At 71.7% G+C, this 46649-nt stretch carries 43 protein-coding genes (1 of these 43 running past the window's edge); 23 read left to right on the top strand and 20 right to left on the bottom strand.

Annotated elements, in window-relative coordinates:
* Positions 1–279: 279 nt before the first annotated feature.
* Complete coding sequence (locus AB0G15_RS03240; protein ID WP_362834824.1) at positions 280–3579, bottom strand: BTAD domain-containing putative transcriptional regulator; 3300 nt, start codon at positions 3577–3579, stop codon at positions 280–282.
* Between the two features lie 241 nt (positions 3580–3820).
* On the opposite strand from AB0G15_RS03240, the gene AB0G15_RS03235 reads away from it, so the two are divergent.
* Both AB0G15_RS03235 and AB0G15_RS03230 read left to right on the top strand, forming a co-directional pair.
* Positions 3821–4417, top strand: coding sequence for an NAD(P)H-dependent oxidoreductase (locus tag AB0G15_RS03235; RefSeq protein ID WP_362834822.1), 597 nt, complete (start codon positions 3821–3823; stop codon positions 4415–4417).
* Between the two features lie 238 nt (positions 4418–4655).
* A complete protein-coding gene (locus AB0G15_RS03230) occupies positions 4656–5174 on the top strand; it encodes a hypothetical protein (RefSeq protein ID WP_362689623.1) in 519 nt (172 codons plus the stop codon).
* Between the two features lie 272 nt (positions 5175–5446).
* Here AB0G15_RS03230 and AB0G15_RS03225 read toward each other — a convergent pair whose 3' ends face one another.
* The 5 genes from AB0G15_RS03225 to AB0G15_RS03205 form a co-directional block, all read right to left on the bottom strand.
* Positions 5447–7858: a GH1 family beta-glucosidase gene (locus AB0G15_RS03225; RefSeq protein WP_362834820.1), complete on the bottom strand. Its 2412-nt coding sequence runs from the start codon at positions 7856–7858 to the stop codon at positions 5447–5449.
* Between the two features lie 366 nt (positions 7859–8224).
* Positions 8225–8854, bottom strand: a complete 630-nt coding sequence (locus tag AB0G15_RS03220; RefSeq protein ID WP_362834818.1) for a TetR/AcrR family transcriptional regulator — start codon at positions 8852–8854, stop codon at positions 8225–8227.
* 170 nt (positions 8855–9024) lie between these two features.
* Complete coding sequence (locus tag AB0G15_RS03215; protein WP_362834816.1) at positions 9025–9828, bottom strand: hypothetical protein; 804 nt, start codon at positions 9826–9828, stop codon at positions 9025–9027.
* Positions 9829–9834: 6 nt separating this feature from the next.
* Positions 9835–10476, bottom strand: coding sequence for a response regulator transcription factor (locus AB0G15_RS03210; RefSeq protein ID WP_362834814.1), 642 nt, complete (start codon positions 10474–10476; stop codon positions 9835–9837).
* Positions 10467–11705, bottom strand: coding sequence for a histidine kinase (locus tag AB0G15_RS03205; RefSeq protein WP_362834812.1), 1239 nt, complete (start codon positions 11703–11705; stop codon positions 10467–10469). Before AB0G15_RS03205 ends, AB0G15_RS03210 begins: the two co-directional genes overlap by 10 nt.
* A gap of 313 nt (positions 11706–12018) precedes the next feature.
* Here AB0G15_RS03205 and AB0G15_RS03200 point away from each other — a divergent pair, with 313 nt between their 5' ends.
* Both AB0G15_RS03200 and AB0G15_RS03195 read left to right on the top strand, forming a co-directional pair.
* Positions 12019–12879 (top strand): hypothetical protein, encoded by an 861-nt coding sequence (locus tag AB0G15_RS03200; RefSeq protein ID WP_362834810.1) that lies wholly within the window; start codon positions 12019–12021, stop codon positions 12877–12879.
* A gap of 160 nt (positions 12880–13039) precedes the next feature.
* On the top strand, positions 13040–14011 hold the full coding sequence (locus tag AB0G15_RS03195) for an asparaginase (RefSeq protein WP_362834834.1): 972 nt from the start codon (positions 13040–13042) through the stop codon (positions 14009–14011).
* Positions 14012–14271: 260 nt separating this feature from the next.
* Here the strand turns inward: AB0G15_RS03195 and AB0G15_RS03190 are convergent, their stop codons facing one another.
* Positions 14272–14781: a VOC family protein gene (locus tag AB0G15_RS03190; protein WP_362834808.1), complete on the bottom strand. Its 510-nt coding sequence runs from the start codon at positions 14779–14781 to the stop codon at positions 14272–14274.
* Between the two features lie 71 nt (positions 14782–14852).
* Between AB0G15_RS03190 and AB0G15_RS03185 the strand changes: the two genes are divergently transcribed.
* Positions 14853–15314, top strand: coding sequence for a MarR family transcriptional regulator (locus tag AB0G15_RS03185; RefSeq protein WP_362834806.1), 462 nt, complete (start codon positions 14853–14855; stop codon positions 15312–15314).
* Between the two features lie 9 nt (positions 15315–15323).
* On the opposite strand, the gene AB0G15_RS03180 is transcribed toward AB0G15_RS03185, so the two are convergent.
* The 3 genes from AB0G15_RS03180 to AB0G15_RS03170 form a co-directional block, all read right to left on the bottom strand.
* On the bottom strand, positions 15324–16496 hold the full coding sequence (locus tag AB0G15_RS03180; protein WP_362834804.1) for a serine hydrolase domain-containing protein: 1173 nt from the start codon (positions 16494–16496) through the stop codon (positions 15324–15326).
* Positions 16497–16651: 155 nt separating this feature from the next.
* Positions 16652–16960: a 4a-hydroxytetrahydrobiopterin dehydratase gene (locus AB0G15_RS03175; protein ID WP_362834802.1), complete on the bottom strand. Its 309-nt coding sequence runs from the start codon at positions 16958–16960 to the stop codon at positions 16652–16654.
* Between the two features lie 22 nt (positions 16961–16982).
* Complete coding sequence (locus tag AB0G15_RS03170) at positions 16983–18194, bottom strand: hypothetical protein (RefSeq protein ID WP_362834800.1); 1212 nt, start codon at positions 18192–18194, stop codon at positions 16983–16985.
* A gap of 923 nt (positions 18195–19117) precedes the next feature.
* On the opposite strand from AB0G15_RS03170, the gene AB0G15_RS03165 reads away from it, so the two are divergent.
* The 3 genes from AB0G15_RS03165 (at position 19118) to AB0G15_RS03155 (ending at position 20959) form a co-directional block, all read left to right on the top strand.
* Positions 19118–19519: a hypothetical protein gene (locus AB0G15_RS03165; RefSeq protein WP_362834798.1), complete on the top strand. Its 402-nt coding sequence runs from the start codon at positions 19118–19120 to the stop codon at positions 19517–19519.
* A gap of 61 nt (positions 19520–19580) precedes the next feature.
* Complete coding sequence (locus tag AB0G15_RS03160) at positions 19581–19910, top strand: hypothetical protein (protein WP_362834796.1); 330 nt, start codon at positions 19581–19583, stop codon at positions 19908–19910.
* A gap of 140 nt (positions 19911–20050) precedes the next feature.
* The gene (locus AB0G15_RS03155) at positions 20051–20959 is read left to right on the top strand and encodes a DUF2199 domain-containing protein (RefSeq protein WP_362834794.1); all 909 of its coding nucleotides are present in this window, start codon (positions 20051–20053) and stop codon (positions 20957–20959) included.
* Positions 20960–21047: 88 nt separating this feature from the next.
* On the opposite strand, the gene AB0G15_RS03150 is transcribed toward AB0G15_RS03155, so the two are convergent.
* Positions 21048–22214, bottom strand: coding sequence for an ROK family transcriptional regulator (locus AB0G15_RS03150; RefSeq protein WP_362834792.1), 1167 nt, complete (start codon positions 22212–22214; stop codon positions 21048–21050).
* 78 nt (positions 22215–22292) lie between these two features.
* On the opposite strand from AB0G15_RS03150, the gene xylA reads away from it, so the two are divergent.
* From xylA to AB0G15_RS03120, 6 genes are all read left to right on the top strand, one after another.
* Positions 22293–23444, top strand: coding sequence for a xylose isomerase (gene xylA, locus AB0G15_RS03145; protein WP_362834790.1), 1152 nt, complete (start codon positions 22293–22295; stop codon positions 23442–23444).
* The gene (gene xylB / locus AB0G15_RS03140; RefSeq protein WP_362834788.1) at positions 23441–24826 is read left to right on the top strand and encodes a xylulokinase; all 1386 of its coding nucleotides are present in this window, start codon (positions 23441–23443) and stop codon (positions 24824–24826) included. The genes xylA and xylB overlap by 4 nt, the downstream gene beginning before the upstream one ends.
* 129 nt (positions 24827–24955) lie before the next feature.
* Positions 24956–25606 carry a DUF998 domain-containing protein gene (locus AB0G15_RS03135; RefSeq protein WP_362834786.1) on the top strand — a complete coding sequence of 217 codons (651 nt, stop codon included), beginning with the start codon at positions 24956–24958 and terminating at the stop codon, positions 25604–25606.
* A 140-nt stretch (positions 25607–25746) separates the two neighbouring features.
* A complete protein-coding gene (locus AB0G15_RS03130) occupies positions 25747–28017 on the top strand; it encodes an ATP-binding protein (RefSeq protein ID WP_362834784.1) in 2271 nt (756 codons plus the stop codon).
* Between the two features lie 174 nt (positions 28018–28191).
* Positions 28192–28581, top strand: coding sequence for a roadblock/LC7 domain-containing protein (locus AB0G15_RS03125; RefSeq protein ID WP_344745811.1), 390 nt, complete (start codon positions 28192–28194; stop codon positions 28579–28581).
* Positions 28578–28949, top strand: coding sequence for a DUF742 domain-containing protein (locus AB0G15_RS03120; RefSeq protein ID WP_362689686.1), 372 nt, complete (start codon positions 28578–28580; stop codon positions 28947–28949). The genes AB0G15_RS03125 and AB0G15_RS03120 overlap by 4 nt, the downstream gene beginning before the upstream one ends.
* A 270-nt stretch (positions 28950–29219) precedes the next feature.
* Here AB0G15_RS03120 and AB0G15_RS03115 read toward each other — a convergent pair whose 3' ends face one another.
* The 4 genes from AB0G15_RS03115 to AB0G15_RS03100 form a co-directional block, all read right to left on the bottom strand.
* The gene (locus AB0G15_RS03115) at positions 29220–29795 is read right to left on the bottom strand and encodes an ATP/GTP-binding protein (protein ID WP_362834782.1); all 576 of its coding nucleotides are present in this window, start codon (positions 29793–29795) and stop codon (positions 29220–29222) included.
* Positions 29776–30123, bottom strand: coding sequence for a DUF742 domain-containing protein (locus AB0G15_RS03110; RefSeq protein ID WP_362689693.1), 348 nt, complete (start codon positions 30121–30123; stop codon positions 29776–29778). The genes AB0G15_RS03115 and AB0G15_RS03110 overlap by 20 nt, the downstream gene beginning before the upstream one ends.
* A 67-nt stretch (positions 30124–30190) precedes the next feature.
* Positions 30191–30598: a roadblock/LC7 domain-containing protein gene (locus tag AB0G15_RS03105; protein WP_362689696.1), complete on the bottom strand. Its 408-nt coding sequence runs from the start codon at positions 30596–30598 to the stop codon at positions 30191–30193.
* Positions 30595–33099 carry a nitrate- and nitrite sensing domain-containing protein gene (locus AB0G15_RS03100; protein WP_362834780.1) on the bottom strand — a complete coding sequence of 835 codons (2505 nt, stop codon included), beginning with the start codon at positions 33097–33099 and terminating at the stop codon, positions 30595–30597. Before AB0G15_RS03100 ends, AB0G15_RS03105 begins: the two co-directional genes overlap by 4 nt.
* Before the next feature lie 159 nt (positions 33100–33258).
* Between AB0G15_RS03100 and AB0G15_RS03095 the strand changes: the two genes are divergently transcribed.
* Positions 33259–34065, top strand: a complete 807-nt coding sequence (locus tag AB0G15_RS03095) for an SDR family NAD(P)-dependent oxidoreductase (RefSeq protein ID WP_362834778.1) — start codon at positions 33259–33261, stop codon at positions 34063–34065.
* Positions 34066–34214: 149 nt separating this feature from the next.
* Positions 34215–35243, top strand: coding sequence for an acyltransferase family protein (locus AB0G15_RS03090; RefSeq protein WP_362834776.1), 1029 nt, complete (start codon positions 34215–34217; stop codon positions 35241–35243).
* A 118-nt stretch (positions 35244–35361) separates the two neighbouring features.
* Here the strand turns inward: AB0G15_RS03090 and AB0G15_RS03085 are convergent, their stop codons facing one another.
* Positions 35362–37395, bottom strand: a complete 2034-nt coding sequence (locus AB0G15_RS03085; protein WP_362834774.1) for an FAD/NAD(P)-binding protein — start codon at positions 37393–37395, stop codon at positions 35362–35364.
* A 517-nt stretch (positions 37396–37912) separates the two neighbouring features.
* On the opposite strand from AB0G15_RS03085, the gene AB0G15_RS03080 reads away from it, so the two are divergent.
* The 3 genes from AB0G15_RS03080 to AB0G15_RS03070 all read left to right on the top strand — a co-directional run bounded on the left by AB0G15_RS03080 (position 37913) and on the right by AB0G15_RS03070 (position 40398).
* Positions 37913–38113, top strand: coding sequence for a hypothetical protein (locus AB0G15_RS03080; protein ID WP_362689711.1), 201 nt, complete (start codon positions 37913–37915; stop codon positions 38111–38113).
* A 156-nt stretch (positions 38114–38269) separates the two neighbouring features.
* Positions 38270–39865, top strand: coding sequence for an SPFH domain-containing protein (locus tag AB0G15_RS03075; protein ID WP_362834773.1), 1596 nt, complete (start codon positions 38270–38272; stop codon positions 39863–39865).
* Positions 39866–40125: 260 nt separating this feature from the next.
* Positions 40126–40398, top strand: a complete 273-nt coding sequence (locus tag AB0G15_RS03070) for a GlsB/YeaQ/YmgE family stress response membrane protein (protein WP_362834772.1) — start codon at positions 40126–40128, stop codon at positions 40396–40398.
* A gap of 152 nt (positions 40399–40550) precedes the next feature.
* Here the strand turns inward: AB0G15_RS03070 and AB0G15_RS03065 are convergent, their stop codons facing one another.
* Positions 40551–41594, bottom strand: a complete 1044-nt coding sequence (locus tag AB0G15_RS03065; protein ID WP_362834771.1) for a helix-turn-helix domain-containing protein — start codon at positions 41592–41594, stop codon at positions 40551–40553.
* 129 nt (positions 41595–41723) lie between these two features.
* Between AB0G15_RS03065 and AB0G15_RS03060 the strand changes: the two genes are divergently transcribed.
* Positions 41724–42662: an NAD(P)-binding domain-containing protein gene (locus AB0G15_RS03060; RefSeq protein WP_362834770.1), complete on the top strand. Its 939-nt coding sequence runs from the start codon at positions 41724–41726 to the stop codon at positions 42660–42662.
* Positions 42663–42852: 190 nt separating this feature from the next.
* Here the strand turns inward: AB0G15_RS03060 and AB0G15_RS03055 are convergent, their stop codons facing one another.
* Together AB0G15_RS03055 and AB0G15_RS03050 are read right to left on the bottom strand one after the other, a co-directional pair.
* Positions 42853–43509 carry a hypothetical protein gene (locus AB0G15_RS03055; RefSeq protein ID WP_362834769.1) on the bottom strand — a complete coding sequence of 219 codons (657 nt, stop codon included), beginning with the start codon at positions 43507–43509 and terminating at the stop codon, positions 42853–42855.
* Positions 43506–44162, bottom strand: coding sequence for an RNA polymerase sigma factor (locus AB0G15_RS03050; RefSeq protein WP_362834768.1), 657 nt, complete (start codon positions 44160–44162; stop codon positions 43506–43508). The genes AB0G15_RS03055 and AB0G15_RS03050 overlap by 4 nt, the downstream gene beginning before the upstream one ends.
* Positions 44163–44338: 176 nt before the next feature.
* Here AB0G15_RS03050 and AB0G15_RS03045 point away from each other — a divergent pair, with 176 nt between their 5' ends.
* From AB0G15_RS03045 to AB0G15_RS03035, 3 genes are all read left to right on the top strand, one after another.
* A complete protein-coding gene (locus AB0G15_RS03045; protein ID WP_362834767.1) occupies positions 44339–44926 on the top strand; it encodes a helix-turn-helix domain-containing protein in 588 nt (195 codons plus the stop codon).
* On the top strand, positions 44923–45657 hold the full coding sequence (locus AB0G15_RS03040; protein WP_362834766.1) for an SRPBCC domain-containing protein: 735 nt from the start codon (positions 44923–44925) through the stop codon (positions 45655–45657). The genes AB0G15_RS03045 and AB0G15_RS03040 overlap by 4 nt, the downstream gene beginning before the upstream one ends.
* Positions 45658–45750: 93 nt before the next feature.
* Complete coding sequence (locus tag AB0G15_RS03035) at positions 45751–46341, top strand: dihydrofolate reductase family protein (RefSeq protein ID WP_362834765.1); 591 nt, start codon at positions 45751–45753, stop codon at positions 46339–46341.
* A gap of 234 nt (positions 46342–46575) precedes the next feature.
* On the opposite strand, the gene AB0G15_RS03030 is transcribed toward AB0G15_RS03035, so the two are convergent.
* Positions 46576–46649, bottom strand: the final stretch of a protein-coding gene (locus AB0G15_RS03030; RefSeq protein WP_362834764.1) for an AraC family transcriptional regulator. 916 nt of this gene lie beyond the right edge of the window; 74 of the gene's 990 nt are visible here — the last part of the coding sequence; the start codon falls outside the window, past its right edge — the gene reads right to left on this strand; its stop codon occupies positions 46576–46578.

Below are 46649 nucleotides of genomic sequence, written 5' to 3'. Positions count from 1 at the left end.
CAAGATCCGCGTCTGCGAGGGCACCGACAAGTTCGACGACTGCGGCCGCTGGGGCGACGCCTTCTAACCCCCTCCCCACCCGCACACCGACCCGATCGGTCTCCCACGCTCGAACCCGGCCGGCTCCCCAGGGGGCCGGCTTCGTGCTGTCCGGGGATTCGCGCGCCGTGCGGTCACCGGTCACCGGTCCGGGAAGATCGGGGACTGCGCGGGAGCGCCGGCCGCCGGCCGGGGACGATCGGGGACGGGGGCCTCGCGCACCGGTCCGCCCGGTCCACGTCAGGGCACGGTCACCTGGTCGACGAGCGATCGGGCCTCCTCGGGCGTCAGGTCGCCGCCGCGCTCGAAGCAGGACGCGAAGTCGTCCTCGCCCAGCGCGTCGCGGGCTCTCGCCGCGATCCTGTCGACATCGCCGCGCTCGGCGGGCGCCAGGGGCATCGCCGTCGCCAGGCGGGCCGAGGCCGCCGCTCCCAGCAGCCGGGCGGCGTGGCCGTGCTCCCCGGCGAGGGACAGCGCCCCGGCCAGGCCCTCCAGGGCGCGCGTCACGTCACGGAAGGCGTCGAGCTCACTGGCGACGGTGAAGCTCTCCAGGTGCATGGCCCGTGCCGTCGCGGCGTCGCCGCGCTCCTCGAAGACGAAACCGAGCTCGACCAGGATCATCGGCAGGTGCACGAGGTGGTCCGTCTCGCCGTCCTCCCGCTTCGGGGTCCACTCCAGGATGTTGCGCAGGTGCGTCTCCGCGAGGTCGAACCCGCCCGCCCTCCTGGCGGCGTAGGCGAGCACCGTCTCGGCGAAGATCTGCCCGGCCTGGTGGCCCTGCTCCGCGGCCAGCCGCGCCGCCCGCTCGCCCGACTCCCTGGCCCCGGTGTGGTCGCCGCGCTGCAGGGCGATCCAGCCGAGCCAGGCCAGGCGTACGGCGACCTCGGGCCAGAGCCCGAGTTCCTCGGCCATGTGCAGCCCGTCCCGGTGCAGCCGGTCGGCGCGCTCGTGGTCGCCGGTCATCTCCGCCAGCCCGCCGAGCCATTCCGTCGCCTGAAGCTGGCCCCAGCGGTCACCGATCTCGCCGAACAGTTCCGCCGCCCGCTCGCTGTCGCGTTCGAGGGCGGCCGCATCGCCCCTGATGTGCGCGTGCTTGGCCCGGATGACGAGGGCCGCGGCCGTCCCCCACCGTTCACCGAGGACGCCGAAGGCCGCCAGCGCCTCGTCCAGCAGCTTCTCACCGGCCGCCGGACCACCGGTGCCCATCCCGGTGAAGGCCAGGAACCACTGGGCCCTGGCCCGCTCGCCCGGGTCGTCGATGTCCTCGTACAGCAGCATGGCCGCCTGGTCGGTGACGTCACCGCGCAGGAACGCGAAGCCCGCCTGCCAGGCGAGGGCTCTGGCGCGGAGTGCGGGGATCCGCGCGACGCCCGGCACCCCGGCGGTGACGCCCGGCATGTTCGCGGTGGCGCCCGCCGTCCCGGTGGTGACGGCCAGCACCGAGGCCGAAGACCGCCCGGCCTCCGCCAGCCGGCCCCGCAGGAACCAGTACCAGGCCAGCGCGTTCACCAGCCGGAGCCCGCCCTCCGGGTCCCGGTCGGCCACCGCGCCGTCGAGCGCCGCCCGGAGATTGGCGGCCTCCGCGTCGAGGCGGCGCAGCCACCGCCGCTGGTCGTGCCCGTACAGGTGCCGCTCGGCCTCCTCGGCGAGATCGATGTAGTAGCGCCGGTGGCGCCGCCGCAGCGGCTCGAACTCACCCGCCTCGTGGACGCGTTCGGCGCAGTAGGCGGCCACCGACTCCAGAAGGCGGTAGCGGGGGCCGTCGGCGGTGTGGGTGACGGTGACCATGGAGCGGTCGACCAGGCGTGCCAGCAGGTCGAGCACGTCGGCGGCGGGGAGGTCGTCCGCGCCGCAGACGGCCTCGGCGGCGGACAGGGTGCAGCCGCCGGCGTGCACGGCGAGGCGGCGCAGGGCGAGGCGCTCGGGGCCGGTCAGGAGATCCCAGCTCCAGTTGATCATCGCGTGCAGCGTCCGCTGGCGGGGCGGGGCGCCGCGATGCCCGGTGGACAGGAGACGGAAACGGTCGTCCAGGCGGGCGACGAGGCCGTGCACGCCCAGCGCGCGCACCCTGGTGGCGGCCAGTTCCAGGGCCAGCGGGATGCCGTCCAGACGGCGGCAGAGCGTGGCGACCGCCGGGGCGGTGTCCGCGTCGAGGGTGAACCCGCGGGTCGTCGCGCGGGCGCGGGTGACGAACAGCCGTACCGAGCCGGTCCGTTCCAGCGCGTCGAGGTCGGCGTCGGCGTCCGGCGTTTCCAGGGGCGGGACGTTCCAGACCACCTCACCGGTGAGGGCGAGGGGCTCCTGGCCGGTGGCCAGGACGCTCAGCCCGGGAACGGCTCGCAACAGGAGTTCCGCCAGTTCGGCGACGGGCTCGACGAGATGCTCGCAGTTGTCGAGCACCAGCAGCAGCCGCCGGGGGCGGAGCGCGCCGACCAACCGGTCCACGGGCTTCCCCGGACCGGCGCCGTCGTGGATGTCCAGCACCGTCGCGACCGCGTCGATCAGCGAGTCCGTCGTCGCCAGGGCGCCCGCCCGGTCGAGCGCGGCCAGCTCGACCAGCCACACGCCGTCGGGGAAGGCGTCCGTCAGCCGCCACGCGGTCTCGACGGCGAGGCGGGTCTTGCCCACCCCGCCGGGACCGGTGAGGGTCACCAGGCGGCCGGCGCGCAGCAGGGCGTCGATCTCGGCGATCGCGTCGTCCCTGCCGACCAGGCCGGTGAGGGGCGCGGGCAGGTTCGTGGCGGGCCTGGCAGGTGGACCGGCGGGGGGAGAGGCCGGTACGGCGGGCGGGTCGAGTGCCGGATCCCGGGCGAGGATCGCCCGGTGCAGGGCGATCAGCTCGGCACCCGGGTCGAGGCCGAGCTCGTCGGCGAGGTGGACGCGAAGCTCCTCGTAGCCGCGCAGCGCCTCGGTCTGCCGTCCGGAACGGTAGAGGGCGAGCATGTGGGCGGCGCGCAGCCTCTCCCTGAGGGGGTGCCGGGCCAGCAGGCCGCCCAGCTCGGCCGCGAGCCGGGTGTGCTCGCCGAGGGCGAGGCGGGCCTCGGCGTGATCCTCGTGGGCGGTGAGCCGCTGCTCGTTCAGGTGGGTGATCATCGCTTGGGCGAAGGGCTCGTCGGCGAAGTCGGCCAGCGCGGGGCCGCGCCACAGGGCGAGCGCGTCGGTCAGCAGCGCCGCCCTGGCGCGCGGGTCGCCGGTCCGCCCCGCCTCGGCGGTCAGGGAGAGGAACCGCCGCGCGTCGACCGCGTCGGCGTCGACGCGCAGCACGTAGCCCGGAGGGGGCGACACCACCAGCCTCCTGGCGCCGGGTTCGGCGTCCTCCAGGGCCCGGCGCAGCTGCGAGACCTTGGCCGACAGCGCCCCCGCCGGGTTGCCCGGCAGATCCTCGCCCCACAGGTCGTCGACCAGCCGATCGGCGGGCACCGGGCGTCCCTCGTGGATGAGCAGGTCGGCGAGGAGGGCGCGAACCTTCAGCCCGGGGACGGCGACGGGCCTGCCGTCCGTCGTCCACACCGCCAGCGGTCCCAGCACCCCGAAACGCATGGACGCCACCATAACGCGACACGGCGTCGCGGGGCCGGGCCGTGCGCGCCGGCCGAGGTCCCGTGCGGGAGGACCGGGCTTGTGTCGTACGGAGCACGGGAACCACCCCGCACGGGCCGGGTGAACCCGGGCCCGAGCCGCGGGACCGGATCCGGGCGGCGACCGGAAGCCGAGCGTAAACATGCCGTAAACGCCCTCCGGCAGGGTGGGGCCCATCACGCGGGAGCGAAGGAGGTCGGGGATGCCGAAGACGCAGAACGGCGACCGGTTGCGGGTGGCGGTCATCGTCGGCAGCACCCGTAACGGCCGGTTCGGCCCCACGGTCGCGGACTGGTTCGCGGGGCGGGCCCGCAGACGGACGGAGCTGGAGATAGACCTGATCGATCTGGCCGACGCCGCCCTGCCGCAGACGCTCACGGACCAGGACGAGGCGCTGCCCGCGCCGGTGGTCGCGCTGGCGCCGCGCCTGGCGGGTGCCGACGCGTTCGTGGTGGTGACTCCCGAGTACAACCGGAGCTTCCCGGCTCCGCTCAAGAACGCCATCGACTGGTTCCACCGGGAGTGGCGGGCCAAGCCGGTCGCGGTCGTCTCCTACGGCAACGACTCCGGCGGCCTGCTCGCCGCCGCGCAGCTGCGCGAGGTGTTCGCCGAGCTGCACGCGGTGGCCATCCGCGACGGTGTCGCGCTGCCCCGCTACTGGGAGCGGTTCGCCCCCGACGGCAGCTGGCCCCGGGCGAACGCGGAGTGCGACGCCACCGTCAAGACCACCCTGGACCAGCTGACATGGTGGGCCCGCGCGTTGCGCGAGGCCAGGGCCAGACACCCCTACGAGGTCTGAGGACGAGGACGTGCCGGGGCCGGCCCGCCCCGGGCGGTTCGGGGTGTCCGGGGGATCCGGGCGGTTCGGGGTGCCCGGGGATCCGAGCGCTTTGGGGTGTCCAGGGATCCGGGCGTGAGACGGGTCTCGCAAGGGCGGGCAAAGGCATGTCCAAGCGATCCGTGTCGTGCCCCCCAACCGGTGCCGCAGCGTGTCTGCTGTCCAGCAGTAATGGCACCGCTTACCTGGAGGGTCGGAGATGAGGAAGTTGCTTCATGCCGGTGTGCTCGCGCTCGGCGTGCTCGCAGCCGGATGCGGCGGCGCCGACGACGGGAGCACGACCGAGCCGATGGTCGCGGACCAGGTCAAGGCGTCGCCCACCTCGCCAGAAACCCCCGCCTCGTCCTCGCCGGCGACCAGGGCCAAGGTCGAGCTGGGAGAGACGAGTATCGGAAAGGTCCTGGTCGGAGAGGGAGGACGCACGCTCTACCTCTTCGAGAAGGACAAGGACGGGAAGTCGTCGTGTTCCGACGCCTGCGCGCGGGCGTGGCCGCCGTACGTCACGGACGGGAAGCCCGAAGCGGGCCAGGGCGTCAAGGCGGACCTGCTCGACACCACCGAGCGGGACGACGGCACGACGCAGGTGACCTACAACCGCCATCCCCTCTACTACTACGCCAAGGACACCAAGGCCGGCGACGTCAAGGGACATGATGTCGACGGCTTCGGCGACGAGTGGTACGCGGTCACCGCGGACGGGAAGAAGGCGCGCGACTGAGCCGGACCGGGGGGACGCGAACGAGCGCCGCCCCGGGAGAGACGTGAACGAGCGCGTCCGTGAGGCCGGATCCCCGGGACCCGGGAGCCCGGGCCGGGGGCGGGCACGGCGTGCCGGCCCGTGACGCGGGCGACCTCGCCGACGAAACCGTAGGGCTCGCCCCGCCCGGGACGCGAGACGTGAAGGGCCCGCCGTCACCCCGGCGGGCCCTTCACGTTCCTCGCCCGTGCCTTCATGGAGTTCTCCGCCGGCCGAGGCGCGCGGTCACCCCGTCAGGTGGACTCCCGGATGACCAGCTCCGTGGGCAGGATCGTCGAGGACACGGGACCGCCGTCGATCTGGCGGAGAAGCAGGCGCACCGCCGCCCGCGCCTGGTCCTCCCGGGGCGCGCGCACCGTGGTGAGCGCGGGCACGGCGTAGGAGGCGGCCTCGATGTCGTCGAATCCCGCGATCGCGACGTCGTCCGGCACCCGCCGCCCCGACTCGCTCAACACCCGCAGGGCACCGATCGCCATCAGGTCGCCGGCCGCGAAGACCGCGTCGAGCGCCGGGTCGTCACGCAGGAGCTGGCGCATCGCGTCCGCGCCCGAGGCGAGGGTGAGATCGCCGACGGCGATGATCGACCGGTGCCCGGTGTCGCGCAGGGCCTCGCGGTAGCCCCTGAGCCGGTCCTGCGCGGCGACCATGTCCGGGGGGCCGGCGATCGCGGCGATCCGCCGCCGTCCCCTGGCGATCAGGTGCCCGACCACCGAGGCGGCGCCGCCCGCGTTGTCGACGTCGGCGTACGCGGCGTGCGTCGCCACCGCGGGCCGGCCCAGTGACACGACGGGGATGCCCGTACGGGCCAGCGCGGAGGGCAGCGGGTCGGCGCCCTGAGCCGACACGAGCACCACCCCGTCCACGTGCCCCGAGGCGGCGTACTGCTCCACCCGGAGCCGGCCGGCCGTCGAGTCGGCGAGCATGAGAGTGACGCGCTTGCCCGACTCCTCCAGCTCCCGGGTGGCCGAGCGGACGGTCGCCGAGAACAGCGGGTCGTCGGAGCGGACCCCGGCGGGGGAGCCGGAGACGACCAGCGCGATCGAGTCGGTGCGCCGGGTCACCAGGCTGCGGGCCGCCGAGTTGGGAACGTAGCCCAGCTCGTTGACGGCGTGCATGACGATCGCGCGGAACTCGTCGCTGACCGTGCCCTCACCGTTGATCACCCGGGAGACGGTCGACCTCGACACGCCCGCGCGGGCGGCGACCGCCTCCAGGGTGGGGCGCTTGGCGCGCTCGCGGTGCAGCCCGTTGTGCCGGATCACCTCGCGGTACCACAGCGCGCTGTCCTTGGGCAGCCGCCGCTGTGTCTCGAAGTCGACGTGCACGATCCCGAAGCGCTTGTTGTAGCCCTCGGCCCACTCGAAGTTGTCCAGCAGCGACCAGACCAGGAAGCCGCGCAGGTCGGCACCGGCCTCGATCGCGGCGTGCGCGGCCCTCAGGTGGCCCTCGAAGAAGGCGGTCCTGTCGGCGTCGTGCACGCGGTCGCCCGCCACCACGTCGTCGAACGCGGCGCCGTTCTCGGTGACGATCAGGCCGACCTCGGGGTAGTCGCGCGAGAGCCGCGTGAGCAGCTGGGAGAGCCCGGTCGGCACGATCGCCCAGCCCATCGCCGTCGTCGGGGCGTGGGTGCCGCTGAACCGGATGCCCTCGCTGCCGGGGTAGGCGGCGTTGGCCGGCTCGCCCGGCTCGGACCGTACGACGCAGGGGGTGTAGTAGTTGATCCCGAGCAGGTCGATGGGCTGGTTGATCGTTTCGAGGTCGCCGTCGTGGATGTGGTCGGTCCCGCCCATGCGCTCCATGATCGCGAGCACCGTGTCGGGGTACTTCCCGCGCAGGGCGGGGTCGAGGAACTGCCGGTTGATGAGGCAGTCGATCCGGTTCACCGCCTCGGCGTCCTCGGCGGACGGGACGAGGTCGGGGTCGCTCAGCTGGCCGGGCGTCATCACCGGCGTGAGGTTCAGGGTGAGGGCGATCTCGCGGGCGCCCGCGTCGCGCAGCACCCGGGCGCTCAGGCCGTGGGCCAGCAGGAGGTGGTGGGAGGCGCGGAAGGCCTCCGCCGCCGAGGCCCGGCCCGGCGCGTGGATGCCGATGCCGTACCCCAGCACCGCGGCCACCCACGGCTCGTTGACGGTCATCCACGTCCCGACGCGGTCGCCGAGCCGGTCGTGCACGAGGCGGGTGAAGTCGGCGAAGCGGTGGGCCGTGTCGCGGTCGGTCCACCCGCCCAGGTCCTCCAGCGCCTGGGGGAGGTCCCAGTGGTAGAGCGTCACGTAGGGCGCGATGTCGGCCGCCAGCAGCTCGTCCACCAGCCGGTCGTAGAAGTCGAGCCCGGCGGCGACGGCGGGCCCCGAGCCCGACGGCTGGATCCTGGGCCACGCCACCGAGAACCGGTAGGCCCCGAGGCCCAGCTCCGCCATCATGCGGACGTCTTCGGCGTAGCGGTGGTAGTGGTCGCAGGCCACGTCGCCGGTGTGGCCGTCGGTGGTCCTGCCCGGCGTGTGGGAGAAGGTATCCCAGATCGACGGGCCCCGCCCACCGTCTCGCGCCGCGCCCTCGATCTGGTACGAGGCGGTGGCGGCACCCCAGACGAAGCCCTCTGGAAAGGCCAGGGTCTCGCCCCGGGCCGAGATGGTCGTTGCGGTCATCCTTCGAAAACCCCCGTCGGTTCTCGCGACTGCCAGGACGCGCGGGGCGGTGGCGGGGTCGCCGTCGTCCCGGTCGGTGGAAGTGTCCCACCGACATCATGGGCCGGTCGCGGCCTGGCGTCGAGAGGATTTCCCGACCCGCGTGGGCACGCTCCCACCCTGCCCGCCTTCATGATCGACGCCACAGTAACCGATGCCACCGACAGCGGGGACGGGGAGCCGGTCGCCCCCCACCGCGCCGGTGGGCGGGTCTGATGCCGGGGGACGCCTGAGCGTCGTCCGCCGGCCCCGCCGGCCTCCCCGGACGGCACGGGTCCGGCGGGCAGGCCGCTCTCCGGGGCGGAGAAGGTCTCTCGGAGGCCGTTCTCAGGCCCCGGGGAGTCTCAGCATGCGGTCGAGCAGCTGGCGGTGATGGGCCAGGAGGCGTTGCCGTGCCCCCGGGTCGGCGGAGATGGAGTGCTCCGCCTCGGCGATCGCCTCGCCGTGCAGGAACCCGTACACGCTCCAGATCAGCGTGCGCAGCAGCAGGCTCAGGTCCACCTGGTCGTCGATCAGCCCGGCCCTGGCGGCGGAGCGCATCGCGTCGCGGGTGAGGTTGATGAGGGGGATGGAGTAGATCTGCTCCAGGTCGGGGAGGTCGGCGGCGTCGCCGAGCCAGCGGTGCATCCACAGCGCGGGGATCTGCGGGTTGTCGAGGCAGAACTCCATGTAGCGCTCGGAGAGCTCGTACATGACGGCGGCGAATTCCTCGGGGCCGGCGGCGGGGAGCGCGCTGAGCACGTCCTCCACGAGGGCCCGTTCCGCCCGGCCGGCGTGGTCGATGACGGCGAGGTAGAGATCGTGTTTGTCGCCGAACCGCTGTTGCACCCACCTCAGGTCCTGCCCGGCCGCCTCCGCTATCGCCTGCAGTGACGTGCCGTCGTGACCGAACGCCGCGAAGAGCCGTGCCGCGATGTCGATGACCGCTCGGCTCTGCGGGTCGTCGGCGGGAATCATGACTCGATTCAAGTCCTCCGTACGGGTGGAGACGCCCTGGCGTTGGTTTTGACCTGGTCAAACCTGTGTGCGACGCTCCGCCCCGCCCGCGCCGGGAGGGAGGCGCGGGGTTCGCGGGACGGCGGATCACGGGTCAGGACGGAACAGGCCGCGGATCAGGACGGCACGGATCAGGACGGGAGGACGCTCAGCTCGCCCGCCCCGGTCAGGGCGGTGATCCGCCGTGGGGCGGCCGGGTCGCGCCGCACGTCGACGGTCGCGTTCCCGGTGTTGGTCCGCACGTCGTAGCCCTCCTTGTACTCCTCGCCGTCCGGCACCCTGACCTTCACGTCCCCGGACGCCCTCACCACGGCGCTGACGTCGCCCGGCGGGACCGCGAACCTCAGGTCGACGTTTCCCGTACCGGTCTCGACGTCGGCCCCGGCGGACCCGAGGCCGGTGCCGATCACGTTCCCCGTCTGCGCCCGCACCAGCAGCGCGCCCCTCGTGCCGTCCGCGACCACGTCGCCCACGGCGGTGGAGAGGCGCAGGTCGCCGTGGATCCCGCTCACCGAAACGTTTCCGAAGCGACGGGACGCCGCCTCGACGCCGGTGGCCGCGGGCACGCTCAGGACGTAGTCGGCCTGGCAGGCGGGGCCGCCGGGAGGTTCGCCGCCGGGGCAGCGGACGTCGATTTCGAGTGTCCGCCCGTCCCACTCCTCGGTGACCACGGGCCGGTCCCGGGTCCAGAAGAGCGTCCTTTCCAGGCCCAGCCGCTTCGCCGCGCCCGGCACGACCGAGATGTTGACGTGGCCGGCGGCCTCCACGACGATCTTCGGCGAGGTGAGCGCCCAGGACTGCGTCATGATCTCGGAGGTCGGGGGGACCGTCATGATCTCGGCCCACGCCGCCAGGGCGGTGAAGGCCACGGTGAGCGTGGTGAGCGTCCCACCGGTGATCAGCCAGGCGGTGCGGGCGTTGTTTCGTGTCGGCATGCTCTCTCAAACCTTCAGGAATCGCAGGACGGCGAGCACCCGGCGGTGGTCCTTGTCGGCGCCGGAGAGGTCGAGCTTGGTGAAGATGTTGTTGATGTGTTTGCCGACCGCGCTCTCGGACACCACCAGGGCCTCGGCGATCCCGGTGTTGGAGCGGCCCTCCGCGATCAGCGCGAGCACCTCGTGTTCCCGGCGGGTCAGCCGGTCCAGCGGGTCGCTGTGCCGGCGCAGCAGCAGCTGGGCGACCACCTCGGGATCCAGGGCGGTGCCTCCGGCGGCGATCCGGCGCAGCGCGTCGAGGAACTCCTCGACGTCGGCCACCCGGTCCTTGAGCAGGTAGCCGATCCCGCTGGTGGCGGTGGACAGCAGCTGGGTGGCGTAGCGCTCCTCGACGTACTGGGAGAGCACGAGGATCGCGAGCGCCGGCCGCTGGCGGCGCAGGACGAGCGCCGCGCGCAGGCCCTCGTCGGTGTGCGAGGGGGGCATCCGCACGTCGGTGACGACGAGGTCGGGGACGTGCTCGTCCACGGCGCGCAGCAGCCCCTCCGCGTCGGACACGGCGGCCACGACCTCGATGCCCGCCGAGCCGAGCAGGCGGACGAGTCCCTCTCGCAGGAGTACGGAGTCCTCGGCGAGCACTACGCGCACGGCAGCTCCACTCTGATCGTCGTCGGCCCGCCGAGCGGGCTGTCGACGTACAGGATGCCGTCCACGGAGCCGACCCGGCGGGACAGGCCGCGCAGGCCGGTCCCCCGGTCCGGGTCCGCGCCGCCGCGGCCGTCGTCGCTGACGGCCACGTGGAGGCGGTCGCCGAGGCGGTCGACGACGACCTCGGCGCCGGACGCCCCCGCGTGCTTGGTGATGTTGGTCAGCGCCTCGGACACGACGAAGAACGCCACCGCCTCGACCGTGGGGGAGACCCGTTCGAAGATGTCGACGCTCAGCCGTACGGGGAACGGCGCCCGCGCGGCCAGGCCGGACAGGGCCGCGTCCAGGCCCTGGTCGTTGAGGACGGCCGGGTGCAGCCCCCGGACGAAGTCGCGCAGCTCCTTCAGGGCCTGCTTCGCCTCCTCGTGTGCCTGCACGATCACCTCGCGGGCGGGTTCCGGCAGGTCGGTGAGGGTGGCGCGGGCCATGCCCAGGTTCATCGCCAGCGACACCAGCCGCTGCTGGGTGCCGTCGTGCAGATCCCGCTCGATGCGGCGGCGCTCGGCGTCCGCGGCGTCGACCACCTCGGCGCGGCTCTCCCGCAACGTCTCGACCCGCTGGACCAGCTGGTCGCTCAGGCTGGGGCCGAGCAGGGCCTCGGCGGCGATCACGTCCAGTACGGCGAACCCGCGGGCGACCCAGGGGGCCGCGACGAACAGGGTCCCCGAGACGAGGACGAACGCCATGCTCGGCCAGGTCTCCTCCATCGCCCAGTACCGCACGGCGAGCGCGGCGGTCACCAGGCCGCCCGCCCACGCCCCGACGACCGAGACGGCGCCGATGCCGCTGATCAGCGGGGCCAGCAGGTGGTACCCGAGCCGGCGCCAGGTGCTCCGCGTCCTGGCCTCCTGGAGCAGCCGCCTGAACGGGTTCATGCTCATGGGGCGGCGCGCGACCGGCGGGATGTCGACGTCGAGGAAGGCGGCGAACCGGGACCGCTGCACCAGGGTGAGCAGCCGGACGACCACGAAGAACAGCAGCAGCGCGATCACCGGGACCACCACGGTCCACATCAGCAGCAACGACGCCATCACCAGCGCCGAGATCACCGCCGTGCCCAGCAGGGCGATCGGCACGCCCGTCACCAGGTGCGCGGTGCGGAGCCAGGCCCGCGCGGACCAGTGGGCGCTGATCCTCTCCCAGGGGGTGGTCATCTCGATGCCGGTCATACGACCACCGTAGGGACCGCCGCGGCCGGGGCACAGGGGCGAGGTATCCCGGAAAAAGGTGGGGCAAACCCCACCTTCACCGCCGGGCCGGGGTTCTCTTCACGGGGCACCCCTGGCGTCACGGTCGTACGGTTCGCCCTCTCTGGAGGGTAAAGACATCATTTGTCGGCTTCACCTAACCTTGAAGGATGGGCCCCGCGAGTATGCCTGACGGCATGGCGCGGGAGGGGTGACGGACCGGCCTCCCTCCGGCCGGGCCTCGCCCTCCGGCCTCCCCCGTGCCCCCGTCCCCTCCGCAGTTCCAGGTCCACTCATGATCCCCGTACTTCCCGGCCTCCCCGGCGCCGCCGATCCTTCCCGGCTTCTCGCCGACGACCCGATGTCCGAGCCCCTGACCTACCCGGGCCGCCTCCCCTCGGGAGCCGGTCTGCTGGCCGACGGCCGTTTCCTGCCGATGTCCGAGGAGGCCGGTGCCCTCGGTGACCGGCGGGTCCGGTCCGGAAGCCGGGTCGTGCGGCTCGCCGACCACCTGGCGAGCCTCGGCGCCGGCCCGATGGAGTCCCGCCACCCGGTGGTCGCGGTGGGGTCCAACGCCGCGCCGGGCCAGCTGCACCGCAAGTTCACCACTGCCGGGATCCGGCCCGTCGTCCCGCTGACCCCGGCCATCGCGCACGGCGTCGCCCCGGGGGTGTCGGCGCACGTCAGCCGGAACGCCTACCTGCCCGCCGCGCCCGTCAGGGTGGCGGGGGCGTCGCTCCTGTTCGTCGTGTGGGTGGACGACGCCCAGCTCGCCGCGCTGGACGCGACCGAGCCGAACTACCTCCGGCTCCCGCTGCCCCCGAGCTCCTTCCCGGTGAGCCTCTCCTCGGGGGAGGCCCTTCCGTCGTGCCACGTCTACGCGGGCAGGCACGGATGCCTGGTGGACGAGGAGGGCGAGCCGCTGCGGCTCGCTCCCCAGCCGGAGCTGATCGGGCACCTGCTGGCCCGCTCCGCGAAGCTGCGGCGCCTGTTCGGGCGGACACCCGAGGAGTTCGTGGCCAGGGCGCGGCGGGACGACGGGACGCGGGAGGCGGCCCACGCGCTGTTCAGGAGCGACGGGCTCGCCGACCCCGGAGCCGGGCTCGCCGGAGAGCTGTCACGTCCCCCGGCTCGCGAACGGCGCCGGCGCTCCTGACCGAGGCTGTTCCTGATCGAAGGCTGCTCCTGACAGGAGGCCGCCTCGGCCCGCTCCGGTCCGCTTCGATCTATAGATAACCCCAATGGGGTTAGTCATGGGTTATAAATAGAGGGAGGCCTGAAAGCGGCCGACGGAAGGGAGCGTCTCCTTGAAACGCGTGCTGCTGCTGGCGACCGGTGACGCCATCGCCCACTCCTACGCCCCGGGCCGCCCGGGAGTCGCGTCGGGGGCCGAACTCCTGAGGGCGCTCCCGCCCGGCACGATCGCGGCGGACGCGGTGGACGTGGTGGCCGAGGACGTGATGGCGGAGCCCAGCTGGGACATGTCGCCCTCGACCATGCTGGAACTGGCTCGCAGGGCGCGCTCGGCCATCCTGGACCGCGGATTCGACGGCGTCGTGATCACTCACGGCACCGACACGATCGAGGAGACGGCGTACCTCGTGGACCTCCTCGCGGGACGGGCGGCGGAGCGCGGCACCATCGTGCTGACCGGCGCGGTCCGCTCCATGGACGAGCTGTCCTCGGACGGCCCGCGCAACCTCGCCTCCTCGCTCGTGGTGGCCGCCGACGGCGCGCTGCGCGGTGCCGGGGCCGTCGTGTGCGTCAACGACGAGGTCCACGCGGCCCGCTGGGTCGCCAAGGTCGACGCCACGAGCGTCGCGGCGTTCTCGTCGGCCCCCTTCGCCGTGCTGGGCCGGGTGACCGGCGGCCGGGTCGAGACGATGTCCGCCCCGCCACCCCGGCCGCCCGCGTTCGGGGGGGAGCCGGCGTCGGACGTCGCTCTGATCAAGACCTATCCGGGGATCGAACCCGTGCTGCTCACCGCCGTCGTGGACGCCGGGGCCCAGGGCGTCGTGCTGGAGGCGACCGGCATGGGCAACGTGCCGGTCGGGCTCTTCGTGGCGATCGCCGAGCTGACGGAGTGGGGGATCCCGGTGGTGGTCGCGTCGAGGTGCCGTACCGGCGCGGCCCCGCTCGACGGGATGCGCTTCGGCGCGGGGCTCTCCGCGAGTGTCGGTGCGATCGGGGCCCGGGGGCTGGCGCCCTCGAAGGCGCGGTGCGCGCTGATGGTCGCCCTCGGGACCGGCGGGATCGACGCCGTACGCGACTGGTTCGGCAGGCTCTGACGCACTGGTCCGGCAGGCTCTGATGCCGGTTCGGCAGGTCCCGACGCGCCGCGAGGCGATTTATGGATAGGTAAAAACCGCGAAAAGGGGAGTATCGGCGAGCTGTGCGGGCACGTCGGTGGAGGCCGTGATCCGGCGAAGGGCTGGGGAGGCCTTCGCCGGATCACCCCCCTCCTCCCCGCCTCGGTGCCCGTACGGCCGGTCGCCCGCCGCGTAGCGCCGGGGCGCGGGGGACCGGACGGGCCGGACGCCCGGAATGATCAGACGGGGATCGAGACCCCGAGGCCGCCGCGGGTCTCGGCGCCGTACCGCTCCTTCTCCCTGGCGATGTCGAGGGGCTTGATGCCGGAGCGCCCGTTCAGCACCTCCTCGGTGAGCAGGTCGGCGGGGACCAGCCAGGAGACCTCGAACTCCAGCCCGTCGGGGTCCTTGGCGTACAGGGCCTTGGTGGTGGAGTGGTCGGAGGCGCCGACGAGGGCGTCGAGCTCGCCGAGTTTGAGGGCGATCCGCTCCAGTTCCTGGAGGGTGTCGACCTCCCAGGCCAGGTGGTAGAGGCCGACGGCCGAGCGCCCGGCCTCCGAGGGACCCGCCTGCGCGCCGATCTCGAAGAGGCCCAGGTCGTGGTCGTTGCTGGACCCCGAGGCCTGGAGGAACGCGGCGCCCGGCATGCCCATGACCATCCTGAAGCCGAGTGCCTCCCGGTAGAAGGCGACGCTGCGCTCCACGTCGCGCACGAAGAGAACGGCGTGGTTGAGCCGCTGGACCGGCATCGTTCCTCCTAAAACTTGAACTCTCAAGTAGATTACCCTCGTTTAGTTGATAGTTCAAGTAAGCTGAGCGCGTGACGCGATGGCTGGACGATGACGAGCAGCGCACCTGGCGGGCGTTCCTGGCCGTCTCGCAGCTCGTCCAGGAGGAGCTGGACCGGCAGCTGCAGCGGGACTCCGGCATGCCGCACGCCTACTACGCCATGCTGGTGAAGCTCTCCGAGGCGCCCGGGCGCACGATGCGGATGAGCGAGCTGGCGGCGGAGGTCAACTCCTCGCAGAGCCGCCTGTCGCACGCGGTGAAGCGGCTGGAGGAGCGCGGCTGGGTGCGGCGCGAGCCGTGCGCCGCGGACAGGCGCGTGAGCTGGGCGGTCCTCACCGACCAGGGCCTCGCGGTCCTCACCGCCGCCGCCCCCGGCCACGTCGAGGCGGTACGGCAGACCCTGTTCGACCGCCTGACCCCCGACCAACTCCGCCAGCTGGCCGAGATCTGCGCCGCCGTTCTCCCCACCCCGGACCCCTCGACCCCCTCGTGACGTCGCGGGTCAGGAGCCCGCGCCGCACAGCGTGTCGTCGATCAGCTCGCGAGCGGCCGTGTCCTGCCGGAGCTGTCGTTCGTCGGTCCGCTGCGTGGAGACGAACATCGCGATCGCCGTACGGCCGTCGCCGGTCACGCCGTTGCGCGAGCCCATGCCGGGGGAGTTGCCGTGGTGGCTCCAGACGCCGCCCGCGCAACCCGGGACCGGGCGCCAGGCCAGTCCGAGCCCGTACCGCGTGCCGGGCGTCCCGTCGTAGTCCTCGGCCGCAACGGTGTCCTTCATCTCGGCCAGCTCCGACGGGCGCAGCAGCCGTCCGGCGAGCAGGGCGCGGAAGAACGTCGTCACGTCACCCGTCGTGCTGATCATGCCCCCGTCCCCGGAGCCGCCGTCGGCCATGACCGTGGTGTCGGTCAGGTCGGTGCGACCGGGGAACTGCAGGTAGGCGCGGGCGTGGGGGTACGGCACGTAGGCCGTGGCGCCGGTCGTGGTGTGCCGCAGTCCCAGGGGCGCGATGATCCGCTCGTGCACCTCGTGCTCCAGTGGGTTGCCCGTCACCTTCTCGACGATCATGCCCGCCAGCGTGTAGTTGGTGTTGGAGTAGGCCCACCGCCTCTCCCCGGCGGGGTCGCCGGGGTCGGGTGTCCACATGGGCGGCTTGCGCGTCGCGAGCTCCACCTGCCGCTCCGGCCGGTAGAGACGGAACCGTTCCGCGAGATACCTCTGCGGGGTGGGGTCCTTGGCGATCGGCACCTCGCCGTTCCAGTCGTTGAGGCCGCTCGTGTGGCGCAGCAGGTTCTTGACGGTGATCCGGCGGCCGTCGTTCCCGTTGCCGCCGACCACACCGGGCAGCCAGTGCTCCACCGTGTCGGTCAGCTTGAGCCTGCCCTCGCCGACCAGTTGCAGCAGGACCACCGCGGTGAAGGTCTTGGTGGTGCTGCCGATGCGGAAGTAGCCGCCCCACGGCACGGGCGTCCGGCCCTTCAGTTCGGCGACCCCGTTCCGGGCCGCCGCCCGGCCGCTCCCGTCCCGTACCTCGGCGAGCACCCCGACCGCGCCGGCCCGGTGAACGGCGTCCACCCCGGCCTGCAACGAGGCTCCGGCCCCGTCGGTCACCACCGGCTGCGCGCCCCCCGAACCGATCACCACGGCGATCATCACACCGGCGAGTACTGCGGTCATCTCTGCTCCGTACGTCGTCCTCCAGGTCAGTTGGAAGCGTAGGAACACGGGCCGCGAGGAAGATCGTCCGAATGGCGACATCGGCGCGACGCCCATCGGCCGTTCGGCCATCGCGGCCGGGCCCGTGCCGTGGCCAGGTGGCTCCAGATGTGCGTTCAGACCGCTTCGGCGTCGTGGCCGGTGGCGATCGCGTCGATGTGGCGGGCGAGTTCGAAGTCCTTGGCCGTGAGACGGTCTCCGGCGTCGTGAGTGGTGATCGCGAACCGGATCCGCTGCCAGGTGATGTGCATGTCAGGGTGATGGCCGACCTCACGGGCCTTGGCCGCGACATACACGGCCAGGTGCACGCACTCGTGGTAGGTGTGCTTGAACGTCCGCGTTATGGTCTGCCCCTCGCGCTCCCACCCTGGCAGCTCGGCCAGATGGGCGACGATCTGCTCCTCGGACAACGGCTGAGGGGACATCGGCATCTCCGTGTCGTCGCAGTCAGTTGAACTGGGAAAGGATCTCACCCAGTTCCCTGCCGTACGAGGTGTTCGCCCACGCGGTCGCGCGACGAGGAATTTCCTTCAGTTCCTGACGCAGCCGGGCGGATCCCGTCTCCTCAACGATCGCCGCGGTGGCCGACACGATTTGGACAACGCGTTCCGGTTCGGGAACCGCTGCCAGAGCGCTTGCCTGACGCATCCAGAACATCCCGTTGTCGCGCCGCGCCGTCTCTGGCGCGTTGCCGAGAATCCCATCCCAGAGTGCAGTGGCCTCCCAGTAGAGGCCCAGCCGGAGATAGGCGGTCGCTCGCTGGACGTCGATGTATTTAAGGGTGCGACGGCAGGCGTTGCCCCAGGGGTGTTCGTCGTCGACCTGATCCACGAGGTCAGCCGCTCGATCCAGCAGCCGGTCGACCAGTTCCTTGTTTTTGACCGGCATCATCGACTGACCGTGTGCTTGGTGGACCAGTGCAAGTATCCGTACCTTCGGGCACAACTTGCTCTCATCATCCAGGGCGGCTTCGGCGTAGTCGACGACGGTGCGCCCGTCGCCCACGTCAATGGCGAGCATGGCTTTGTTGGTGAGGGCGTAGCTGATGAGTTGTGGGTCTTGAGATCGATGGGCCATGTCCAGTGCGATGGATCGCCAGCCCTCTGAACGGTTGATGTCACCGGCATCTTGGTGCAGCCAGCCGAGGAGTGCTGTGTACGCGACGCCGGCACCCAATAGGCCGCGTCGAACAGGCGCGTCAGCCGCATGGACGAGTTCCTTGATGAGCTGCGCCTGAGTCGTGACGGTTGGGATGAGATGGCGAGGGCCGAGCCACATGTCAGCTTTGTAGTGGCCGGGAAGCTGTTCGAGGAAGTACATGACGAGCTCCGGAGCTACAGGACCCTGGTGAGGTGGATAGGGAGTGATGGCGATCGTGCTGAGATCGATCTCCGAGTTGCCGCACCGATCCTGCTCCTCTGCGGCGAAGAGTTCGTTTTCGGAGATGCCGAAGGCTGTTGCGTAGGCAGTGGTCCAATCGCGGGGAAAATGCTTTCCTTTCTCCCAGTCGCGAATCTGCCTGGTCAGAGAGTCGACGGATCCGTGGTTGTGGCCGGCGGCGCGGATGAGCTGGCGTGCCATTTCGTACTTGTTCCAGTGCTGTGCTTCACGCTGGTTCTGTAGCCGTACGGCCCATGCTGGGCGTTTTTTCGGAATCATTGCTGCACCACCTGACCGGAGCACCCGGAGACTTTAAGTCTCCGGGTCATTCTCCGCCACTCTCCGTCTCCCGCTACGGGATACGCGCGACTTCACTAAAGGTGCGGCCCTCAAACAAAAACGGACCCGCCCGGCGCTTGCGACGTCCGGACAGGTCCTTGATCAGGAAGAGAGTCCTGACCCGTGAACAACCCTAGTGCTCCGGTTCTCGACCGGACCGTGGCGAGCGGCTGCGGCTGTTTCGCCGAAAGCCCGCCGCTGCCTATGGGCTGTGCCGACTGCGGGCACGCCCCCTACGCGCACGGCTGCCCCGGCCGGGCCGCCGACCACGAGTACGCGCAGCCGTCCGGCGAGCTGATGAGCGCCCGCCTGAAGGCGCGCCGCCGGGCCGGCCTTGGCCGTGGCCTGCCGACCTTTCAGCCCGCTCACGAGGTCACCACGCGGCCCGTTCCGGTCGTGCCCGCGTCTCGCCAGGCCGAGGACGAGACGGCGTCGGCCCGCACCCGGCCCGCCGGGCGTACGGACGGGCGGCGCCCGGAAACGCCCGGCATGGGCCGCCCGTACTGGCCGGTCGAGCCCCGCGAGGAGCGCGCGACCCGTCTGGCGCTCGCCCGGGATCCACTCACCCGGCGGCGAGCCCTGATCGCGGCCCGTGCAACTGGACATCCGCCTCGGAACGCGGCCCGTGCCGAACATCCACCCCGGGACGGGGGAGGCTGGACGCGACACACGCGGCCCGGAGAACCGGCCACTCAGCTGACATTTAACGTCCTGTCGGACATATCAGGCCCCCGCGACCAGTATCGGACCCAACGGATTCATCAGACTTCCCGGCCGGGGCTCGCTGTCGTTCCCGGCCCGGATCGTTCACCGGACACCCCGCCCTCCTGGCGCCACAACCCGCACCGGCAGGAGATCGCGGCATGAGCACGACCCCGAAGCGAGGCGACAGGTGCGGGTGCGGCGTTGGATCCGCTGTCTCGGTAACTGCCGCCGTGCGGCACGCCGAGGATTTGGCCGCCGCACTGGCCGAGGTTCACCACATCGACGCGGACGTCCACGAACTCGTCTCCGGCAATGCCATCGTGTCCGTCCACTACGGGCTGCTGGCCTACACCGACGGCGAGAGGTTCTGGTGGACCGGCCCCGAGCTCAGCGACGTGGGCAGTCCGCTGCTCAGCTCCGCCCTGACACTGCTCGCAGCGGCCGAACAGCTCGCCGAGCACCACGCCGTCCTGCGGGCCAGGGACGCCGCCGACGTACTGCGAGCAGGGTCGCCTCTCCTGGCCGACGTGATTCTGGCCGAGCATGTCGACCCGCGCTGACGCCGACGCGGCCCGAGCCGCCCGACCGGTGCGGCGGCACGCACTCATCAAGGAGTCAGTCGTGATCCCGTCCCATGGCACCCCGGCAGATGACCAATTGAACGCGGCCACCTGGCATCCCGGTGCCATCTCCGCGCTCAAGCACCTGCGTACCGAACTGCACACCCACCGGATCTACCCGGAGATCTCCTACGACCAGGGCCAACCTCGCCTGGTGATCAGCGCCGAACTGACCGTGTGGGCCGACTCCGCAGGCATGTTCTTCTGCTGGGGCACCACCTGCCTGGAGGAACCCGCCGACCACGCTCCCGCGGACGACGTGTCACAGGCCGCGCACCGCATCGCCGCACGACTCGGAAAGCATTACGTCGAACCGGTGGCCCCTCCCTGAGCAGCGCGGCGGATGGCGATCCCCTCTCCTGTGCCGCCGTCCCCGCGCCTCGTGGTTCCACCGATCCCGCAGCGCAGGCCTTCCCACGACGCGACCGGCTCCGACGGACCTCGTCACCGCACTGGATATGCTTCCCCATCATGATCACAGACGCCGTTGTGACGTGTTCCTGCTGCGGCACGCAGTTGTCCGGCACTGACCAGATCGACGTGCGGTTCGGGCTGCCCGACGTCGCCCTGGAGGTCGCGGAGACCGCGCGACACCCGGTGAACCCCGGCCTGCTACGTGTGGACGGTCACGGATGCTTCGCCAGGTGCCTGCTGCCGGTGCGGCTGTCAGGTGGGGTGACGTTGATGCTGGGCACCTGGATACGGATCAGTGAGGACGATCTGGAACGCGCCCACTCGCTGTGGGACGAACCCGCGTACGCCGGCCTGGTCTTCAGCGGCACCTTGGCCAACGCCATCGAGCCCTGGGGCCAGGACGTGATGGGCGCCGATCTCACGGTCGTTGTCCGCGACGTCGACGAGATCCCCTACGTGGACGCCAGCTCTCACCCTCTGCTCAGCCGGGTTCTACGCGCAGACTGGGACCGGGACGAGGTGCTGAGCCATTTCGGCCACGCGCTCCCCGTACCGGTCAGGACCTGGCTGAACGACCACTGGAGCATTGAACGCAGCGCGGGGATGGCGGCACGCGTCGTCGAGGGAATCTCGCAGTTCGCCGGTCCAGGCCGGACCGTATACGCCGACCTGCGGACCGCTTCAGGCCCGGGGACGCCGGATGAGTTTCTGGCCTCGCTGACCGAGGGTGCCCCCGTCACCGACGCGGCCCATCAGCTGACCGAGCACCACCAGGGCGGTCTGCGGCACGCCTTCTGGCTGACCTCCACCGGGCCTGAGCAGCCAAAACACGAGCTGTACGGCTTCGTGATCCACCACGATGAGGCCGTCGCCCTGGCCTGCTTCCACGACGACCCGCAGGACCTGTCCTGGGCGCAGCACGTGTGGCGGTCCGTCATCCACCTGGACCACCTTCCGGCCACCTGATCTCGCCGGGCGCGTGAAGCCGGCCATGGGACGGCGGCGGACCTTCCCGGCTGGAAGGCCGGGCCTACCGTGGCGCGCGGTGTCGCGGTCAGGTCCGTGCCGTGGACAGGTGGCTCCAGGGGTCGGCGATGACCCGGTGGATGACCTGCCCGGCGGCGCCCAGGGTCGCGGCGTCGCCGCCGAGCCGCGAGACGGTCAGTTCGGGGACGGCCCGGCGCATCACGCCCAGCCGGGAGGCCATCGTCTCGTGCGCCGGACCCCGGATCCACGGGAACAGCGGGGCGAAGACCCCGCCCAGCACGATGGTCCCCGGGTCCATCAGGTGCACCGCGGAGGTGAGGGCGACGCCGAGTGCCTGACCGGCGCGCTCGCAGGCCTCCAGCGAGTCCCGCTCGCCCGCGTGGAGGCGTGCGAGCAGCGTGGCCACCCCGTCGGGAACCCCGGCGAGTCCGGCGGCCCTCAGGAGCGCGTCCTGCCCGGCGTACTGCTCCAGGCAGCCCCGGCCGCCGCAGCGGCAGGCCGGGCCGTCGGGGGAGACGACCACGTGTCCCAGCTCCCCGGCGAGGCCGCGCGCGCCGCGGAACAGGGCGCCGCCGACCACCAGGCCCGCGCCGATGCCGATCTCCCCCGACACGTGCAGGAAGTCGCCGGGCACGGAGCCGAACCAGAGCTCGCCCAGGGCCGCGAGGTTGGCCTCGTTGTCCACCTCGACGGGGAAGCCCAGCAGGTCGGAGACGCGGACGTCGTGCCAGCCGAGGTTGGGGGCCGTGTGGACCAGCCCGCCGTCCACGGGGCCGGGCACCGCGAGGGTCGATCCGGCGACGGAGAGGCCCTCCCCGCGCGCTTCGTCCACAGCCCTGTGGGCAAGTTCTTCCAGGTGGGACAGGGTTTCCACAGGGGAGGACGTACGGTTGTCCACAGCCTGTGTATATCTGAGCCGCACCGCCAGGGTGAGGTCGACCACGCAGGCGGACAGGTAGTCGACGTTGATCTCCAGGCCGAGCGCGGCGACCCGCCGCCCGCTGAGCGCGACGGCCGTGCCGGGCCGCCCCCGCTCGCCGTCCCTGAGCGCGCCCGACTCGGTGACCATGCCCGCCTCGATCAGGTCGCCGACCATCTTCGACACCGTCGTCTTGGTCAGTCCGGTGATCTCGGCCAGCGCCGCCCGGGTGACCGGGCCGCTCCTGCGGACCTCGCCGAGGACCACGCCGAGGTTGCGGGCGCGCATCGAATTGTGGCGTACGGCCTGTGTCATGGAACACCCACCTCTTGACGATCCCACCACCTCGATCCATATTAAGTCCATAAAGTGGATTAAATCGGAGGAACGCAGATGAGCGCCTACACCCCCAAGCCCGAAGACCGTTTCACTTTCGGGTTGTGGACCGTCGGCTGGCAGGCCCGCGACCCCTTCGGGGACGCCTCACGGGCCCCGCTGGACCCGGTGGAGAGCGTCCACCGGCTCGCGGAACTCGGCGCGTACGGCGTCACCTTCCACGACGACGACCTGCTCGCCGTCGAGCCCGACCGTGACAGGGCCATCGCCAACTTCAAGAAGGCGCTGGCCGAGACCGGGCTCAAGGTCCCGATGGCGACCACGAACCTGTTCACCCACCCCGTCTTCAAGGACGGCGGCTTCACCAGCAACGACCGCGACGTCCGCCGCTACGCGCTGCGCAAGGTCATCCGCAACGTGGACCTGGCCGCCGAGCTCGGCGCGACCACCTATGTCTGCTGGGGCGGGCGCGAGGGGGCGGAGTCCGGGGCCGCCAAGGACATCAGGGCCGCGCTCAGCCGCTACAAGGAGGGCATGGACCTGCTCACCTCGTACGTGATCGAGCAGGGCTACGACATCAGGTTCGCCATCGAGCCCAAGCCGAACGAGCCCCGGGGCGACATCCTTCTCCCGACCATCGGCCACGCGCTCGCGTTCATCAACGAGCTGGAGCACTCCGACCGCGTCGGCCTCAACCCCGAGGTGGGCCACGAGGAGATGGCCGGGCTCAACTTCGCGCACGGCATCGCGCAGGCGCTCTGGCACGGCAAGCTCTTCCACATCGACCTGAACGGCCAGCACGGCCCCCGCTACGACCAGGACCTGATCTTCGGCCACGGCGACGTGAAGAACGCCTTCTTCCTGGTCGACCTGCTGGAGAACGGCGGCTACGACGGCCCCAGGCACTTCGACTACAAGCCGCTGCGCACCGAGGACTCCGAGGACGTCTGGGTCTCGGCCGCGGCCAACATGCGCACGTACCTGATCCTGAAGGAGAAGGTCGCGGCGTTCCGCGCGGACCCCGAGGTCGCCGAGGCGCTCGCCGCGAGCAAGGTCGCCGAGCTCTCCGAGCCCACGCTGGCCCCCGGCGAGACGATCGCCGACCTGAACCGCGACGAGTTCGACCTCGACGCGGTGGCCGCGCGCGGCTTCCACTTCACGCGCCTCAACCAGCTCGCCATGGACTACCTCCTCGGAGTCCGCGGATGACGCTGGTGGCCGGGGTCGACTCGTCGACCCAGAGCTGCAAGGTGGTGATCAGGGACGCCCGCACGGGCGCCCTGGTCCGCCAGGGGCGCGCCACCCACCCCGAGGGCACCGAGGTCGACCCCGGAGCCTGGTGGGACGCGCTGCAGGAGGCGATCGCGCAGGCGGGCGGGCTGGACGGCGTCGAGGCGATGAGCGTCGGAGCGCAGCAGCACGGCATGGTCTGCCTGGACGAGTCCGGCGACGTCGTCAGGAAGGCGCTGCTGTGGAACGACACCCGTTCCGCCGGAGCCGCCGCCGACCTGGTGAAGGAACTGGGCGGTCCCGAGGTCTGGGCCGAGGCGGTCGGCAGCGTGCCGGTCGCGTCGTTCACGGTGACCAAGCTCCGCTGGCTCGCGGAGCACGAACCCGACTCCGCCCGCCGCACGGCGAGGGTGTGCCTGCCGCACGACTGGCTCACCTGGCGGCTGGGCGGGGAGTTCGTCACCGACAGGGGCGACGCGTCGGGCACCGGGTACTGGTCGCCCGCGACCGGGGCCTACCGGACCGACCTCCTTCAGGCGGCCTTCGGCGCCGTACCCGGGCTCCCCGAGGTGCTGGGTCCCCGCGACTCCGCGGGCGAGGTGCGGCCCGCAGCCGGCGTCTCCGGCGCGGGCGCGGTGCGGCTCGCGCCGGGCACGGGCGACAACATGGCGGCGGCCCTCGGGGTCGGCGCCCTGCCCGGGGACGTGGTCGTGTCGATCGGGACGTCGGGGACGGCCTTCGCGGTCGCCGCCGGCCCGAGTGCGGACCCGACCGGTTCCGTGGCCGGGTTCGCGGACGCCACGGGACGGTTCCTCCCGCTGGTGGCCACGCTCAACGCGGCCAGGGTGCTCGACGCCGCCGCGCGGGTGCTCGGGGTCGGTCTCGACGAGCTCGGCAGGCTGGCCCTGCAGGCGCCCTCGGGGGCCGGAGGGCTCGTCCACGTCCCGTACCTGGAGGGCGAGCGCACCCCGAACCTGCCCACCGCCACGGGCTCGCTGCACGGGCTGACGCTCGCCACCTCCACCCCGGCGCACCTCGCCAGGGCGGCGGTGGAGGGCATGCTCTGCCACCTCGCCGACGCCTTCGACGCGCTCGGGCTCGACCCGGCCAGGGTGCTGCTCATCGGGGGAGGCGCCAGGTCGGAGGCCGTACGGCGGATCGCCCCCGCGGTCTTCGGGCGGCCGGTGGTCGTTCCCGAGGCCGGCGAGTACGTCGCCGACGGGGCGGCGAGGCAGGCGGCCTGGCTGCTCGGCGGCGACGCCGAGCCCCCGGAGTGGGAGGCGGGCAAGGCCGAGCACTACGAGGCCGATCCCGCACCGGAGGTCAGGGCCCGCTACGCCGAGGTCCGCGGCCTCCGCTGAGCCGCGGCCGCCCCGGCGCGCGCTCCCGCCGGGGCGCGCGCCGGGGCAGGTCGTCTCAGGGGTGGCTCAGGGTTGGATCAGGGGTGCCGCCGGATGTCTGAAACATCCTCTGGCGGACAGTCTTAGCGCATGCTCGCGTCGAAGAGGCTCTACCCCCTGATCGCATGTACCGGCCTCGTCGTGGCCGTCGCGGCCGCGGCCGCCGGACAGGCCGACCCGGTTCCCTACGCGAACCCGCTCGATCTGACGATCAGTGAGTACGCCGCGCTGGACCGCACCGGAGCCACCGGGCTCGCGATGGCGGCGCTCGGGATCGCGGCCTTCGCGGTGGTCGCCGGGCTGCGGGCCGTGGGGGCGCCGGTGGGGGTCCTGGCCGAGCGGCTGATGCTGGCCTGGGGCGTGGGGCTCATCGTGCTCGCGGTGGTGCCCGCGGCTCTTCCCGGTACGGGGACGGACCTGATCTCCCAGACGTACCGCTACGTGTCGCTCGCCGTGCTGGCCGCGGTGCCCGCGGCGGGCGGCCTGACGGTGGCGCGGTTCGGCGAGGACGAGCGGTGGCGGCCGGTGGCCAGGCCGCTGGAGTGGCTCACGCTGGCCGGGGGTTTCGGGCTGCTGGCGCTCACCTACGCGACGCTTCCCGGGGACGGGGTGCTCGCCGGTCTCGTCGAGTGGACCCTGCTCGGCACCGAGGTCGCGCTGGTCGGAGTGCTGGCCGTCAGGCTCGCGCGACTGACCTGGACGCGGGGAACCGCTCCCGCATCACGCGCCGCTCTCGGCTGACGGACTCACTTTTGAAAACTCTTTCATGACATGTCACAAATAGGCTACAAATAACAGGAGCCGCCAGTGCTATTCTCGTCGGCGATCTAGAGATCGTCCGGGGCTCCCCCGGCGCTCCGAGAGCGAGCCGTTGAGGTGACATGGCAGCGAGCAGGTCCATCCGCTTCAAGGTCTCGGTGCTGCTGGTCATCCCGCTCGCCTCACTGGTCGCACTGTGGGGTTTCGCGACGGTCGTGACGGTCGGCGACTCGATGAGCCTGCTCTCCGTCGGCACGCTCTACGACACCGTCGCCAAGCCCGCGGGAGACCTGGGCACCGCGGTCCAGCGCGAGCACCTCCTGTCGGCCGAGTACCTGGCCACCCGCTCGGACGCGGACCGCGAGACCCTCGTGGGGCAGCGCTCGGTCACCGACCAGGCCCGTGCCCGGCTGCGCCAGCAGACGACCGGGGACGCGGCGCAGGCGGCGATGACCGAGGAGATGAGGACGCACCACGACGAGCTGATGCGGCAGGTGGGCGCGCTCGACGCGATCCGCGCCAGGGTCGACTCCGGGCGGATCGGCCCGGTGGGCCTCTCCGAGGAGTTCGCCCGGCTGCCGGACGCCCTGCGCCGGCTCTTCAACACCCTGAGCCTCAGCAACGACCTCTCGCTCTACCGCCAGTCGCGCGCCATCACGACGATCAACCACGCCATGGACCTGCTCAGCCGCGAGCGGGCACTCGCCGCGGGCTCGCTGGCGCTCAGGAGCGCGATGACGCCGAGCGAGATGCGGCTGTTCACCCGGCTCTCCGCCAACCGGATCTTCCTCATGGAACAGGCGCTCCCCGAGCTGGATCCCACGCTGCGCGCCCCCTTCTCGGACATGATCGCCTCCTCGACGTACGCCCGCTTCATCACCCTGGAGAACCACCTCCTGACCGGCGCCGAGGTGCGGTCCACCGACTGGCGCGCCGCCGGCGACGCGCTGGACGCCGTCTACCAGCGGTCCCTGACGGCGGTCGCCCCCGCGCTCATCGACCAGGCCGCGCCCGCGGCCGTCAGCGTCTTCGTCCGCGCCGGTGTGATCGGCGTGCTCGGCCTCATCGCGGTCGTCGCGTCGCTGCTGGTCTCCTACCGGGTCGGCAGCGGGATCACCAAGGAGCTCGCCGCCGTGCGGCGGGCCGCCGCCGACCTCGCGCAGGCGCGGCTCCCGAGGGTCATGGAGAAGCTGCGCCGCGGCGACGTGGTGGACGTGGCGGCCGAGGCGCCCGCGCTCAGGCCGTCGGGCAGCACGGCCGAGATCCACGACGTCGCCGACGCCTTCAACAGCGTCCAGCGCAGCGCCGTCGACGCCGCCGTGGAGCAGGCCAGGCTGCGCGAGGGCGTCTCCCAGGCCTTCCGCAACCTCGCCCGCCGGAGCCAGTCGCTGCTGCAGCGCCAGCTCAAGATGCTCGACGGCATGCAGAAGCAGGCGGAGGATCCCGCGGCGCTGGAGAACCTCTTCAAGCTCGACCACCTCACCACCCGCATGCGCCGCCACGCCGAGGGCCTGGTGATCCTGTCCGGCGGGGCGGCGGGCCGCAAGTGGCGCTCGTCGGTGCCGATGGAGGACGTGCTGCGCGGTGCCGCCGCCCAGGTCGAGGACTACGCCCGGGTGCGGATCTACCCGACGGGCGGCACCACCCTGGTCGGCAACGCCGTCGCCGACATGATGCACCTGTTCGCCGAGATCCTGGAGAACGCCACCGTCTTCTCCCCGCCGGGCAGCCAGGTCTCGGTCCGGGGCGAGCTCGTCGGGCGGGGCTTCGCGGTCGAGATCGAGGACAGGGGACTCGGGCTGACCGACGACAAGCGCGCCGCGATCAACGAGCGCCTGGCCAGCCCGCCGGAGTTCGACCCGGCCGAGACCGACCGGCTCGGCTTCGCCGTGGTCGGGCTGCTGGCCGCCAGGTACGGGGTCGAGGTGGTGCTGCGCGCCTCGCCGTACGGCGGTACCGGGGTGGTCGTCCTCATTCCCGAGAAACTGCTCGGAGACCCCGAGCCCGTCGAGCAGCCGATGGAGCCGCCGGTGCTCACCGTCATCAGCGTGCGGCCCGAGTCCGCGGAGCGGCGGGCGGAGACCGTCGTGGAGCGGGCGGACCGGCCGGGCGACTCCGGTGAGGTCCCGATCCCCGCGGACCTGTGGAAGCCGCTGCGGCGCGGCGGGGACGGCCTGCCCCGCCGGGTGCGGCAGGCGAACATGCCGCCGTCCCAGGCGAACATGCCGCCGCCGCGCCAGGCCCGGGAGTCGCGCCAGGCCCAGGAGCCCCGCTCGCCCGAGGCCGAGGTCGGGGGACGCTCGCCCGAGGAGGCGAGGGCGCTGATGAGCGCCCTGCAGTCCGGGTGGCGGCGCGGGCGCGGCGACGACGAGGACGGCGGTGCCAAGCGATGAGCCGGGACCGTGAGCGCCGCGGAGGATCTCCGGGACCGGGTTCGCCGCGCCCCGGCCCGCGGCCGTGCGCGCGGCCCGGCGACACCCGTGGGAGCGGATTCGCGGGAACGGATTCACCGAGCCGGCGGGGGCCGGCGACCAGCGAGATCATCAGAGGGGAAGGGGTTTAACCACGTGCCGGGTGAGCTGTATTGGCTGCTGGATGACTTCGTCACGAGTGTGGCGGACGTCTCGCACGCGCTGATCCTGTCCAACGACGGGCTGATGATGGCCTCGTCCCGAGGGCTGAGCAAGGAGGACGCCGAGCACCTGTCCGCGGTCGCCTCCGGCTTCCAGAGTCTCGCCAAGGGCACCAGCCTGCAGTTCGGCGGCGGTGCCGTACGTCAGACGATGGTGGAGATGGACTCCGCGTTCCTCTTCGTCACCTCCGCCGGTCAGGGAAGCTGCCTGTCGGTCATGACCACCGGTGCCGCCGACGTGGGCCTGATCGCCTACGAGATGGCCCGCCTGGTCACCCGCGTCGGCCAGCACCTGGCCACCGGACCCCGGGTGGCCGGCCAATGAAAGACGACGTCGAGTGGGTCGACGAGGAGGCCGGTCCCGTTGTCCGCCCCTACGCGATGACCGGCGGGCGTACCCGGGCGTCGTCGTCCTCGTTCGACCTGCTCGCGATGGCGGTGGCGACCGGAGCGCCGGTCGGCCCCGGGGCGAACCTGGGCTCCGAGCACCGGCGGCTGCTCAACCTGGTCAGGCGGGCACGCCCGATCGTGGAGATCGCCTCGGACGCGGGACTGCCGGTCGGCGTGATCAAGGTCCTCCTGGGCGACCTGCTGGACCAGGGCCTGATCCAGGTGCGGTCGCCGCTTCCCGCCGCCTCCATGCCCGCAGAGAGCCTCCTGAAGGAGCTGATCAGCGGCCTGCGGGCGCTGTGACGCCTCCCACGACCCCGCTGTGACGCCTTCCGCGACCCCCGTGACGCCGCCCGCGATCCCGGCGGCGGGCAAAGGCGCCGAGGGCGCCGTGCCCATGCTCGCGAACCCGGCCGTGCCCATGCTCGCGAACCCACCGGCCGGCGCGCCCGCCCCCCGCTGTAGCGCCCGAGCCGTCCCGCGACCCGGTGTACCCGCTTCCCCGCTGTAGCCCCCGAGCCGGTGTCCGGCCCGGACGGGGGCCGGGAGTACCCCGGCCCGCTCCTCCGGCTCTCAGCTCTGGCTGGCCGTCAGCACCCTCAGGGAGTGCTCCACCAGCGTCACGAGCACCGTCTTCGCCGAGACGCGGCGTCGTACGTCGCAGAGCAGTACCGGAACGTCCATGTCGAGGTCCAGGGCGACGCGTACGTCCTCCGCATCGTGCTGCTCGGCACCGTCGAAGCAGTTGACGGCCACGATGAACGGCGTGCCGCGCTGCTCGAAGTAGTCGATCGAGGGGAAGCAGTCGGTGAGCCGCCGGGTGTCGGCGAGCACCACCGCGCCCAGCGCGCCGTAGGACAGCTCGTCCCACATGAACCAGAACCGCTCCTGGCCCGGCGTGCCGAACAGGTAGACGACCAGGCCCTCCCTGATCGTGATGCGGCCGAAGTCCATCGCGACCGTGGTGGTGGTCTTGCCCTCGACGCCGTCGACGTCGTCGATGCCGATACCGCGGTCGGAGAGGACCTCCTCGGTGCGGAGCGGCCGGATCTCGCTGATGGCGCCCACCAGCGTGGTCTTGCCAACCCCGAAGCCACCCGCGATGAGAATCTTGAGGGCGACGGGTTCGTCAGAGGGCCCGAAGTCCATTGATCACTTCCTTGAGAATGCGCTCGCTCGCGGAGGCGCGCCCGATCGAGATGAGCTTGTGGTCCTGCAGGTCGCCGAGAAGGACCCTGACCACGCCGAGCGGCAGGTTGAGGTCCGAGGCGACGTCGGCGACCGAGGTCGGAGTGGTGACCATGGCGAGGATGCGTTCCTGTTCGGGGCCTGGGACGAACCCCCCGGACGGAGCGCCGCGAGTCGAGGTGACCATCGCGACCAGGTCCAGCTTGTCACCGGAGGAGCGGGTGCGACCCCCGATGAGCGCGTACGGCCGGACGACCGGTCCGGCCTCCTCGTCCATCCAGTTCGTCATCCAGACCTCCAGCACCGGGCTCGGGGATCTAACGGTCCGTCGACGACGCGGCCCCCCGTTCCCTCGCTCACGAGAGACCCTGGCGCGGATTGGTGGAGATGTGCTGGCCGACCCGCTTGACCAGCATCGCCATCTCGTACGCGATGTGGCCGACGTCGGCGTCGGCACTGCTCAGCACGGCCAGGCAGGTTCCCTGCCCCGCGGCGGTGACGAACAGGAACGCCGACTCCATCTCCACGATGGTCTGGCGCACCTCGCCACCGCCGAAGTGGCGTCCCGCCCCGCGCGCCAGGCTCTGGAATCCGGCGGCGACCGCGGACAGATGTTCGGCGTCCTCGCGCAGGAGTCCCTTCGAGAATCCGACGGCCAGCCCGTCGGTGGAAAGGATCACCGCCTGGCGCACCGCGCCCACCCTGGTGGTCAGGTCGTCGAGGAGCCAGTTCAGCTCGCCGGTGTTGGTCAATTTTCCGGTCACTTGTCCCCCTTGTCGCCTGTCGTATGGTGCGCGAAGTCATTGTCCTGTTCCTCGCGTCCGCGTCGCGCCCCCGCCTGGAAGGCGGAGAACAGCGCGCGGACCTCGTCCGGCGAACGCTCCTCGCTCGGTTCCGCCCTCGGCTCCGGCTCGGACTCCTGGCGGAGCTGAGGCGCCAGGTTCGCCTGCCGGACCCGGCGAGGCAGACCGCCCGGCCCCGTGGGGGGCTGTACGGCCTTCTGGCGCGTCGGACCGCCGTTGCCGCCCTTGTCCCGGGCCTGGGTGTCGCGAGGCGCCTCCTGGGTCTCACGAGGCTCCTGGGGCGATCTCTGCGGCGGTGCCGGGGAGGGCGCGCCGGGAGGAGCCTCGCGCGCCGCGCCCCAGCCCGTCTCCCAGCCCGCGGGTGGCTGCCCCGCCTGGTCCGGGGACGGGGTACGGGCGGGCAGGTCGGTCACCACGCTGAGGGACGGGGCGGCGGCGGGCTGGTCCGGCTGGAGGGGGTGGCCCGGCTGGGCCGGGGAGGCCTGCCTCGTCCTGCGCGGGAGGCCGTTGCCGTTGGCCGGAGGGGCGAGCGCGCCCGGCGGAGTGGTCTCGAACGTTTCCTTCTGGCGCGCGGTGGCGCGCTCGGCGGCGAAGGACGTCCGCTCCGCGGTGAGGGCGAGCGGCGAGTCCTGCTGGGCGATCACCGAGCGGGGGATGAGGACGATGGCCGTGGTGCCGCCGAACGGCGAGCCGCGCAGGATGACCTGGATGCCGTGCCGGGAGGCGAGCTGGCCCACCACGAACAGGCCGAGCCGGTCGCTGTCGGCCAGGTCGAACTCCGGCGGGCTGGCCAGCCGCTCGTTGATCGCCGTGTACTCCTCGGTGCTCAGGCCCAGGCCGCGGTCCTCGACCTCGACGGCGAACCCGTTGGCCACCACGTCGCCGCGCACGGTCACCGCGGTCTGCGGCGGCGAGAAGATCGTGGCGTTCTCGATCAGCTCGGCCACCAGGTGGGTGATGTCGGCGACCGCGGCCCCGTCGAGCGAGACGTCGGGCACCGGCACCACGCTGACCCGGGTGTAGTCCTCGACCTCGGCGATCGCGGCCCGCAGCACGTCGACCACCGGAACCGGCTTGCGCCACGTCCGGCCGGGCGCCGCGCCGGACAGGATGATCAGGCCCTCGGCGTGCCGCCGCATGCGGGTGGTCAGGTGGTCCAGCCGGAACAGGTCCTCAAGGCTGTCGGGGTCGGTCGCCCGGCGCTGCATGCTGTCGAGCAGGGTGAGCTGGCGGTGCAGCAGGCTCTGCTTGCGCCGGGCCAGGTTCACGAAGACCTGGCTGACGCCGCGCCGCAGGTTGGCCTGGCCGACGGCGGCCTCCACGGCGGTGCGCTGCACCGAGCCGAACGCGTGGGCCACGTCGTGCACCTCGGTCGAGCCGCCCGCCTGGATCGGCGGTGCCTCGGCCCGCACGTCGACGTCCTCGCCGCGCCGCAGCCGTTCCACGACGCGGGGGAGCCGCACGTCCGCCAGGTCCAGGGCGGCCGAGCGGAGCCCGGCCAGCTCGGTGGCCAGGCGGCGGCCGAAGCGGACCGAGATGATGATCGACGCGACCACCGCGATCAGGCCGACGCCGCCGGCGATCAGGATCCGGACCATGACGCCGGTGGCGACGTCCTGGGCCCGGTCCGCCAGCTTCTTGGAGGCGGCGAGGTTGACCTGGTCGAGCCAGTTCGAGATCGAGTTCGTGGTCGTCTTCCACGAGCTCGCCTCGGAGGCCAGCCGGCCGCCGGTCGATCCGACGATGGCCTTCTCCAGGTCGGTGAACTTCCCGAAGGCGGCGGAGGCGAAGGTGTCGCGGTACTGCGCGCCCAGCTCGGAGTCCAGCGAGGCGGCGCCGCGGGCGTGCAGGAAGCGCCGGGTGGCGACGTACTCGCCGAAGGCCTTGCGCTCCGCCTCGGACAGCCGGTAGTCGATCAGCGCCCCGCTGATCAGCGCGTTCTCCCTGGCGATCATCTCGTGGGCGTTGCCCATCCCCTGCATGGCCGCGGCCTGCTGGAAGATCGAGAAATCGGGCACCGCGGCCATCTGGTCGTACACCAGGAAGACCGCGTCGAGGATCTGGTTGTAGTTCGACAGCACGTCCAGCCGCGTGTGCTGCCCGCTGTCGACGCCCGAGCGGACGCTCGGGAGCTTGTCGAGCTGGCGGAGCAGCTCGTCCAGCGAGTTGCTCAGTTCCGGGCTTCCGGAATCATCGCTGACGGCGGCTTTCCTGAACTCCTCGACCGCGCGGTCGGTACGGATCCGCTGGTCGCCCATCCCGCTCGTGAGGACCCGGGAGCTGATCGCCACCGACGACTGCGTCCGCTCGGCCTGGAGCTGAAGGCCCAGCTCAGTGGAGGTGACGCCCACCGTCTGGTAGAGGGCGTTCGCCTTCAGCAGGGCGATCCCGTCGCCGACGGTCAGGTTGAGCACGAAGCCCCACAGCGCGCTCAGCGACAGCAGCGGCAGGAGCAACAGCAAGAAAATCTTGAACCGAATCGAGCGGTTTCTAGAGCTCATGTCCACTCGTTCCCAACCCCTGAGCGTGTGGAGGCTCGTGCCGGTTTAGGGATGGATACGCCTCCGAAGATCGCACAGGAGACTAGCACCGAATAAGGTTTTTGCGCAGTGGAGGATCTGATGATTAGTGTGATTACCGGGGCTAGTGCCGGAATTGGCGAAGCCGCCTCGGTGGAGCTCGCGAGGCGCGGGCAGAAGGTAGTTCTGGTCGGCCGTAATCCCGACAAGACGGCGCGTGTGGCGGAAAGGGTGAAGGCGGTCTCCGGGGTGCTTCCGGATACGTTTACCTGCGATTACACCCTTTTGGATGATGTGCGAAGGTTGGCGGCGGAACTGCTGTCCCGCTACGAGCGGATCGACATCCTCGTCAACAACGCGGGCGTCATGACGACCGAGCGCACGCTCACGCGCGACGGCCACGAGACGATGATCCAGGTCAACCACCTGGCCCCCTTCCTGCTGACGAACCTGCTGCTCGAACGGGTCGCGGGGCGAGTGATCACCACCACCTCCCGCGCCGGCAAGACCGGGCGCCTGGACCCGTCCGACCTCGACCGCGAGCGGCGGCGCTGGAACGGCTGGCTCCAGTACGGGGACTCCAAGCAGGCGAACGCCCTGTTCACGGTGGAGCTGGCCCGGCGCCTCCAGGACACCGGGGTGACCGCGACCTGCTTCCATCCCGGCGTCATCAAGACCGAGTTCGCCCCGTCGACGTTCATGATGTGGATGGTGAAGAACGTTCCCGGCATGGGCCAGTCCGTCGAGGAGGGCGCGAGCACCCTGGTCCACCTCGCCACCCACCCGGACGGCGCCGCCCACCCGGGCCGCTACTTCGCCAGGAGCGCCCCCGCGGCCGTTCCCCGGGGGATGAGCGATCCCGCGCTGGCCCGCGCCCTCTGGGACGCCAGCGCCGCCGCCGTCGCGTGACCGCCCGCGCGGCGCGGTGACGACGCCGGGCGCCGCGGACACGCACAGACGTCCGCGGACGCCCGGCGCCACGGTTCGCGGCGGGGATTTCCCCGCGTGTCACCGGCCGTTCGCCCGGTGTTGGGCGGCTCCGGTTACCGTCCGGGGCTGTGAGCGTCGCAACCCCGCTGCGGGTCGTCCTCCCGGCCGCCGCGGGCAGGGACCCGTTCTTCGACAACGCCAAGTTCCTGGCGATCACCCTGGTCGTGTCGGGCCACCTGGTCGAGGACCTGCGGGACGTCCCGGTCGCGCACGCCGCCTACTTCTTCGTGTACACGTTCCACATGCCGCTGTTCATCGTGCTCAGCGGCTACCTGTCGCGGAACTTCACCTTCTCGTCGGGCAAGGCGCGCAAGCTGATCAGCACCCTCGCCGTCCCGTACGTGATCTTCGAGTTGGTCTACTCGCTGCCCCGCCTCCTGCTGTACGGCAAGCTCGACATCAGCCTCCTCGACCCGTACTACCTGACCTGGTTCCTGATGTCGCTGTTCCTGTGGCGGCTGTCCACACCGGTCTGGCAGCAGCTGCGGTGGCCGCTGGCGGTCGCGGTCGGGCTGTCGCTGCTGTCGGGGATGAGCAGGCTCCCCGACGAGCTGTCGATGAACCGCACCCTCGGCCTGCTCCCGTTCTACGTGCTCGGGCTCATGCTGCGGCCCGAGCACTTCGAGTGGCTCAGGAGGCGGTGGGCCCGGGTCGCGGGCGCGGTCGTCCTGGTCGCCGGCGCGGCCCTGGCGCTCGCCGTGCACACCTCCGTGAAGACCGAGTGGATCCGCTGGCGGCACGCCAACGACGTGATCGGGGTGGACGACCTCACCGGCAGCCTGATCCGCCTGGGCATGCTGGCCGCCGGGACGCTGCTCGTCGCCGCGTTCCTGGCGATCACCCCGTCCCGGCGCACCTGGTACTCCGGGCTCGGCATGGCGACCATGTACGCCTACCTTCTCCACGGCCTGGTGGTGAAGGTCGCCGAGCGGTTCTACGGCGACTGGTCCCACACCGTGCCGGGGGTGGCGGCCGTGGCGCTCTTCGGGGTGGGGCTCGCCGCCCTGCTGTGCACGGCGCCGGTGCGGCGCGTCACCCGCTGGGCCGTCGAGCCCGGCATGAGCTGGGCCTTCACCAGGCTGAGAAAACCGGGCTGAGCGAACCGGGCCGGGCGGTCCGCCAGGGGGTGGCGGCCGGAACGGGTGCGGTCCGCCAGGGGGTGGCGGCCGGAATGGAAGCGGTCCGCCAGGGGTGGCGGCCGGCTTCGGGATCGGTTCAGATCCGGATCGGCCCGCCGGAGGGGCGCGGCGGCCGGCTCTGGAGCTCCGCGACCGCGCGATAGGCGGCGGTGACGGCCGCGTCGGCGCGGGCGGCGGGAACGGAGTCGGAGTTGGCGATCGCGATCCGGCCGTGCGGCCTGCGGGCGACGGCCGCCGGAGGCTGCCCGTCGGGGTAGAAGTCGAGGTCCCACGGGGTGGCGTACTCGGGCGCGTAGCCGTGTCCCCACCGGTTGACCGTGATCGCCTCGATGTCGCGGGCCGCGTCGAAGCCCCCCGGGCCGAGCAGCCGGGTGAGCTGGTCGCGGATGCTGTACTCCAGGTGCTCGTACGGCGTCTCGATCAGGGCGTACCGTCCGGCGACCGAGCCGTGCGCGGGTGACACGCCGGGGGTGACGGGGGTGCTGACCATGTGCACGGCGATCGGCTCCTCGGGGCTCCTCGGGGACCGGTAGCCGCCGAGGTCGGCCGGGTCGTCGAGCTCGGCCACGCACCAGCGGGCGCCGGTGAACCGGACGCGCCTGATCCCCAGCTCCCGCCAGGCCCGCCAGTCGCGGAGCTGGACCGTCGCGTACAGCAGGGGCACCTTGACCGACCGCCGCAGCGCCGCCCGTTGCGCGGGCGGGAGGTCGCCGACCAGGTAGGGGATCATCGAGTTCCAGCAGGCCAGGATCACGCTTCCCGCCCGTACGGTCCGCACCCGCTCGCCGTCGAAGTAACCGACCGTGGCACCGGCGGCCGTGCCGGGGGCCGCGCCGGGGAGGCCGTCGTTGGCGGCCGAGACCACCGGGCTGGACAGGCGCACCCGGACCCGGTTGCCCGGCCGGTCGAGCACGCCGTAGTCGAAGCTCGCGGTGGTGATGTCGTTCACGCCGGCGGCGGTGGCGAAACCGGGGATCATCCGGGCGGCCATCATCCGGACGATCGCCTGGTTGCCCTCGGGGAAGCGGCAGGCGCGAGGTTCGCCCGCGTCCCACTCCTTGATCACGGTCGGGGAGTTGTACCTGGACGGCTTGGACCTGTCGAGCCCGAGCCCCTGGAACCCCGCGTACCGGTGCTCGTCGGCACGGCCCCAGGCGTCGATCGCGCCGAAGGCGTCGGAGCCGTAGGCCCACTCGTCGCTCGGCATGGTCCTGACGAACGCCAACACGTCCGGGTGGACCCCGCAGACGTCCCTGAGGAAACCCGTGTAGGTCAGCCGGGCCAGCCGCTCCTGTTTCTCCTCGGCGGACAGGCCGGGGAACCAGTCGGGCGGATCGCCGTACAGCAGGAGCAGGTCCTTTTTCGCCCGCTCCGCGACGGGCAGCTCGGCGATCCACCGGGCGGCGCTCTCGCCGGGCGTGAGCACGACGAGCTTCTCCGCGTTCCCGGCCGGGAACGCCTCCCGGTCGCAGAAGACGCCCTCGTGCATCCCCAGGCTCGCGTACAGTCCCCGGCCGGCGGGTTCGCCGAGCCTCTCGGGGTGGATGCCCAGCTTGGCGAGCAGATCCCTGCCCTCGGGGGTCCACGCCGACGGGTGCTCCATCGACCGCGAGCCGCCGTACGCGACCAGCGGCCCCTTCCTGGCCGCCGGACGGAACTCGTTGCGCAGGGCGTGCCCGCCGATGTCGTCGTGGTTGTCGAGGATCAGGATCCGCGCGGCGGGGTCGCGCTCCAGCCACCGGTGGGCCGCGCTGAGGCCGCTGATCCCCGCGCCGACCACGACCAGGTCGTAGTGCTCGCCGGTGGGCTCCGGCGTGCCCGCGTGCGGCCAGAACCGCTGGTCGCGGAGGGCGTGGGGCACGCTGAGCGCCTCCGCGGTGTCGCCGCGCAGTCCCGTGAGAGACGGCGGATAGGACATGTCAGGTGAAAGCTCCAGATTCTCCGGGGGTGCGGGAGGGGTGTCGTTCCCACCGCCGGCCCCGGTCAGCGAGCACGCCGCCGCGATCCCGGTGGCCGCGATCACCCCATCGAAGAAGTCTCGACGGGAGATGGGGCGGTCCATGCCGAGTTCCAGGGCATTACGGGGATTGATCTCGTGAGGATCGGTCATGGGGCGATCCTCACGATGTGAATGGATCGGCGGGGCCGCCTCGCTGCGTTTTCGGGAAGTTTTTACCCGGGCCATTAACGCGCTGTCGTGACATCTCCTACATGAGAGTCATGTCATGGTGGCTGGGAATTAAAGGGGGAGAGGGGGTGATGCGGCTTCGGTGTCGCCTGGGTTTATCCGATCCGGGAAAATCCGGGAAAAGACGCCCGCGCCGCGAGTGGCCCGGTACGCGCCCCACGCCACCCTCGGGCCGGCCTCACCGCGTTCCCGCTGCTCCGCGCCCTTCCGATGCCGCTTCCCGGTGATTCCGCGGGGCGGGGAAGACGTGTCCTCCGGATTACCGGATAATCCGGAACGTTATGGCCACTCGGCTCGTTACCCGTATAAAATCAAACCAGGGGATTCGTGATGGATCCGGCGCCTCCGTGTGTGTCGCCGGGCGGTGAGGCGCGGCATGCCGGGGGGCGGCCTCCGCATTCGCTTTTTCCCTTTTGACGGATGTCACGGGGAGTATCGCGTGATCGGTAAGCAGGGAAGAGTCACCGGAAGGATCGGCCCGGGCCTGGTCGGGGAGGTGATGGTGGCGGTTCGCGGGGGCGTCGAGGCGTTCTACGCCCATCCGACGGTCCCGGACGAGGAGATCGCCCCGTCCTCGATCGTCGTGGTCGTCGAGTTCTTCCCACCGCGCACGATCTACGTCGCCCGCGCGCTCCCCTGACCCCTTTGCGACCCGCCCCCGGCCCCCTTCACCCCGGTTCCCTTCACCTCGGCTCCCCTGAGCCCTCCAACCCCCGCTCCCTCGAACCCGATCCCCCTCGCTCTCCCCTGTTCTCCCCCACTCTCCCCTGCTCTCCCCCACACCGCGGAGGCCGAGATGCCCACGGAGTACCTCGTCATAGGGGGCGTAGCCCTTGTCGCCCTTCTCATCATGATCCTGCTGTTCAAGACCGTCTGGCGGGTGGCGGAGCCCAACGAGGCGCTGATCATCTCCGGTCTCGGCGCCCGGGGTAACTCCACGGACGCCGACAGCCTCGGGTTCAGGATCGTCACCGGCAAGGGCACCTCCGTGCTCCCCGGTTTCCAGACCGCGCGCCGCCTGCGCCTGGACAGCCGCGCCGCCAACCTCCAGGTCTCCTGCGTCACCCAGCAGGGCATCCCGGTGGTCGTACGGGGCGTCGTGATCTACAAGGTCGGCGACGACCTGCACTCGATCGCCAACTCCGCCCGGCGCTTCCTGGACCAGCAGGACTCGATGAACGGCGCCATCCACGAACTGTTCACCGGTCACCTGCGCTCGATCATCGGCAACCTCACCGTCGAGGACCTCATCCTCAACCGCGAGCGGCTGACCGGCGAGACCCGGGCCTCGGCCGCCGACGAGATGATCAGACTCGGTCTGATCGTCGACTCCCTGCAGATCCAGGAGATCGAGGACGGGACGGGCTACATCACCAACCTCGGCAAGCCGCACGCCGCCAGCATCGCCGCCGCGGCCCGCATCGCCGAGGCCCAGCGTGACCAGGAGGCCACCCAGGCCGAGCAGATCGCCGCCGCCAACAAGGCCGCGGCGTGGCGCGACTCGCAGATCAAGCAGGCCGTCTACCAGGCCGAGATCGACGAGGCCCAGGCCAGGTCCCGCCAGGCGGGGCCGCTCTCCGAGGCGTCCGCCCGGCAGGAGGTCGTCGTCCAGGAGACCCGCGCGGCCGAGCTCGAGGCCGCGCTGGCCGAGCAGCGGCTCCAGGCCCAGGTCCGCAAACCCGCGGACGCCAGGGCGTACGAGACCGTGACGGTCTCCCGGGCCGAGCGCGACGCCCGCATCGCCCAGGCCGAGGCCGAGGCGCGCGAGACCGAACTCCGCGCCGCCGCGCAGGCGTCGCAGGTCAAACAGGCCGCCGCGGCCGAGGCGGAGTCCGTGCGGCTGCGCGGTATCGCCACCGCCGAGGCGACGAAGGTCACCGGTTTCGGCGAGGCGGAGTCCGCCAGGGCCCGCGGCCTGGCCGCCGCCGACGCCTCCAAGGCGCAGGGGCTCGCGGAGGCCGACGCCGCCAGGGCGAAGGGCCTGGCGGCCGCCGACGCGATCCGGGCCCGCGCCGAGGCCCTCGCCGAGAACCAGGAGGCGGTCATCGCCCAGCAGCTCGCCGAGAAGTGGCCCCAGATCGTCGAGGCGGGTGCGAAGGCCTTCGGCAACGTCGACCACATGGTCGTCCTCAACGGCGCCCAGGGTGTCGAGGAGATGCTCGCCAAGGCCCTCACCCTCGGCGGCGCCGGCCTCGGGCTCGTCCGCTCCCTCCTGAACACCGTCACCCCCGCGGCCACCCCGGACACTCCCGCCCCCGTCAAAGCCGTCCCCGCCACCCCCGCTTCCGGCGCGGCCACCTCGGGCACGGCCGCCCCCGGTGGAACCGACGGGACCACACCCTCGGAAAGAGGAGCCACACCCCCCGAAAAACCTGCCACCTTCGCCCCCTGACCCTCTGTCCTCGCCGTCTCCTCCAGATTTCTCCGGCGGATTTCTCCGGCGGATCCCCCGGGGAGCGGATGGGGGCGGTGGGGCTTTCGGGGCAGGCGGGACCGGGTTTCCCCCGAGTACGGTCGCGGGTCAGGACCGGCCTGAGACCTCCGCGCGACGGACTCGTGACCAGCGGCCACTAATTCGGGGCACCCCGTTATGTGTTGTTCCTTTTTTCCAGGGCATACGCCTGGCAGCTGAGCAGACAGGGAGCGTGGAACATGACAGTCACCGGCATCATTACCGCCATTGTTATCGGCGCCATCATTGGTGCCCTGGGTCGGCTCGTCGTGCCCGGCAAGCAGGGCATCCCGATCTGGCTGACCATCGTGATCGGTATCGTCGCCGCACTCATCGGCACCGCGATCGCCGGAGCCCTGGGGGTCTCCGCTACGACCGGTATCGACTGGATCGAGCTGATCATCCAGATCGCCCTGGCCGCAGTCGGCGTCATCCTGGCGGTGAGCCTGTACGGCAGGCGAGGCGTCCGCTAGTCCGTGCCCCGGGGTGGCCGGTTTCCGCGGGGAGACCCGAGGAAATCCGGAGACCACCACCCCTGGCACCTGCGACGGCTCCGTCCCGGATCCTTCCGGGGCGGGGCCGTCGTCGTTCTCCGTACCGCCCTCGGACGCGCCCCCGGCCAGGCTCAGTCGTTCCCCGCCGGGTGGCCTTTTCCCGTGGAGAAGCCCGTGGAGAAGCCCGTAGAGGGGCCCGCGGAGGGGAAGGCGCGCCGGTAGTCGGTGGGCGACACCCCGAAGTGGAGCGCGAAGTGGTGGCGCAGGTTGTTCGCGGTGCCGAGCCCGCTGTGTTCGCTGACCTTGTCGACCGGCAGGTCCGTCGCCTCCAGCAGGCTCTGCGCGCGGGCGAGCCGCTGGTTGAGCAGCCATCTCATCGGGGTGGTCCCGGTGGTGGCACGCAGGCGCCGGTGGAAGGTGCGCGGGCTCATCCCGGCACGTTCGGCCAGCGCCTCGACCGTGAGCGGGCGGTCGAGGTTCTCCACGGCCCAGTGCAGCACGGGGGCGATGCCGTCGTCGTCGGTCACGGGCACCACCTGCTCCACGAACTGGGCCTGACCGCCCGGCCGGTGCGCGGGAACCACCATGAGGCGGGCCAGCTGGTTGGCCACCCGCGCGCCGAGATCGCGCCGGACCAGGTGCAGGCACAGATCGAGCCCGCCGCTGAGACCGGCGCTGGTGAGCACGTCGCCGTCGTCGACGTACAGCACCGACTCGTCGACCCGTACCTTCGGATAGCGCCTGGCCAGGGTGGGGATGTGCGACCAGTGGGCGGTTGCGCGACGGCCGTCGAGGAGTCCGGCCGCGGCGAGCGCGAAGGCGCCGTTGCAGAGGGAGACCATGCGCGCGCCGGCGGCGGCGGCCCGGCGGAGCGCGCCGAGAAGTTCCCCGGGGAGTTCCAGGTCGCCGTCGATGCAGGCCTCTGGCACCGCGGGAACGATCACGGTGTCGGCGTCGGCCAGGCGGTCCATCCCGTGGGGGGTGTTCAGGACGAAGCCGGGGCCGGTGCGCGCGGTGCCCGGCCGTATGCCGCACAGCCACAGGTCATACCACGGGTCGGCCAGGTCGGTGTGGGGCACGCCGAAGACCGTGCAGGCGATGCCCAGCTCGTACATGTCCCACATCGGGATGGAGTCGTCGTTGATCACGGCCAGGGCGACGGAACCGGCTCTCATGATCGCCACCCTATGGCGGGAATTTGGCGCATGTCGTCAGTCCTGCCACTTTCAGGCCGTCACGGGCGCTGCGAGGCTGATCGCGGGCCGGAACCACCGGCGCCGTATCGTCGAATGGGGAACGAGCGGATGACTCGCACGACAAGCAGTGACGGAAACGACGGCCGCCCCGCGGTGACGGTCATCGGACTGGGCCTGATGGGCCGGGCACTGGCCGGGACCCTCCTGGCCGGGGGCCACCCGACGACGGTGTGGAACCGCACCCGCGGTAAGGCCGACGAGCTGGTCGCCGCCGGAGCGGTGGAGGCGGACACGGTCGCGGAGGCGATCGTCGCGAGCCCGCTGGTGATCGTTTGCGTACGGGACTACGACGCCGTACGCGAGGTCCTCGACCCGGTGGGCGACGCCCTGGCGGGCCGCGTCCTGGTGAACCTCACCTCCGGTTCCTCGGACCAGGCCCGTGAGACGGCCGGGTGGGCCGGCGACCGCGACGCCGGGTATCTGGACGGGGCGATCATGATGACGCCGCCGGGTATCGGCAGTCCCGGCGCCGTCATCCTGTACGGCGGGCCTCACGAGATCTTCGCGGCGCACCGGCCCACGCTGGAACTGCTCGGGGGCGGGACCGCCCATCTGAGCGCCGACGCGGGCATCCCGTCGCTGTACGACGTGGCCCTGCTCGGCATCATGTGGGGGACCTTCAACAGTTTCCTGCACGCCGTGGCGCTGGTCGGCACCGAGAAGATCGCGGCGACGACGTTCCTGCCGTACGCGACCGGCTGGCTCGCCGCCGTGGCCTCGTTCCTGCCGGAGCACGCCCGTCAGATCGACGCGGGGAAGTATCTGGACAGGGAGGCCACGCTCGAAACCCACCTGTCCCCGGTCGAACACCTCATCCACGAGAGCCGGGTCCGGGGCGTCGACGCCGCGATGCCCGAGTACACCAGGGCTCTCGTCGAGGAGGCGATCGCCGGAGGCCACGCGCTCGACGGCTACGCGCGCATCATCGAGCACTTCCGGGGAGTCCCTTCCCCGGCCCTCGCCGTGATCGAGGATCGCCGCCCGTGACGAACCTCTGATCCCGCCTCGCCGCCGGATGCGGGCCCGCGCCGTCCGCGGCTGCCGTACCGCCCTCGGACGCGACCCCGGCCGGACGGTCACCCGGTCACCCGGACGCGCGACTCCGGAAGCCCGGCACGCGCGGCCTCTCTCCCGGCCCACCGGTGGGCCGGGGTCCGCACACCCGCGGAAGGGGTGGTCAGCCGCCCGTGGACGGACCGAGGGGAGCCTCGGTGCTGTCGACCAGCTCGCAGTCGGCCACGGGTCCGTCGGAAACGCGCGCCCAGATGCCCGCGACCGTCAGGTGCGGCTGCCCGGAGACGCTGAACTCCAGCACCGCGACCTGGCCGTTTTTGACGGCCCTGGGGTCGATCGTGAAGCCGGACTCCTGGGCCTCCGGTCCCGGCCAGACCAGGAGGGGAACCTCCTCCCTGGCCAGGAAGCTCCGGCTGCGGGGCTGCGGGCTGCACTTCTTGCCCCTGGGGATGTAGTCCACCACCGCGTTGAGCCCCATGGCCCGCAGATCCGCCTGCAGGCTCTTGGGCTCCCTGGCCTCGTTGATGGTGACGAAGATGGTGCCGTCGTCATTCTTGGAGATGGCATAGGCCGCGCCGCCGCCGAGGGCGAGCGGGGCGGCGATCGCCGCGGCGGCGGCCAGCGCCAAGGTCAGGAGGGCAGGGCGCGGTAGCCGCCACTTCGGCGTGGCGGGCCGGGCGTCCTGGCGTATCTCGCTCATCAAGAACTCCTTGAGCGGCCGGTGACGGCCCGCCGGAAGGTCCCGCTCCACCGGGAGCGGCAGCAACCGGGCCAGTTCCTCGATCTGATCGCGATCGGGCCGGGGCTTGGCGGTATTCACAGGGTTTTCTCCCGAACGAACCGGACCGCGTTCTCGCGGTCACCTTCTACCTGTCCGGACCGCCCTCGCGGTTCCCGGTCTTCTCCCACCGCCGCCGTTGTGACCGCGTCCGCGCCCGTATTCACGACCGCGCCCGTGGCGACCTTCCGCAGCCTCTTCCGCGCCCGCGAGAGCCGGGAGCGGACCGTGCCCACCGGCACGCCGAGAGCCTCCGCCGCCTCGGCGTACCCGAGCCCGGCCCACACGCACAGTGCGAGCACCTCCCGCTCTGGCCTGCGCAGCGCGTCCAGGGCTGTCCGCACCGAGGCCAGCAGCTCGCCGTCGTCGACGCGGGCCGCGACCTCCTCGGCGATGTCCGGCGTCGCCTCGCCCGGAGGCAATCTGCCCAACGCGTCCGCGTGCCGCCGGGCGGCACGCCTGATGTTGCGGGCCACGTTGGTCGCGACGCCCAGCAGCCAGGGCCGCAGCGAGCCGCCGTCCGTGTCGACCCTGCTCCGCAGCCGCCACGCCTCGAGGAAGGTCAGGGACACCACGTCCTCGGCGGCCGACCAGTCGCCGGTCAGCCGGAAGGCGTGGTTGTAGACCGAGCGTGCGTGGTCGTCGAACAGCTTGCTGAAGGAGTCCGGATCCCCGGCGCGTATCCGGGCACGCATAGTCGTTTCCACACACATGTACTGTCCGCTCGAACCCGCTGGTTCCTGAAATTCCAGGACATCATCTTCAGACGCTCGTGGCACCCGTACGACCCCGGCCGACGGCCGGCCAGGTCCGCGACACCGGAAAATAAGACTTCCTTGACAATATAATTTGTCGGTCATAGTCTGTGGTCATGCAGGACATCGCCGTGATCGAGGACCCGGCCGCCGCCGAGGCCTCGCTGGACCCCATCCGGGCCCGGCTGCTGGCCGAGCTGAGCGAGCCCGGTTCCGCGACCATGCTGGCGGCCAAGGTCGGCCTCCCTCGCCAGAAGGTCAACTACCACCTGAAGACGCTGGAGGCGCACGGGCTCGTCGAGATGATCGAGGAGCGGCGCAAGGGCAACGTCAACGAGCGCATCATGCGCGCGACCGCGGCCTCCTACGTGATCTCCCCGACCGCGCTGGCGTCGGTCGAGCCCGACCCGGCACGTTCCCCCGACCAGCTGTCGGCGGGCTGGCTGCTCGCCGTCGCGGCCCGGCTGGTCCGCGACGTCGGGACGCTCATCACCGGCGCCGCCAAGGCGCGCAAGCGCGTCGCGACCTTCGCCATCGACGGTGAGGTGCGCTTCGCCTCGGCCGCCGACCGGGCCGCGTTCGCCCAGGAGCTCGCCGGAGCGGTCACGGTCCTGGTGGCCAAGTATCACGACGAGTCCGCCGAGAAAGGCCGCGACCACCGGATCGTCGTCGCCGTCCACCCGAGCGTGAAGGAAACCCGATGACGCACCCGTTCGAACTGAGCCAGGAGATCGAGCTCGCCGCCACCCCCGAGCAGGTCTGGGACGCGATCGCGACCGGGCCGGGCGTCGACTCCTGGTTCATGGGACGCACCGAGCTCGGCACGTCCGCCGGCGGCCCGGCCCATCTCACGGTGATGGGCCACACCCAGCAGGCCACGATCACCGCCTACGAGCCCGGCACCCGCCTCGCGACCCGCGGCGCGGAGGCTCCCGACGGCCGGTTCATGGCGATGGAGTATCTCGTCGAGGGGCGCGGCGGCGGCACGACCGTGCTGCGGCTCGTGCAGCACGGCATGCTCGGTGACGACTGGGAGACCGAGTTCGAGGCGATGAAGGCCGGCTGGCCCATCTACCTGGAGACCCTCCGGCAGTATCTCGTCCACTTCACCGGCCGCACCCCGTCGTCGCTCACGGCGGCCTTCCGGCCGGGAGCGGGCGGTCCGGACGCCGTGTGGAAGATCGTCACAGAGTCGCTGGGCGTCACGCCGGGCGTCGAAGAGGGCGACGACGTTCGGCTCCCCGACGGCTCCACCGGGGTCGTCTACTACGCGAACCTGCCCGTCAACCTGGGCGTCCGGACGGACGAGGGCCTGTACCGGTTCATCTACTCCGGCGCCGCCCGCGGCGACGCCCTCGTCCTCGGCCACCAGAAATTCGCGGGCCGCGACGAGCAGGCCGCCTGGGACGCCTGGATGGCCGAGAACTTCGCCTGACCGGCCACTCCCGGCCGGCTCGTCCAGAGCGCGGTAGTGCCACACCTCACCGATACACCCCCTTCCGATACACCCCCTCAAGGAGCGAATCCCATGCGTATCGTGATCATTGAGTTCATGAGCCTCGACGGCGTCGTGCAGGCGCCGGGCGGACCCCAGGAGGACACCGACGGCGGCTTCGCCCACGGCGGCTGGTCGGCCCCGTTCTTCGACCCGGAGGTGGTCGGCGGTGCCTTCGACGACGCGATGAGCGGGGCCGAGGGGCTGCTGTTCGGGCGCCGCACGTGGCAGACCATGGCCGCGGCGTGGCCCGGGCGAGCCGGCGACCCGTTCGCCGACCGGATGAACGCCATCCCGAAGTACGTCGTGTCCCGGACGCTGGACGACGACGAGCTGACGTGGAACAACACCACCCGTATCCCCGGTGACGAGGCCGTCGCCCACATCCGGAAGCTGCGCGAGACCGACGGCGGCGACCTGGTGGTCATGGGAAGCCCCACCCTCGCCCGTACCCTGCTGAGCGAGGGTCTGGCCGACGAGCTCCGGCTCACGGTCATGCCGGTGATCCTCGGCGGCGGAAAGTCGATCTTCCCCGACGACGGTGGCCTGCGCACGCTCGAACTGGTCTCCACGGTCACCAGCGCCGCGGGCGTGAACGTGTGCGTCTACCGGCCGATCGGCTAGGGACGGTTCGGGGTTCGGGTCCGGACGAGGCCCGGTGCCGCCCTCTTTTCCCGGGCGAGCGCCTTCAAGCTCGACCCATGGCCGGTGTCGGCCGTATCTCGTCTGGAACCGGACCCCGGGCCGCTGTACCACCCTGCGACCCACGCCGGCCCGCCTCGTCCTCGTGATCGCCGGATGCCGCGGCGTGTGCGGCCGAGCCCGGAATCCGCCGGCTCGGCCAGGCAGCACGACGGATCACGGGCGTTGTCGCACCTCATCGGCTCGCCCGGCGGAGCGTGGAACAGGTTCACCGTCACCGTGTCGGCCCC

The organism is Streptosporangium sp. NPDC023825 (assembly GCF_040639575.1).
GTDB lineage: Bacteria > Actinomycetota > Actinomycetes > Streptosporangiales > Streptosporangiaceae > Streptosporangium.
Note: the sequence above shows the minus strand (reverse complement) of the source record. Positions and strands in the feature narration are given on the sequence as shown.

What these genes read in the sequence shown, in the direction of transcription:
- AB0G15_RS03240 (WP_362834824.1), bottom strand. Translation starts at nt 3,579, where the DNA reads ATGCGTTTCGGGGTGCTGGGACCGCTGGCGGTGTGGACGACGGACGGC.
- AB0G15_RS03235 (WP_362834822.1), top strand. Translation starts at nt 3,821, where the DNA reads ATGCCGAAGACGCAGAACGGCGACCGGTTGCGGGTGGCGGTCATCGTC.
- AB0G15_RS03230 (WP_362689623.1), top strand. Translation starts at nt 4,656, where the DNA reads ATGAGGAAGTTGCTTCATGCCGGTGTGCTCGCGCTCGGCGTGCTCGCA.
- AB0G15_RS03225 (WP_362834820.1), bottom strand. Translation starts at nt 7,858, where the DNA reads ATGACCGCAACGACCATCTCGGCCCGGGGCGAGACCCTGGCCTTTCCA.
- AB0G15_RS03220 (WP_362834818.1), bottom strand. Translation starts at nt 8,854, where the DNA reads ATGATTCCCGCCGACGACCCGCAGAGCCGAGCGGTCATCGACATCGCG.
- AB0G15_RS03215 (WP_362834816.1), bottom strand. Translation starts at nt 9,828, where the DNA reads ATGCCGACACGAAACAACGCCCGCACCGCCTGGCTGATCACCGGTGGG.
- AB0G15_RS03205 (WP_362834812.1), bottom strand. Translation starts at nt 11,705, where the DNA reads ATGACCGGCATCGAGATGACCACCCCCTGGGAGAGGATCAGCGCCCAC.
- AB0G15_RS03200 (WP_362834810.1), top strand. Translation starts at nt 12,019, where the DNA reads ATGATCCCCGTACTTCCCGGCCTCCCCGGCGCCGCCGATCCTTCCCGG.
- AB0G15_RS03190 (WP_362834808.1), bottom strand. Translation starts at nt 14,781, where the DNA reads ATGCCGGTCCAGCGGCTCAACCACGCCGTTCTCTTCGTGCGCGACGTG.
- AB0G15_RS03180 (WP_362834804.1), bottom strand. Translation starts at nt 16,496, where the DNA reads ATGACCGCAGTACTCGCCGGTGTGATGATCGCCGTGGTGATCGGTTCG.
- AB0G15_RS03175 (WP_362834802.1), bottom strand. Translation starts at nt 16,960, where the DNA reads ATGTCCCCTCAGCCGTTGTCCGAGGAGCAGATCGTCGCCCATCTGGCC.
- AB0G15_RS03170 (WP_362834800.1), bottom strand. Translation starts at nt 18,194, where the DNA reads ATGATTCCGAAAAAACGCCCAGCATGGGCCGTACGGCTACAGAACCAG.
- AB0G15_RS03165 (WP_362834798.1), top strand. Translation starts at nt 19,118, where the DNA reads ATGAGCACGACCCCGAAGCGAGGCGACAGGTGCGGGTGCGGCGTTGGA.
- AB0G15_RS03155 (WP_362834794.1), top strand. Translation starts at nt 20,051, where the DNA reads ATGATCACAGACGCCGTTGTGACGTGTTCCTGCTGCGGCACGCAGTTG.
- AB0G15_RS03150 (WP_362834792.1), bottom strand. Translation starts at nt 22,214, where the DNA reads ATGACACAGGCCGTACGCCACAATTCGATGCGCGCCCGCAACCTCGGC.
- xylA (WP_362834790.1), top strand. Translation starts at nt 22,293, where the DNA reads ATGAGCGCCTACACCCCCAAGCCCGAAGACCGTTTCACTTTCGGGTTG.
- xylB (WP_362834788.1), top strand. Translation starts at nt 23,441, where the DNA reads ATGACGCTGGTGGCCGGGGTCGACTCGTCGACCCAGAGCTGCAAGGTG.
- AB0G15_RS03135 (WP_362834786.1), top strand. Translation starts at nt 24,956, where the DNA reads ATGCTCGCGTCGAAGAGGCTCTACCCCCTGATCGCATGTACCGGCCTC.
- AB0G15_RS03130 (WP_362834784.1), top strand. Translation starts at nt 25,747, where the DNA reads ATGGCAGCGAGCAGGTCCATCCGCTTCAAGGTCTCGGTGCTGCTGGTC.
- AB0G15_RS03120 (WP_362689686.1), top strand. Translation starts at nt 28,578, where the DNA reads ATGAAAGACGACGTCGAGTGGGTCGACGAGGAGGCCGGTCCCGTTGTC.
- AB0G15_RS03115 (WP_362834782.1), bottom strand. Translation starts at nt 29,795, where the DNA reads ATGGACTTCGGGCCCTCTGACGAACCCGTCGCCCTCAAGATTCTCATC.
- AB0G15_RS03110 (WP_362689693.1), bottom strand. Translation starts at nt 30,123, where the DNA reads ATGACGAACTGGATGGACGAGGAGGCCGGACCGGTCGTCCGGCCGTAC.
- AB0G15_RS03095 (WP_362834778.1), top strand. Translation starts at nt 33,259, where the DNA reads ATGATTAGTGTGATTACCGGGGCTAGTGCCGGAATTGGCGAAGCCGCC.
- AB0G15_RS03085 (WP_362834774.1), bottom strand. Translation starts at nt 37,395, where the DNA reads ATGACCGATCCTCACGAGATCAATCCCCGTAATGCCCTGGAACTCGGC.
- AB0G15_RS03075 (WP_362834773.1), top strand. Translation starts at nt 38,270, where the DNA reads ATGCCCACGGAGTACCTCGTCATAGGGGGCGTAGCCCTTGTCGCCCTT.
- AB0G15_RS03070 (WP_362834772.1), top strand. Translation starts at nt 40,126, where the DNA reads ATGACAGTCACCGGCATCATTACCGCCATTGTTATCGGCGCCATCATT.
- AB0G15_RS03065 (WP_362834771.1), bottom strand. Translation starts at nt 41,594, where the DNA reads ATGAGAGCCGGTTCCGTCGCCCTGGCCGTGATCAACGACGACTCCATC.
- AB0G15_RS03060 (WP_362834770.1), top strand. Translation starts at nt 41,724, where the DNA reads ATGACTCGCACGACAAGCAGTGACGGAAACGACGGCCGCCCCGCGGTG.
- AB0G15_RS03050 (WP_362834768.1), bottom strand. Translation starts at nt 44,162, where the DNA reads ATGCGTGCCCGGATACGCGCCGGGGATCCGGACTCCTTCAGCAAGCTG.
- AB0G15_RS03045 (WP_362834767.1), top strand. Translation starts at nt 44,339, where the DNA reads ATGCAGGACATCGCCGTGATCGAGGACCCGGCCGCCGCCGAGGCCTCG.
- AB0G15_RS03040 (WP_362834766.1), top strand. Translation starts at nt 44,923, where the DNA reads ATGACGCACCCGTTCGAACTGAGCCAGGAGATCGAGCTCGCCGCCACC.
- AB0G15_RS03035 (WP_362834765.1), top strand. Translation starts at nt 45,751, where the DNA reads ATGCGTATCGTGATCATTGAGTTCATGAGCCTCGACGGCGTCGTGCAG.